This window comes from Pseudomonas sp. 65/3-MNA-CIBAN-0223 (assembly GCF_040310425.1).
GTDB lineage: Bacteria > Pseudomonadota > Gammaproteobacteria > Pseudomonadales > Pseudomonadaceae > Aquipseudomonas > Aquipseudomonas gregormendelii.
Genome location: NZ_JBEOPV010000004.1, coordinates 1 through 56,439 on the forward strand (window position 1 = coordinate 1; position 56,439 = coordinate 56,439).

A 56,439-nucleotide genomic window follows, 5' to 3' on the forward strand; every position below is an offset into this window, starting at 1 on the left:
GGAGCCGGATTTGAACCGACGACCTTCGGGTTATGAGCCCGACGAGCTACCAGACTGCTCCATCCCGCGTCTGTGTGGCGGCATTCTACAGAGGAACGACGGGGTGTCAACCGTTAATCCTCAAACAAGCCAAATAAGCGTAAAACAGCGATGGGCAGGGGCGATTCAGCGCTAAGTTTCGGAATCCGAACGATTTATGTTTTTTGCGCAGCCTGAGTGCGCCGACTCATTTATCTTCGAGGGATGCAAAACTGACGCGCACAAAAAAGGCCACTCTTTCGAGTAGCCTTTTTTGATGTTTGGTTGCGGGAGCCGGATTTGAACCGACGACCTTCGGGTTATGAGCCCGACGAGCTACCAGACTGCTCCATCCCGCGTCTGTGTGTCGGCATTCTACAGAGGATGGCGGGGCTGTCAACCGCCATTCACGAAGAAAACTCTTCCTGTTCAATCGCTTAGCGCAAAACCTCGGTGGCTGAAATGGCTGCAGCGCAGGCGTGGCAAGGGTTACAGCTCTATTGGTAGTAGGTTTTCGATTGAAAAAACAAATTCATCTTTTTTTCCGACCCTTGAAAAAGAACATGCCTACTACTGGTGCTATATACAGGTGTCGATGAGATACTGTTGATCTGACTCGCTAAAAACCTTTTTCGCACAATGAACGTCGCTTCTACATGACCCAGCGAAAGATCATCCACGTCGATTGTGACTGCTTCTACGCCGCCATCGAAATGCGTGACGACCCGCGCCTGGCCGGTAAACCTCTTGCCGTGGGCGGCTCAGCGGATCGGCGAGGGGTGATCGCGACCTGCAACTATGAGGCGCGCGCCTACGGAGTACGCTCGGCCATGTCCTCGGGGCACGCGCTGAAGCTGTGCCCGGACCTGATGATCGTCAAGCCGCGCATGGACGCCTATAGAGAAGCCTCGAAGGAAATTCACACGATCTTTCGTGACTACACCGACCTGATCGAGCCACTGTCCCTGGATGAGGCCTATCTGGATGTGTCGGACAGCTCGCATTTTGGTGGCAGCGCGACCCGGGTCGCCCAGGAAATCCGCCGGCGGGTCTCCAACCAGTTGCACATCACGGTCTCGGCCGGCGTGGCGCCCAACAAGTTCCTGGCCAAGATCGCCAGTGACTGGAAGAAACCCAACGGGCTGTTTGTCATCACTCCGGATCAGGTCGAGGACTTTGTCAGTGGCTTGCCAGTGAGTAAATTGCACGGGGTGGGCAAGGTGACTGCGGACAAGCTGGGGCGCCTTGGGATTGTCGATTGCTCGCATTTACGTGAGTGGGAAAAGTTGGCGCTGGTCCGCGAATTCGGCAGTTTTGGTGAGCGATTGTGGAGTCTGGCCCGTGGGATCGATGATCGCCTGGTGCACAATGACAGTCGGCGTCAGTCGATCAGTGTCGAAAACACCTACGACGTGGATTTGCCGGACCTGCTGAGTTGCCTGGACAAGCTCCCCGAATTGCTGGAGACGCTGGCCGGGCGCATGGCGCGGATCGACAGCAGCTATCGGCCGGGCAAGCCGTTCGTCAAAGTGAAATTCCACGATTTCACCCAGACCACGCTGGAGCAGGCCGGGGCAGGGCGGGATTTGGGGAGTTATCAGCTGCTGCTGACCCAGGCGTTCAATCGTGGCGGCAAGCCGGTGCGGTTGTTGGGGGTCGGGGTGCGGCTTGAGGATATGCGGGGTGGGTTTGAGCAGATGGAGTTGTTTGAGCGGTAGTTTTTCAAAGTCAAAAGATCGCAGCCTTCGGCAGCTCCTACAGGAAGCGCGCCGCCCTGGTAGGAGCTGCCGAAGGCTGCGATCTTTGAAGAGACTTTAATTCGAATTCGGCCCCGGATCCGCCACCAGCCGCCCGGCATCCTTGGTCAAGGACTTGAGGAATTCGGTCTGTAGCTCGGGATCATTGCGAGTCAGTTCGATCAGGCTCTGTTCCAGTTCAGTGGCTTCTTCCTCCAGCCCCAGCTCCGACAGGCGCTTGACCCGGTGCACCCACTGGCTTACTTCGTCGTCTTCCAGGTCGTCGTAGATCAGTCCGTGAGCTTCGAGCAGTTTGCCGCGCAGTGAACTGCTGACGGCCAGGGACGTATTGACGTGTACCTCGTCCTGGCCGTCCGCGACGCTGATCAGCAAGCGGGTCAGATGATTGATGTCATGTTCAGCGAACGGGCTGTCCAGCAGGTTCAGGCGTAGCACGCCATTCTTGTCGGTAGTCAGCTCGAACGTCTCCTTGCCGGCCTTGACCTGCACCGGGCGCTCGCTCCATGGCAGGCTCGAGTACTCGGTGCGCTTGTCGAGCTGGACTTCGTCGATACCCGCCAGGTTCTGCTGAGCGCGACCATGGGATTGCACGTTCATGAACGGATTGAGCCCGGCGAAACCGTAGCTCAGCCAGTCCTTGGTCACGCTGTCCGGCAGATTGCCCAGGGCGAACACATTGACCACGTTCGCGCCGACGCCGGCCACCACAGCCACGGCGCCCAGCGGAATCTCGTAAGCCTCTCGCCAGGGTTGGTAGGGCGTGTAGCGGTCGTAATGGCGAGTGACCTCGAACTCGGTGACTTCGAAGGTCTTCTGCTCGTGGATTTTCACCCGGCGTTGCGGCAGCTCAAGCACCTTGGGCTCGCCGACATCGACCTGCAGGCTGTGATCGAGCAATTTGCGCTCGACACGTTCCTCGTGCTCGCTGCGTTGTGACATTTGATTGGCACAACCGCTGACCAGCAGGGTGCCGCACAGGGCGGCACCACCGAGGCCTAAGGTGTTTCGCTTGAACATGACTTCTCTATCTGGTGTCAGCGGCGGATACGGGCCTGGAGGAAGGGCAGCACGTCAGCGACCGGCAATGCCTGTGCTTCAGGTTCGGTGCGGCTCTTGTATTCCAGGTTGCCATCGGCGAGGCCGCGGTCGCTGACCACGATCCGGTGAGGAATGCCGATCAGCTCCATGTCGGCAAACTTGATGCCCGGGCTGGTTTTCTTGTCGCGGTCGTCCAGCAACACTTCGAAACCGGCCGCCGTCAATTCTGCGTACAGCTTGTCGGTGGCTTCGCGGACCTGTTCGTTATCGTAGCGCAGCGGTACCAGCGCGATCTGGAATGGAGCGAGTGTGTCACTCCAGATGATCCCGTTGGCGTCGTTGTTCTGTTCGATGGCCGCAGCCACCACGCGGGACACGCCGATGCCGTAGCAGCCCATTTCCAGGGTGACCGGCTTGCCGTTCTCGCCCAGCACTTCGCACTTCATCGCTTTGCTGTACTTGTTGCCCAGCTGAAAGATGTGCCCGACTTCGATGCCGCGCTTGATTTCCAGGGTGCCTTTGCCGTCCGGGCTTGGGTCGCCGGTCACTGCATTACGCAGGTCGGCAACGGTCGGAACCGGCAGGTCGCGTTCCCAGTTCACGCCGAAGTAGTGCTTGTCGTCGATGTTGGCGCCAATGCCGAAGTCGCTCATCAGCTCCACCGAGCGGTCGATGATGATAGGCAGCGGCAGGTTCAGCGGGCCCAGCGAACCAGCGCCGGCGCCAATGGCGTCGCGCAGTTCGGAGTCGGTAGCCATGACCAGCGGGCTCGCCACGCCAGGTTGCTGGGCAGCCTTGATCTCGTTGAGTTCGTGGTCGCCACGAATGACCAGGGCGATCAGCTTGCCTTCTTCCTCGGCGCGCACGATCAGGGTCTTGATGGTCTTCTCAATCGGCAGATTGAATTTTTCCACCAGGGCGGCAATTGTCTTGGTGTCCGGGGTGTCGACCAGGCGCAGCTCTTCAGTTGGCGCCGGGCGGGAGGTTTCCCGGGGCACGGCTTCGGCTTTTTCGATGTTCGCGGCGTAGTCGGAACCGTTGCTGAAGGCGATATCGTCTTCGCCGGATTCGGCCAGTACGTGGAACTCGTGGGAGCCGGCACCACCGATGGAGCCGTTGTCGGCTTCCACAGGGCGGAATTTCAGGCCCAGACGGGTGAACACGTTGCAGTAGGCCTGATGCATGCGGTCGTAAGTGACCTGCAGCGAAGCCTGGTCCGCGTGGAACGAGTAGGCGTCCTTCATGATGAATTCGCGACCGCGCATCAAGCCGAAGCGTGGACGGATCTCGTCACGGAATTTGGTCTGGATCTGATACAGGTTGATCGGCAGCTGCTTGTAGCTGCTCAACTCGCTGCGCATCAGGTCGGTGATGACCTCTTCGTGGGTCGGGCCGGCGCAGAAATCACGACCATGGCGATCCTTGAAGCGCAGCAATTCAGGGCCGTATTCTTCCCAGCGCCCGGATTCCTGCCACAGCTCAGCCGGTTGCGTGCTCGGCATCAACACTTCGAGAGAGCCGGCGGCGTTCATTTCTTCGCGAACGATCGCTTCAACCTTGCGCATCACTCGCAAGCCCATGGGCAGCCAGGTGTACAGGCCCGAGGCGAGTTTGCGGATCATGCCGGCGCGCAGCATCAGCTGATGGCTGATCACGACCGCGTCGGAAGGCGTTTCTTTCTGTGTGGCGAGCAAAAATTGACTGGTGCGCATGGTTGGCCGTTGTCGGTTGCTGATGACGAGAAATGACGGAGCATTGTACGGGCGAGATCTGCTGGCGTACAGGCGTGCGGTCGGTGGTGTCGCGGCAGGGCGGGAATTACCCCGCTCCTGCGCGCTTTCCAGCTAAAGGGGTTCTTCGGCCGCAGGTGCAGGAATCGGTTCCGGTGTCGGCCCTGCGCGGCGGCTTTCCTGATACCAGTGCAGCATGATCAGGAGCAGGGTCGGGACGCCCAGCAACGCGGTGATCAGGAAGAAGTTGTGGTAACCGAATTTCTCCACCATGACCCCTGAGTAGCCGCCAATCAGGCGTGGCAGCAGGAGCATGATCGAGCTCAGCAGGGCGTACTGGGTGGCGGAGAACTTGAGGTTGGTCAGGCTCGACAGGTAGGCGACGAACGCCGAAGTCGCCAGCCCGGAACTGAAGTTGTCCAGGGAAATGGTGACAATCAGCATGTTCAGGTTGGCGCCCATGTCCGCGAGCATCAGGAACAGCAGGTTGGTGCCGGCTGAAGCAATGCCGCCGATCAGCAGGATTGGCAGGATACCGAAGCGCACGATCAGCAACCCGCCCATGCCGGCGCCCACCAGCGTCATGATCAGGCCGAAGATCTTGCTGACGCTGGCGATCTGATCCTTGGTAAAACCCTGGTCGATGTAGAACACGTTGGCCATCACACCCATGACCGTATCGGACATTCGATAGGTGGCGATCAGGCCCAGCAGCAGCAGCGCCTGCCAGCGGTAGCGCAGGATGAAGTCGTTGACCGGAGTCAGCACCGGTGCCAGGCCGCGGCGACCCATGGCCGACAGGCACATGAAGGTCAGCGTGGTATAGAGAATGGCCCGCAGGAACGCGCGGTCTTCCAGCAGCAGGTCGAGCACGCTGTGGCCTTCGAACAGCACGCTGGCGAAATCGGTGTTGTACAGCTGGGTGAACATGGCAGGCACAGACACCAGCAACACGATCAGTACGAACACGGAAGCCAGTTGATGCGCGAAGGAGTACCGCCCGGCCTGCAGTTGCGTGCGCAGGGGCACCGGCGGTTCACGCATGAAGAAGGAGGTCAGCAACGCCGGGATCATCAGGGCGCCGAACAGGATGTAGGTGCCTGCCCAGGCTGAATGCTGGTAGTTGAAGCCTGTCGAGCCAAAGCCTTCGGCGAAGAACAGTGCGCCGGCCGTGGCCAGTAATGCGGCAATACGGTAACCGGACATGTAACTGGCGGCGAGGGCAGCCTGGCGGCTGTCGTCGGCAATTTCCAGGCGATAGGCGTCGACCGCGATGTCTTGTGTCGCCGAAGCGAAGGCCACGACCACGGCGATCGCGATCAACCAGGACAGGTGTTTTTGCGGGTCGCAGAAACCCATCCCGATCAGGCCGAGAATGACCAGTGCCTGGGAAAGGACCAGCCAGGAACGTCGACGCCCCAGCTTGCCGAGCAATGGCAGGCGCCATTGGTCGAGCAGCGGCGACCACACCCATTTAAAGGCATAGGCCAAACCGATCAGGCTTGCATAGCCAATGGTTTCGCGAGCCACACCGGCTTCGCGCAGCCAGACCGAAAGTGTTGAAAACACCAGCATGTACGGCAGGCCGGCGGCGAAACCCAGCAGCAACAGCACGAGCGTTGAAGGGCTGGCATAGGCGGCGAGCGCGGCGCGCCAGGTTTTACGGGGCATGGGCTGGAGTCTGCCTCAAGATTACGGAAACAAAGCGCGCACTCTAACCGCTGTGCTCTACCGGGCGCCAGCCATGGCGCTGAATATCAACACGATTATTCAGGATGCTGACGCCTTCCTCGCGCAATCGCGCGCGCTGTTCATCCCCGCAAGCGCTGCCTGCTGGCAGGCTCAGGCGCCCGCCCGCGCCGAGTACCCGGTGCCACGGTAATTTGCTGTCACCGGGAAGCTGGCTAAGGGTTCGGCCGACATAACGAGCGGCGCGCCCCAGTCCTGCCAGCTCGGCAAGCTGCCCATAACTGACGACCTTGCCCGGCGGCACCTGCGCCAGCGTCATGTAGAGCGCCGTGCGTCGGGTTTGCGCAGCGCTGTCGTTTTCATTGAGCGGGTCTGTCACGTGCGCAATTCCTGCGGGTCGAGGTATTTACGGTCACCAGAGTAAGTCGAGAATGGCCAATTGAGAAATGAACTCAATAGAAATAGTCGTGTCAGTGCTTGCTAGGGTCTTATTCGTAAGGATAATGCCGACTTTTTTTCGCAAACTTGAGCCTGTATTTGCTTATGGTGTCCAGATCCCTGCTGTGCCTCGCTGTACTAAGTGCTTCCACACCCTTGCTCGCCGACACCGTCTGGTTGAAGAACGGTGACAAGCTGAGCGGCAAGATCACCCTGTTCGACGGCGGCAAGCTGTTGATCCAGACCGAGTACGCCGGCGCGATCCCGATCGACTGGAAACAGGTCAAGACGCTGGAAAGCGATCAGGAGTTACTGGTCAAGCAGGATGCTTACACCGGGGAAAAGGCCAAGTCACTGCATGCGGCAGACGATGGCAAGGTGACGCTGGCCAATGGCGATGCGCCGAAGACCGTGGAGCTTGCCAGTATCCAGCAGATCCTCAAGCCCAAGCCGGTGGTTGAGGACCTGGTATGGAAGGGCAATGTCGACATGGCGCTGGACTACCAGCGGGCCGAGAAAGACACCGATGACTACGATATCGACTTCAAGACCAGTGCGCGTCATGGCAAGTGGCGGCATACGGCGGAGGGCGAATACAACCGCGAATTCCAGGACGACGTGGTCACCACGGATAACTGGCGCGGTGAGTACTCCCTCGATCGGTTCCTGACCGAGAAATGGTTCTGGCAAGGTCGCGCCGTCTATAAGCGCGACAAGGTCGAAGACCTGTCCCGTCAGCGCACCGTCGGTACCGGTCCTGGTTATCAGTTCTGGGATGACGAGCTGGGCGCGTTCTCGCTGGGATCACTGGTCAACCGCACGGATTATGAGTACGCGGACGGTGGCAAGGAAAACTTCTATTCCCTGGCCATGAAGTGGGACTACAACCGCTACCTGATTGGCAAGAAGGTCGAGTTCTTCACCAACGGCGAGGTGGGCAAGCCATTGTCAGGCGTTGCGGATTACGCGCTGGATACCGAAGTGGGGTTGCGTTACAAGGTAACCGATTGGGCTTCGCTTAACCTGAAGGCTGAGCGAGATGTCATCAGTGGTACTGATGATGCTGATTTGGAGAAGACCCGTTATACAGCTGGGTTTGGTGTGGCCTGGTAATAAGCGCTTAAGCTCAAGATCAAAAGATCGTCCGATAGGACGATCTTCTTTGCCTGGCAAAAACACACAGGCACAAAAAAGCCCCGCTTTTGAGGGCGGGGCTTTTTACTAAAGCAAGTACAAGTTAGATAACTTGAACTTCTTCAGCTTGCATGCCTTTCTGACCGCGGGTAGCGATGAAAGAGACCTGTTGGCCTTCTTTCAGGCTTTTGAAGCCGTCGGATTGGATAGCTTTGAAGTGAACGAACAGGTCGTCACCGGATTGTGGAGTGATGAAGCCGAAGCCTTTTTCATCGTTGAACCACTTAACGGTACCGGTTTGGCGATTAGACATGGTGTAACTCCTTGAACAAAGATAACTGCGACGCAGGAAGAACCCTGGCCGAGACTGAGTGCAAAGAGCAGGAAAAATTCTTGTAGATGGTTGGATCGAAATTCAACATATCGTGTAGAGATTCTCAGTGACACAAGCAGCACAGTGGCGCCACCTTAACCCTTTTTCCGGAATGTGCCAATGCTTCTTGCGAAGGTTTCTCTTATTTCGTGACTGACGGTGCATCAAAATACAGCGAGGGCCCGGAAATTCGGGGGGCGCGCGCGGGAGAATTTAATTGCGCTCTTTGAACCGGCGACCCGCCCCCGGTAAGATGCCGGACAGATTTTCTCCACCTCGCTATTCAGGACACCCGCCATGAGCATCAAATCGGACAAGTGGATTCGCCGCATGGCGCAAGAGCACGGCATGATCGAGCCCTTCGTTGAGCGCCAGATGCGCGGTGAAGGTGCCGAGCGCCTGATTTCCTACGGTGTGTCGAGCTACGGCTACGACGTGCGCTGCGCCGATGAATTCAAAGTGTTCACCAACATCAACTCGGCAACCGTCGATCCGAAAAACTTCGATGAGAAGAGCTTTGTCGACGTCCAGAGCGATGTCTGCATCATTCCGCCCAATTCGTTCGCACTGGCCCGCACCGTGGAATTTTTCCGCATACCGCGCAACGTGCTGACCATATGCCTGGGTAAAAGCACCTACGCCCGTTGCGGCATCATCGTCAACGTGACGCCGCTCGAGCCGGAGTGGGAAGGCCATGTGACCCTGGAATTCTCCAACACCACCACGCTGCCGGCAAAAATCTACGCCAATGAAGGTGTCGCACAGATGCTTTTCTTCGAATCCGACGAAGAGTGCGAAGTGTCCTACAAGGACCGTGGCGGCAAGTATCAGGGCCAGCGCGGCGTTACCCTGCCGCGCACCTGAGTCATCCATCTGACGGGTCGTGGGAATTCTTCGGCGGGAACACACTCTATTGGGTGTACTGCCCGGTTCGCGCACAGTGAACCGGGCCACTGCTCAGGAGTGCTCTATGAAGATCGATCCGCAAATAAGTGCCGAACTGGCAAGGCTTGAGCCCAATCAGGTTGGCGTTTTGGCCTGGTCACTGCTGGCGCACCCGCCACTCAGCATGGCCGGGGGCATCCCCGGCCAGCCTGATCCTGATACCCCCAACGAACAACCGACCGAACCTGGCGAGCCCACCTTGCCGGATGAGCCGCCTCCAGCGCCTGTTGCATGATGCGCCGGCCATTGCTGTGTGGGAGCGAGAGCTCCTACACCGGCCATATCTCGTTGTCGCCAATCACGAACAATCTGCAACTGTCATCCCGCTCGACCTGGTACCCGCCGGTAAATGCGCCGAAGGCAGGTAGCAGGCTGACAGCCTCTGCAAGCCTGAAGCACGCCAGGCGCAAGCTTTGTCGCCCGCGACCCTGAAGCCGATACACCGGATGGACGTGACCGGCCAGCACGTGCCGGTCGGGGTGCGGATCAGGCTCATGTTGCAGCGCAAAGGGCCCGAGCAGCATTGGCTCCGGCACTACGCGAATGTTCAGTGAGGTTGGCGGGTCGCCGGCGCGCTTGTCGTGATTGCCGCGGATCAATGTCATTGGCAGGTCGATGTGCCGCGCACGCCACTGCGCCAGGGCGCTCAAAGTAGCCGGTGCGTGGGAGCCAGGGCCGTGCAGGAAGTCACCCAGGAAAATGAGTTGCCGACACGCCAGTCGCGCCAGCAGCGCGTCCAGCACACGGATGTTCTGCGTGGTAGTGCCCTGAGGCACGGGCTGACCCAGGCGCCGATACGCGGCAGCCTTGCCAAAGTGCACATCGGCCACCAGCAATGCCTGTTGCGCTGGCCAGTAGATGGCTTTTTCCGGTAGCAGCCACAGCTCTTCACCCGCGAGCCGGACGGGGTAGGGTGTACTCATCAGGCTTTCCCTTTCTCTGCAGTCGTTTCCAGGTCGCTGACCATGCGGCGGATGCGGTCGGCAAGTTTTTCCGAGCTCATGCTTTCGCGCATGCGCTCCACCAGCAGTGGGAAGGCCAGCGGTGTAGGACGTTTGATCGGGTGCAGGTCGAGCCTGAGTCGGCCGATTCGTTCAAGTGTCTCTTCCAGGCGCCGTATATCCAGTTCCTCGCGCAACACTTCTTCCCCTGCCTGGGCCAGCAGCAGGTTGTCAGCATCGTATTGCTTGAAGACTTCGAAAAACAGGCCGCTGGAGGCCTGTACCTGCCGGGTACTTTTCGGCGCGCCGGGATAACCGGCAAACACCAGGCCGGCGATGCGCGCAATCTCGCGAAAACGGCGCAAGGCCAGCTCGCCCGCATTCAGGCTGGCAAGCACATCAGCCATCAAGCGCTCAGGACTGAGCAGCGCCGGGTCGAGATGCTCAGACCAGTCCACATGGGTGGCGCTCAGCAACTCCAGCCCGTAATCATTCACCGCAATGGAGAACGTAACCGCCAGGCGTTGACTGACCCGCCACGCCAGCAGGCTGGCCAGGCCCAGGTGCACCTGGCGTCCAGCAAATGGGTAGAGAAACAGGTGCCAGCCCTCGCGGGATTTCAGGGCTTCGGCCAGCAGGCTTTTATCCGTTGGCAACCCGGACCACTGTTGCTGCACTTCCAGCAAGGGGCGCAACGCTTTCATTTCCGGCCCGATGAACTCGCCTGACGCGGCTGCGCTGAAACGCGCAACCACCGCCGTGGCCAGTTCATTGGAGAGCGGCATGCGTCCGCCATTCCAGCGCGGCACCGCGGCTTTTTTCGCCGTGCTGCGCTTGACGTAGGCGGTCATGTTTTCCACCCGCACCAGCTCCAGCAAGCGCCCGGCGAACAGGAAGCCGTCGCCGGGCTTGAGCCGGGCTATGAATCCCTCTTCGACACTGCCCAGTTGCTTGCCGCCACCGCCCTTGCTCCAGAACTTCAGCTGGATGCTCGCATCGCTGACGATGGTGCCAATGCTCATGCGATGGCGTCGCGCCAAGCGCGCGTCGGGTACCCGCCACACGCCATGCTCATCCGGTTCGACCCGGCGATAATCCGGATAGGCCGTCAGAGACAGCCCGCCGTGACGTACGAAAGCCAGCGCCCACACCCAGTCCGCCGGGCTGAGGTCGCGATAGGCCCAGGCACCGCGTACTTCTTCGTACAATTCCTCGGGTATGAAACCACCTCCCAACGCCATGCTGACCAGATGTTGCACCAGCACATCCAGCGGCTTGTGCGGCGATTCCCGAGGCTCGATGCGCCGCTGCGCTACGGCGTCTTGCGCCGCAATTGCCTCGATCAATTCAAGGCTGTGAGTCGGTACCAGTGTCACTCGTGACACCCGCCCCGGCGCGTGGCCGGAGCGGCCTGCCCGCTGCATCAGCCGCGCGACGCCTTTGGCCGAGCCGATTTGCAGCACCCTTTCCACCGGCAGGAAATCCACCCCCAGGTCGAGACTGGAGGTGCAGACCACGGCTTTGAGCTGCCCATCCTTGAGGGCCCGTTCAACCCAGTCCCGGGTATCGCGGGACAGTGAACTGTGATGCAGCGCAATGATCCCGGCCCAGTCCGGCCGAGCCTCCAGCAGCGCCTGATACCAGATTTCCGATTGCGCGCGGGTATTGGTGAACACCAGGGTGCTGGGGCTGGACTCGAGTTCGGCGACCACCTGCGGCAGCATTTTCAGGCCAATATGCCCGGCCCAGGGAAAGCGTTCGATGGCGCGAGGGCGCAGTGAATCGACTCGCAGTTCTTTGCCGCTTTGACCCTGCACGCTAGTGCCGCCGCCTTGAGGGATCAGCACTTGCTCGGCGTGGGCCTGATTACCCAAGGTGGCGGACACGCCCCAGACCACCAGGTCGGGTTGCCAGCGGCGCAGGCGGGCGAGGGCCAGTTGCAACTGCACTCCGCGCTTGTTACCGAGCAGTTCGTGCCATTCATCCACCACAATCATGCGCAAGGTCGACAAGGCGCTTTGCGCGTCGGCCCGGGCCAGCAGCAGAGTGAGGCTTTCCGGGGTGGTGATCAGCGTGGTGGGCAGGCGCCTGCTTTGCCTGGCCCGTTCGCTGCTGCTGGTGTCACCGGTTCGCAGGCCGACGCTCCAGGGTATCTGCAGGTCCTGCAGAGGCCCCTCCAATGCTCGCGCGGTGTCCGCCGCCAATGCGCGCATCGGGGTAATCCACAGGACGGTCAAGGGTTCGGCTACAGGTTTGCGCTTGCGCAGGGTTTCGACCGGGGAGAGGGTGCTGGCGTAGCGGTTGAGTGCGCCAAACCAGACGGCGTAGGTTTTGCCGGCGCCGGTACTGGCGTGCAACAGTCCCGACTGGCCTTGCTTGACGGCGGCCCAGACCTGCTTTTGAAAAGCGAACGGCTTCCAGCCGCGAGCGCTAAACCATTTTTTTGCAAAGTCTGGAGAGGATCCCATGCCGGCTGCTGCGCCCTGTAGGAGCTGTCGAGTGAAACGAGGCTGCGATCTTTCGAGCTGGCGTTTGCTGAACTAGTTCAAAAGATCGCAGCCTCGTTTCACTCTACAGCTCCTACGCAGGCGCCCCCGCAGAAATGATCTGGGGGCCAGGTAATCGGGCTCCCGTTATTTCAGGTTTCCGCTCAGGAACTGCTTCAACCTCTCGCTGCGCGGATTGCCCAATACATCCTCGGGCGCGCCTTCCTCCTCGACCAGACCCTGGTGCAGAAACAGCACCTGGTTCGACACCTTGCGCGCAAAACTCATTTCGTGGGTCACCATGATCATCGTACGGCCCTCTTCGGCCAGGCCCTGGATCACTTTCAGCACTTCACCGACCAATTCCGGGTCCAGGGCTGAAGTCGGCTCGTCAAACAACATCACCTCCGGCTCCATCGCCAGCGCGCGGGCAATGGCGACGCGTTGCTGCTGACCGCCCGAGAGAAAGGCCGGGTACTGATCGGCCACCCGCGCCGCCAGGCCCACCTTGTCCAGATAACGGCGGGCGCGGTCCTCGGCTTCCTTTTTGTCGCAGCCCAGCACCCGGCGCGGTGCCATCGTGATGTTCTCCAGCACCGTCATGTGGCTCCACAGATTGAAGTGCTGGAACACCATCGCCAGGCGCGTGCGAATCCTTTGCAGTTCATCGGGGTCGGCGACATGCATGCCGTGGCGATCCTTGATCATGCGGATACTCTGGCCGTCGAGGCTCATCGCACCGTCGTTGGGCTGTTCGAGAAAATTGATGCAGCGCAGAAAGGTACTTTTGCCCGAGCCGCTGGCGCCGATCAGGCTGATGACGTCGCCGGTTTTTGCCTTGAGCGAAACACCCTTGAGCACTTCATGATCGCCATAGCTTTTGTGCAGGCCTTCAATGGTCAGTTTGTACATGGGGCAATGCATCCTCAAGGCGAAAGTAGGTAGCCGCTGCGATAGGCTTCAGTGCCCGCAACGTGGGCGATCACCATGCCGGCCGTGGCCATGCGTCGCAGTGACCGGGCGTACATCAGCCCTGCGGTGGCGCAATGGACCGGGGTGACCTGGTCAAGCACCGGATCAATGATTTCAGCCACCAGTTGCCCGGCTTCCAGGTATTCCCCAGGCAGCGCCGCGAACACCAGCAAGCCGCCAACCGGCGTCGTTACAGGCTCCACCGCGGCCAGCGGTGTCGCGGGGTAGGGCAATTCGGGCAATGGCCCCGGCGTGCCGACGATGGCGCCGAAGTGGATCAGGTAGTCGAGCATTGCCTGGCAGTCGAGACTGGCCAGGGGGTGATTGACGTCACCCTGGCCGCGCAATTCGACGGTGACCGAGAAACTGCCCAAGGGGATGTCGAAGTGCTCGCCGAAGCGCTCTTTCAACTGCCACCAGAGTAGCGTGAAGCATTCGTCAAACGATTGGCCGCCGGAATCGGTGGCCAGCAGGCTGGCTTCGGCGCCGATGTAGCGGGCCAGTGGCTCCACCTGAGGCCAGGCCTCGGGGGTGGTGTAAAGGTGCGCAACGGCTTCGAAATCGCAATGCAGGTCCAGCACCAGGTCGGCATCACAGGCCAGCCTTTGCAGGGTCAGGCGTTGGGATTGCAACTGGGTCGTCGCCGTGTGTCGCGCCAGGGCCTGGCGCAGGCTGCTGCGGATCACCTGCAGGTTGCGTTGTGGATCGTCGCCCAGTTGCCCTTCGATGTCGTTGCCGACTTCTTCACTCAGGTCGACGAACCAGCGGTTGAAATTCTGTCCGCTTTCCAGCTCGTAGCGCCCGAGGGGGACATCCATCAGAACCTGTTCGAGGCCAACCGGATTGGCCACGGGTACCAGTACGATTTCGCTGCGCAGGCGGCCGGCGGCTTCCAGCTCCCTGAGGCGCTGCTTGAGATGCCAGGCCACCAGCATGCCGGGCATTTCATCGGCGTGCAGGGATGCCTGGATGTAGATCTTGCCGCTGGCCGACGAGGGGCCGAAGTGAAAGCTGTGAATCTGCCGTGCGGTCCCCGGTAGCGGGGCCAGCAAGTCATGGATCTGGTGGCGCATGGTGCAAAGTCCTAGTGGGTCGGCCCGAGGAAGGCCAGCCATCGGCGTTCGGCGAGGCGGAACAGGCCGACCAATGCAAAGGTAACGGTCAGGTAGATCAGGGCGGCGATGCCGAACGACTGAAAGGTCAGGAAGGTCGCCGAGTTGGCATCCCGCGCGACTTTCAGGACATCCGGGATAGTTGCGGTAAACGCCACGGTGGTCGAGTGCAGCATCAGGATCACTTCGTTGCTGTAATAGGGCAACGAGCGGCGCAGGGCCGAAGGCATGATCACGTAGGCATAAAGCTTCCAGCCCGTCAGGCCGTAGGCTTTGGCCGCTTCGACTTCGCCGTGGTTCATGCTGCGAATGGCCCCGGCGAAAATCTCCGTGGTGTAGGCGCAGGTGTTCAGGGCAAACGCCAGGATCGTGCAGTTCATGGCATCGCGAAAGAACGCGTCCAGCACCGGTTGATCACGCACCGCCGCCAGGCTGTAGATGCCGGTGTAGCAAATCAGCAACTGGATATAGAGCGGCGTCCCGCGAAACAGGTAGGTGTAGAACTGCACCGGCCAGCGCACGTAGACCTTGGGCGAGACCCGGGCAATCGATAGCGGGATCGACACCAGGAAGCCGATGAAGATCGATGCGCTGAGCAACCACAGGGTCATTGCCAGGCCTGTGATGTTATAGCCGTCGGTATAAAGGAAGGGTTTCCAGTATTCCTGCAGGAGTTCGATCATCGTACGGCCTCCCGCGAGCCGGCGGCGTAGCGGCGTTCGAGCCAGCGCAGGACGAAGTTGGAGGCGCTGGTAATCAGCAGGTAGATCAGTGCCGCCAGCACCAGGAAATAGAACAGTTGGTAGGTACTCTTACCGGCGTCCTGTGCGGCCTTGACCAGGTCGGCGAGGCCGATGATCGACACCAGTGCGGTGGCCTTGAGCATTACCATCCAGTTGTTGCCGATGCCTGGCAGGGCAAAGCGCATCATTTGCGGGAACACCACGATACGAAAGCGTTGGCCGCGATTGAGCCCGTAGGCGGTGGCGGCTTCGACCTGGCCCCGGGGCACTGCGAGGATCGCGCCACGGAAGGTCTCGGTGAAGTAGGCGCCATAAATGAAGCCCAGGGTAATGACCCCGGCACTGAACGGGTTGATCTCGATATATTCCCATTCCATGAAATCGGTAAACGATGTCAGCCAGGTCTGCAGGCTGTAGAAAATCAGCAGCATCAGCACCAGGTCCGGCACCCCGCGGATCAGCGTGGTGTAGACCTGCGCCGGCACCCGCAGCATTTTGACTTTCGATAGCTTGGCCGTGGCGCCGAGCAGGCCGAGCAACACGGCCACCAGCAGCGACAATGCCGATAATTTGATGGTCATCCAGGTGCCTTCCAGCAACAACGGGCCAAAGCCCTGGAGGCTGAAGGCTGAGAGCCCCAGATTTTGCAGGAGGTTTTCGAACATAAATCAGCAACCTGATCGGATAAAAAAAGCGCCCATCCAGAGATGGGCGCCGGGCATTATTTGCCGCTGTACAGATTCAGATCGCCGAAGTGTTTCTTCTGGATGGTGGCGTAGGTGCCATCGTCGTGTAACGCTTTGATACCTTTATCCAAAAGTGCTTTCAGCTCGGTGTTACCTTTCTTAATGCCCACCGCTGTTTTGGCTGGCAGCAATTCGCTGTCGACCGGCTTGCTGATTTCGTAGCCTGCGCCTTTTGGCGACTTCAGGAAGCCCAGTTCGGCTTGAAGCATGTCCTGGATGGCGCCGTCGAGACGGCCGGAAGTCAGGTCGGAATACACCTGGTCCTGATTCTGGTAAGCTTGGGTTTTAACGCCAGCCTTGTCCAGCACGGCCTTGGCGTAGGCTTCCTGGATAGTGCCTTGCTCGTAGCCAATGGTTTTGCCTTTGAGCGACGCGACGTCTTCGCTCAGGCCCGAGCCTTGCTTGAATACGTAGGCGGTTGGGCCGGAGAACAGCTCGCTGGAGAAGTCGATCACCTTTTCACGGGCCGGGGTCACGGTCATCGACGAAATCACGCCGTCGAATTTGTTGGCCTTGAGGCCTGGAATCATGCCGTCAAAATCACTTTCGACCCACTTGCACTTGACCTTCAACTCGGCGCAAATCGCGTTACCCAGATCGATGTCGAAGCCCACGAGGTTGCCGTCAGCCGCTTTCGACTCGAACGGTGCGTAGGAAGGGTCAACGCCAAAACGCAATTCCTTGTATTCCTTTGCCACCGCGGAGCCGGCAGCCATGCACAACGCCAGTGCAGAAAGGGTCAGCAATGCTTTTTTCATTATTCAATCCCTAAAAACCAATTTGAGCGCTTGTGGCGCGTAAAATTTGTTACTGGAAAGCGTAAGACCTGAATAAGGTAGCAATTTCTGAACCATAGTCCCGAACAAGCGTTTTAAAAGGTGCCGTGAGGAACGGTGCGCAGGCGTTTGTGCACGCAAGCGGGCATCACCGTGTGCGCGCACCAGATTGGTTCATCTCAGCCCAGCAGGTCCTGCAACGTGGCCAGGTTGTCCGCCTCATCCACTGACTTGTCCCGACGCCAGCGCAGCATCCGAGGAAACCGCACCGCGATCCCGCTCTTGTGGCGCTTGGACAGGGCGATGCCCTCAAAGCCCAGTTCGAACACCAGGCTCGGTTTCACGCTGCTGACCGGGCCGAATTTCTCCACTGTGGTCTTGCGTACGATGCTGTCGACCTGGCGCATTTCTTCGTCGGTCAAGCCGGAGTACGCCTTGGCGAAAGGCACCAGCGTGCGTTCGGTTGAATTCGCCGGGCCGTCCCACACCGCGAAGGTGTAATCGCTGTACAGGCTGGCGCGCCGACCGTGGCCGCGCTGGGCGTAGATCAGCACTGCATCGACGCTGTAAGGGTCAACTTTCCACTTCCACCACACGCCCATGTCCTTGGTCCGGCCGACGCCATACAGCGAGTCCCGCGCCTTGAGCATCATGCCCTCGACGCCGAGGCTGCGCGAAGTTTCGCGCTGGCGTGCGAGGTCCAGCCAGTCTTCGCCGGTGAGTACCGGCGATTCCAGCAAAACCGGGTTGTTGCAGTCGGCGAGAACCTGCTCCAGCTGGGTCCGCCGCCGGGCCTGAGGCTGGTTGCGCCAATCTTCGCCATTCCATTCCAGCAAGTCGTAGGCAAGTACCACCACCGGAACTTCGTCGAGGATTTTCTTGCCGAGGGTCTTGCGGCCGATGCGCTGTTGCAGCAAAGCGAAAGGCTGGACCGAGGGTGCCGAGGGCGCTTGCGGGTCGAAGGCATCCTCGGTCCCGGCTGGCGCGGCTTTCCAGGCAACGATTTCACCGTCGATCACCGTGCCGTCGGGCAGGCCGTGCACCAGGCTCTCCAGTTCCGGAAAACGCTCGGTCACCAGCTCTTCGCCGCGAGACCAGATCCACAGCCGGCCCTCGCGTTTCACCACCTGTGCACGAATACCATCCCACTTCCATTCGATTTGCCACTGGCTGGCAGCGCCAAGCAGGGCTTCAAAATGGTCCACCGGTTGCGACAGCGCATGGGCCAGGAAAAACGGATAGGGCTGCCCGCCGCGCTGCGCATGTTCGTCGGTTGATTCCGGCGCGATCAGCTTCAGGTAACTGGCGGCGCTCGGGCGGTTGGACAGGTCGGTGTATCCCACCAGGCGCTGGGCCACCCGCTTGCTGTCCAGCCCCGCCATGGATGCCAGGGCGCGTGTCACCAGCAGTTTGGAAACGCCTACGCGAAAACTGCCGGTAATCAGCTTGATGCATAACATCAGGCTGGAGCGGTCAAGTTGCGACCAGAGGGCAGGCAGGGCCAGGGCAAGCGCTTCGGGGGGTTCCCCGCGCAGAGGTAGCAGCTTTTCCTCGATCCAGACCGCAAGGCCAGCATCGGAGCTGTGGCTGGATTCGGGCAGTACCAGCGAAATGGTTTCCGCCAGGTCACCCACCGCCTGGTAACTCTCCTCGAACAGCCAGGGCGACAGACCGGAGTATGCAACTGCCAACTCGCGCAGGACGCGAACCGGGACCAGTTGCCGGGGTCGCCCGCCAGACAGGAAATACACCGCCCACGCCGCATCCTGCGGCGCTGCCTGGGCGAAGTAGTTTTGCATGGCCGCCAGCTTGGCGTTGCTGGAGGTCGTTGCATCGAGTTCGGCATAGAGTTCGGCGAAGGCTTTCATGCGGGGACCTCTGGGCTTTGCGCCTCGGCGCTCGTCGCTTCCTCTTCGTCGTCACCGTATTCAGTGCTGAAGCCCTGGGCATCAAGGCCTTGCTCGCGCAAATGGCGGACGAGGACGGCGACCGAGCCGTGAGTCACCATGACCCGTTCGGCACCGGTCTGCCCAATGGCCCAAAGCAGGCCCGGCCAGTCAGCGTGGTCGGACAGGATAAAACCGCGATCGACGCCGCGCCGGCGCCGGGTCCCGCGCAGGCGCATCCATCCGCTGGCGAAGCCGTCGCTGTAGTCACCGAATCGACGCATCCAGGTGCTGCCACCGGCTGAAGGCGGGGCGATCACCAGGGCCTTGCGCATGACCGGATCGCTTTTTTTTACATCGCCGGCGTAAATCGTCGGCGGGATGTACACGCCGCTTTCGCGGTAGACCCGATTCAGCGGCTCCACCGCGCCGTGGGTCAGGATCGGACCGAGGCTCGCGTCGATGCCATGCAGAATGCGCTGGGCCTTGCCGAAGGAGTAGCAGAACAGCACGCTGGTTTTATCCACGGCAGCGTTGGCCTGCCACCACTGATTGATTTCGGCGAATATCTCGGCCTGGGGTTGCCAGCGATAGATCGGCAGGCCGAACGTCGATTCGGTGATGAAGGTATGGCAGCGCACTGGTTCAAAAGGCGCGCAGGTGCCATCGGGTTCGATCTTGTAATCCCCTGAGGCCACCCAGACTTCGCCACCGTATTCCAGGCGCACCTGGGCCGAGCCGAGCACATGCCCGGCCGGGTGAAAGCTCAAGGTTACGCCGTGGTGCAGCAGCCGTTCGCCATACGCCAGGGTTTGCAGGTTGATGTCCTGGCCCAGGCGTGATCGCAGGATCCCTTCGCCAGGGGCCGCAGCCAGGTAATGTTGATTGCCGGTGCGAGCGTGGTCGCCATGGGCATGGGTAATGACCGAGCGCTCGACTGGACGCCAGGGGTCTATATAGAAATCCCCGGCGGGGCAGTACAGGCCCTCGGGGCGAGCGATAACAAGGTCCATGTGGATGACCAGGCAGGGGGACTTGTTAGCTATGAGGACGGCGTGAGGTCAGAAGTTCTATCGATTTGTGTCGGTGACACATCATGCCCTGTGGGAGCAAAGCTTACTCCCACAGGGCATGATCAACTGGGGAAGACTACTTCCCGGGAGTCAGTGTCAGTCGGGCTTTGCCATACACCTTGTCGAAGTTTTGCGGCTGCATCGGCAGGCTCATGTATTGCCCCTTCAGCCACGGATCGATGCTGTTGAGGTAATTAGGGCTGGCCGGGTTGCCTGATTGTCCGGTGGCGTTCTGGCCCATCAACGGCTCGGCTTGGCCGAAGTCGACGATGAGACGCATGGACGGTGCCAGGGTAGTGTTGAAATCTTCGCCCCAGGCAAACGCGGCGGTATTCAACGTGGTGTGATCACCACCGGCTGCAAGCGGACCGCGGACGGTCTGGCCGCTGGCGTTCTTCCATTCGTAGCGGTGCAGCTTGCCCCATTGCCAGGCCTTGTGATCGGCGCCCAACAAGCTGTCGCCCGCGGTGATTGCAGCTGCCAGGCTGCGGGCCAGGATCACTGCCTTGTCCTCTTTTTGCGGCGTGCTCGTGTCATCCCAGAATGGGCTGTCCTCGCGTCCCAGCAGGTGATCGGCCTGGGCGGCGTAGGAAAGCTTGCCGTTGGCGATGAAGGTTTTCCACGCAGCACTGTCTTGCGGCCCCAACTCATCGAGGAAGATCTGCCGCGTGCTTTCTTGCAGGAACAGCTGGTAGATGGCTGCATCGGCGGAAGTCGGGCTGAGCTTGCCGTCGAACGCCATCAGGCGGGCATAGGCCTCGCGAGCCTTGACCGCGTCGGCCGTCGGCAACGCTTCGATGGCTTGCTTGAGCGGCTGGGCCATTCCCGGCGCCGTGAACATTTTCTTCAGCTTGGGGGCGAAGGTGGTGGTCTGGTCGTATTGCATGGCGATCACGCTGCGCGTGTCGTGCTTGCCGGTGCCGGCGAGTTCAGCCATGCGTTCGCCGCGCTCCGGTGCGGACCAGGAGTTGGACAGCTGCATGCCATAACCATGGGGGATGACCCGCTGGTTGGCGGTGCCGAGCCAGCCCTGGGCGGGGTCTTGATCGTATGGGTGCAGCATCGGGTCGGCGTAACCGTCCCAGTCGTAGCGACCTTCCCAGCCCGGCGAGGGCAACAGGCCTTCGCCTTCGCGCCGGTTCGGATAACGCCCGGTGACCTGCCAGCCGATGTTGCTCGCATCGGCGAACACCAGATTCAGCGCAATCGCGCGGATTTCACGACTGGCATCTGAGGCCTTCTCGACATTCTGCGCCCGGGACAAGTCAAAAAACGCGTCCAGGGTCTTGTCGTCGGTGAAGCTCGGCGCCTGCAGTGCCAGGCCAAAACCGTTGGCCAGGGCGGTTCCCTTGGCACTGTTGAGCAGGGGGCCATGGCGGGTTTCATACACCGCCTCGCGAGTCGGCCGCTGGCCTTTGACGAAGTAGGTCTCGTTACGAACCATGACCGGCTGCCATTTGCCGCCCACCTCGTAAGTCAGGCCGTTACCCTGGCGCTTGATTTTTTCCAGGAACAGGTCCTGGTTGTCGCCCATGACCGTGGTCATGCTCCACGCCACTTTGCCGTTGAAGCCACCCAGCACCAGCGGCAGGCCGGCGATGGTCACGCCCGAAGCCTGGTATTTCGGCGCGCGAATCTGCACATAGCTGAACAGCGATGGCACGCCGAGCGGGCCATGGCTGTCGCTGGCCAGCAGGCTTTTACCGGTGCGGCTGCGCTGCGGTGCGATTGCCCAGTTATTGGAGGACGTGGCGCCAAGCAAATTCAGGTCGGACAATTGACTGGCGGCTTTGCTGATGTCGACCAGCCCCGGAATCTGCCCGTTGAGCTTGATGCCCTGGAGTTTCTCGGCCTCGGCCACTGGCAGTTTTTCGTCGGGGGCCGAAGGCGTCAGCCAGGGGAGTTTGTCGGTGCTGACGGTCTGCGCCAGCATCAGCGAGGAAATTTCTTCCGGCAGGTTGGCTGACTGACTGAAGTTCAGCAGGCAGAAAATCAGCGCCGAATCTTCCGGTTGCCAGTATTCGGGCTTGTAGCCGGTTGCCATCAGGTCTGCCGGCAACTTGTCGCGGTAGCGGAACAGGTAGGCGTTGACGCCCCGGGCATAGACTTCAAAAAAACGCTTGAGCCGCGGGGAGGACGCCTTGTACAGCTCACCAGCACTTTTCTTCAGGTTGACCGCGCGCATGTAGCGGTCGGCGTCCAGCAAGTCGGCGCCGGACATTTCTGCCAGGCGGCCTTGAGCCAGCAGGCGCAGGGTGACCATTTGCGTGATGCGATCGCTGGCATGCACGTAGCCGAGGGCGAACAGCGCGTCGTGGAAGCTGTTGCTTTCGATCAGCGGCATGCCCATGGCGTTGCGCCGCACCGAGACGTTCTGCGCCAGGCCTTTAAGCGGCTGCACGCCGGTGGTGGGCGGGAGGGTGTCCTGAGTGTTCAGGGTCTGACAACCGGTCAGGCCCAGAACACCGGCCACTGCTGCGGCAACGCCGAACCGGGGAAGAAAATAAGTAAGGGCTGGCGAGGCCATGGCAAAGCTCCTGCGGGGTATTAACGCAATAAAGCCGCTACGTTAGTGAGCAGGAGAGGGGCGCGCAAGCGGGGTGTCAGGTTATTTCTGGATTTGTCTGATTAAGGACGTTCACGGGGCGCGGCGAATCCACCATGGTGGTGGCGACAGCGCAAATTCTGCAGGGGACGGCTTGCTGGCGATCGCCGCGACGCGGTGCGTCGGGTTCGACGCTATCGCGCGCAGGCTCGCCCCCACAGGGTAGCGGTGAACGACCCGATCAGGCGCCGTGGCACTTCTTGAATTTTTTGCCATTGCCGCATGGGCAAGGGTCGTTACGACCGACGTCCTTCAAGGCGTTGCGCACCGGCTCCTGGTGGGCGTGGCCGCAATTCGGGCCGTGGACATGGCCATGGTCGTGATCATGGTGATCGTGTTGATCATGATCGTGATTGCAGTCGGGGCCATGAACATGGGGTTGCTGGGTCATCAGGTTTACTCCGGAATTAAATCGGCGGGGATTATCACGCCATTGCGCGCTATGTGCACGTAGTGAGCGATGAATAAACCCGTTTCCATCTCTCCTTCCAGACGGTACGGGATGGGCTGACCGGGTTTTTTCAGCAATTTCACCAGCCCGCGGATTTTTGGCCACAGATTCGTGCGGATCGGCACCTTGAAATACGCGCTGCGCTTGGGCCCCACGGTAAACCAGTGTTCGTGTTCACCCTCGGTCAGCAGCATGTCACCCAGATGAATACGGTACTCGAGGCCGCGTACCGTCAGGTCGCTGTCGTTTGGGTTGTCCACTCGAAAGTGCAGGAGGAATTTCTGCTCCAGCAATTTGGCGCGGATCACTTCCACCTTCACCAGATGCAGTTGCGGTTCCGGCTCGTCGCTGCTGAACCAGGACGCACAGCCGCCTAGCCCGAGAACGAGGCTCAAGGTCAGCAGGTGGAGGACGATGCGCCGGGTGATCATGATGGTTTTCCCTTGGGCCTGCAGGTGATGCAGGTCATGCCTCAGCTGCCGAAATAGCCCGCACAGCACTTCTTGAATTTCTGGCCGCTGGCACAGGGGCAGGCATCGTTGCGGCCGGCCTTGAGTTGCACGGTCGGATCGATGAAATACCAGTGCCCGGCGTTCTGCACAAATGAGGAGCGCTCGCGATGGCTGTGCTCCCCGGTGCTGTCATGCCAGCGCGCGGTAAAGGTCACGAAAGCATGTTCCGGTTGCCCGCCAAAGACTTCCGAGCTCTCAACCTCAAGACCCAGCCAGGTGCTGTTGGCGCTCCAGTCGCTGATGGACTGGCGATCCAGGCCAGCCCGTTGTGCGGGCAGGGTGGTGGCCACCAGATAGTCGATCAGGCCCAACACATAGGCGCTGTAGCGCGAACGCATCAAGGCCGCGGCGCAAGGGGCCAGGTGGCCTGCGTGATAATGACCGCAGCAAGCATCCAGCAGGGTGCCGCTGCCGCAAGGGCAAATCGATGTACTCATTGCGTTACCACCAATATTTCCCGAAGTTCTCCGGATTGGCCCAGAACCTCGAGTTGAGCCAGTCGGGTACCTGTTTGTAGTCAAGCAGATCATAGGTGAACAACGTCACCACCTGATCGTCGCGCTGGAACCGCTCGCTGGCTTGCAGGGCCAGGGAGAAAAAGTCCGTCTCCTGCCAGCCGCTGGCGTGCAGGTCAGCCAGCACCGCGATACGACTGGCGTTGAGATTGCGGATGCCTCCAAGCAAATTCAGACCGTCGCGTTTGGGCAGGTGTTCCAGGCAATCGACCACCAGCGCCAGGTCGAACCGGCGTGCCGCCAGTTCCGCAGGCAACAGACCCGGTGCGGCGTGGGCCACACAACTGTCGGGGTGCGCGAGCTTGAAGGCCTCGAGCGCGGGAAACTCACTGGCACCTATCAATAGCAGGCGTGCGGGGGCGTATCGATCAAGCAAGGCGGCCAGCGCCTGTTGCGGCGTGCGCGAAGAAATACCGGCAATCATCAAGGATCCTCAATCAGCGTCCGCCAAGACTAGCCTGCCCAAAGGTCCGGGCCTAGCGCTCTATTGAGGCAAATGCATCGATCCACGGAGAACGCGAGGCAAATCAGCGTTGGTCTATTGCTGGCGGAGATTAAAACTCCGGTCTTTACTCCCTGAATCGGTTCTAAGCCGATCCTTCAGGAGAAAACTAGATGAGCATAGTTCGGACAGCATTACCCTTGGTTCTGCTAACCAGTGTGTTGACTGGTTGCGCAGGTTTGCAGAAAACCGACTGGCCGACCTGTGCGGCGGTCGGTGGTGTCGTCGGTGCGGGTCTTGGTGCAACCGAGAGCTCGGCGTGGGCAGGCTATGGCGCGCTGTTGATCGGTGGTACGGCAGCGGCCTATTGCTGGGTTCACGGTGATGGCGACGAAGACGGTGATGGCGTGCCGGACAGTCGCGACAAGTGCCCGGGTACGCCTAGAGGCGTGCAGGTCGATGCTGACGGTTGCCCGCCACCGGTGCCAGCACCCGTGGTCGAAGAGGTGGTAGTCGTCAAGGAAGAAGTCATCGTCGTGCGTGATGTGCACTTCCAGTTCGACAAGGCGACGCTCACTCCTTCCGACAAACAAGTGCTCGACAAGATTGCTACTCGCCTGAAACAGGAATCCTCCAGCGCACAACTGACTGTGACCGGTCACACCGACAGTGTGGGCAGCGATGCCTACAACCAGAAACTGTCGGATAAACGCGCACATTCGGTGGTTGAGTACCTGATTTCCAGTGGCGTACCGCGTAGCAGCTTCGTGTCTGTGACCGGTGCAGGCGAGAGTCAGCCAGTGGCCGATAACAAAACGGCAGACGGCCGCGCGATGAACCGTCGCACGGAAATCAAAATCAATCGTTGATGCCCCTCGCACTCCGCGGCTTGTGCAGTCGCGGATGCCGGTCTTTACTCCTGTGTAACCGGTATGGGCCGGTAACACAGGAGCTTTCAACATGAGTGTTCTCACAAGGACCGTCCTACCGGTTCTGCTGCTTGGCAGCCTGCTGACCGGTTGCGCGACCCACAGCGATGGCACTGCCCCCTTGAATCAACGTACCTGGCCAATCTGCAGCCTTATCGGCGGCCTGGTCGGCGGAGGCCTGGGCGCCATTGAAAGTGCCGGCTGGGCGGGAGGTGGCGCAGCGCTTGGCATCCTGACCGGTGGCCTGATCTGCTACTCCCAGGATGGCGATGAAGATGACGACGGTGTATTCGACCGCCGTGATCGTTGCCCGGATACGCCTGCCAATACCCCTGTCGAACACCATGGTTGCCCGCTGCCGCAGTACCCGGCCAGCGTGAAACCAGCCGAACCTGCTCCGACCTCGACTGAAGTGGTGACGCTGAGCGATGCCAATGACGTTCTGTTCGCTTTCAACAAGTCCGACCTGACGCCAGCGGCCCGCAGCGAACTGGATTCACTGATGAGTAAACTGCAGAACGCCGACGTGGTCAGCATCAAGGTCATCGGCCATACCGACAGCGTAGGGTCTGATGCCTACAACCAGGGGCTCTCGGAACGTCGCGCCAGCAGCGTCGCCGATTATCTCCTGAGCCAGGGCCTGGCGCCGAACAAACTCACCAGTGAAGGGCGAGGTGAGCGTGAGCCTGTCGCCGATAACGATACAGACGAAGGGCGGGCGAAAAACCGCCGCGTGGAACTGCACATAAACCGCTAATGCCCGAAACAGAGCCGTCCGCCGATGCCAACCAGCGTCCGGGCGGCCCATTCGGCGCCCATCATGAAGAAAATTCGATTGCCCTATGGCTTATCCCGCGCGGAAGCCGTTACTGTGCGCGCAAAGAATAATTCTCATCGGGAGAGCGTATGAAGGTGTTCTTGGGGCTATTGAAGCTGCTGACCCTGTTGTTCTGGGCGGTAGTGGCAGTCAACTGGCTAATGCCGTTCGTCTTCCCGCTGAATTTGCTGGTCCCCGCGACCGGCGGCCTGCTGGCCGTTCTGCATCTTCTGGAGGTGCTGCTGTGCAATCGCAGCCTCAAAGGTCGCGCCCATCCGTGGCGTGATCGCCTGAAGATTGTGTTTTTCGGCGTATACCACCTGCAAACCATTCCGGCTCCGACCGTATCGAAGGCTTCCCATGCGTAATCTCTGTCTGCTCGCCGCATTTATCAGTCCACTGGCTTGCGCCCAGGTAGTGAGCGTCGAAACCAACTCGCTGATGCGCTTGCCCAACACCGCGAGCACGTTGTCCCTGGAACGACTGGAAGTAGCCGACTACGGCACCTTGCTGATTCCCTCGAACGTTACCGAAGTCACGGTGGGCGAACTGCATTTGGGGCGCGAAGCGCGGATCGCCATTGTGCCCAGCGAGCAGGCGCTCGACCTGAAGGTCAGTCGTGCCGAGTTGTCCGAGGGCAGCCAGATCACGGCCCGCGGTGCGCCGGGTACCTACCTCAAGGCAGCCCGGTCGGGGCGCAACCTCAACTTGCAGATCAAGGCGTTGAATGCCCCGCAGTTGGCGGTGGACGCCCGTGGTGGGGCGGGGGCGCCAGGGTTCGTCGGGCTTGATGGCGCCAACGGCCAGGCACCGGGGTGCACCTGGGGCCAGGCTGGTCGCGGGGCGGACGGCAGTAATGGCAGCGACGGTCAGGCTGGTGCGCCCGGTGCGCTGGTCAGGCTGGAAGTGCCGCGCGATTATCCGGTCGAGCAGATCAAGGTCGAGGTGGCCGGCGGTGCGGGTGGTCTCGCGGGCCCCGGTGGCAAGCCAGGTGCGGGCGGCAAATCCAAAGGCTGCATTGTTTATCGCGCCGATGGCGGCAAGGCCGGTCGTCCGGGTGTCGATGGTCAACCTGGGCCTGCAGGGGCCGCGGGTTCGGTGACTGTGCAGCGGTTGTAGGATTGTTGTGATCCTGTGATGGTCATCGCGAGCACGCTTTGCTCCCACAGGGTTGATGAAAACCTGTGGGAGCAAGGCTTGCCCGCGATGGCGTCCGCCCTGCTGACTCAGAACATCGGTCGAGCCGCCGCAATTGCAACCAGCAGCAACCCGACCAGCAGATTGATCCCCACCAGTCGGCGAATCCTTCCCAAAATCCCGGCGCCAGCCGGCCAGTCCTGCGCCGCCACGGCCGTGCGCAGCTCGGGCAACATCAGCGCCTGGATGCGAATAAACAGCGCCGTCATCACCACATACAACCCCATCATCACCTGCACATAACGCGGCGCGCTTTCAAAACCGGCATATTGCAGGTGAATCATGCCCACGCCGCTGATCGGCAACACCACTACCGCGACCCAGACCCAGCGGAAAAAACCGCTGAACACCTCGACCCACAGTTTCAGCCGGGCAGGGCCCTCCAGCGCCTTCATGGCCGCCGGGCGTAAGACCATCCAGGCGAAAAACATGCCGCCGACCCATACCAGGGCCGACAGGACATGAAGGCTGTAAACGATGGCAAAAAGTGTCATTTGGGTACTCCGTTCTGCGCGGGATTAATTAGCGGGGTATGATAGCGGCCGAACCGAACCACTGAAAATTTATCCAGCGTTTTTTGCGCCCGACTATCCATGATCAGCACCGAACTCAAAACCACGATCCAGGGCGCCTACTCGCGTTTTCTCGAGGCCAAGAGCCTCAAGCCGCGCTACGGCCAACGCCTGATGATCGCCGAAATTGCCAAAGTCCTCGGGGATATCGACACCGACGACGAGGGCCGGCGCAGTGGCGACCCTGCGATTGTCGCAGTGGAAGCCGGCACCGGTACCGGTAAAACCGTGGCCTACAGCCTGGCGGCGATACCGACGGCCAAGGCCGCCGGCAAGCGCCTGGTGATCGCCACGGCGACCGTGGCGCTGCAAGAGCAGATCGTCTACAAGGACCTGCCCGACCTGATGCGCAATAGCGGGCTGAATTTCAGCTTCGCCCTGGCCAAGGGCCGGGGGCGCTATATGTGCCTGTCCAAGCTCGACATGCTGTTGCAGGAAGGCCACGCGCAAACGGCTACGGCGCAATTGTTCGAAGAGGAAGGCTTTCGCATCGAGGTCGACGAAGCCAGCCAGAAGCTGTTCACCAGCATGATCGAGAAGCTTGCCGGCAATAAGTGGGATGGCGATCGCGACAGCTGGTCCACCGCCCTGGAAGACGCCGACTGGGCCCGCCTCACGACCGATCACAGCCAGTGCACCAACCGCCATTGCCCCAACTTCGGCCAGTGCGCTTTCTACAAGGCCCGCGAAGGCATGGGTAAGGTCGACGTGATCGTCACCAACCACGACATGGTGCTGGCCGATCTGGCACTGGGGGGCGGTGCCGTCCTGCCGGACCCTCGCGATACCATCTACGTCTTCGACGAAGGTCACCACCTGCCAGACAAGGCGATTGGTCACTTCGCCCATTACACGCGTCTGCGCTCCACGGCCGACTGGCTGGAGACTACCGCCAAGAACCTCACCAAATTACTCGCCCAGCACCCGCTGCCAGGCGACCTCGGCAAGCTGATCGAGCAGGTGCCGGAACTCGCGCGGGAAATCAAGACCCAGCAGCAGTTCATGTTTACCGCCTGTGAACAGGTGGCCGATTTCAAGCCGGGCGAAGACGTCGAAGGTCGTGAGCGACCACGGCATCGCTTTGTCGGCGGAGTGATTCCCGAGCACATGCGGGAAATGGGCATCGAGCTGAAGAAGGGCTTCGCCCGCCTGAATGACGTGTTCAACCGTCTCACCGAATTGTTGAAGGAAGGCATGGACGGCGAAGTCAACATTGGCATCGCCAGCAACCAGGCCGAAGAGTGGTACCCGCTGTTCGGTAGCCTCCTGTCCCGCTGTACGGGCAACTGGGAACTGTGGACCGCGTTCACCGTCGAGGACCCTGAAGACAACCCGCCGATGGCGCGGTGGCTGACCCTGGCCGAAAGCGGCTCGCTGTTCGACATCGAGGTCAACGCCAGCCCGATCCTGGCGGCGGAAATGCTCCGACGCAACCTCTGGAATGTGGCTTACGGTGCCCTGGTGACCTCGGCGACACTGACCGCCCTGGGCACCTTCGACCGTTTTCGCATGCGTGCCGGGCTGCCGAAAAAATCCGTGACGGCGGTGGTCCCCAGCCCGTTCCATCATGCCAACGCCGGCGTGCTGCGGGTTCCCGACCTGAAAGCCGATCCACGGGACGCGCCAGCGCATACTGCGGCGATCATTCGCGACCTGCCGCAGTTGGTGGAAGGTTCGCGCGGCACCCTCGTCCTGTTTTCTTCGCGCAAGCAAATGCAGGACGTGTTCGACGGGCTTGATCGCGACTGGCGCAAGCAGGTGTTTATCCAGGGCAACCTTTCCAAGCAGGAAACCCTGAACAAGCACAAGGCGCGGGTTGATGGCGGGGATTCGAGCGTGCTGTTCGGTCTCGCAAGTTTTGCCGAAGGCGTGGACTTGCCCGGAGCCTACTGCGAACACGTGGTGATCGCGAAGATTCCATTCTCGGTGCCCGACGACCCGGTTGAAGCGGCCCTGGCGGAATGGATCGAGGCCCGTGGCGGTAATCCGTTCATGGAAATCTCGGTGCCGGACGCCTCGCTCAAACTGGTCCAGGCCTGCGGGCGGTTGCTGCGAACCGAAGAGGATCGCGGCACCATCACCTTGCTCGATCGACGTCTGGTTACCCAGCGTTACGGCAAGGCCATTCTCAATGCGTTGCCGCCATTCCGTCGTGAAATTTCCTGAGGCACCGGTGGGCAATTTCGCCCGCCGCGTTGTCTATCTCTCTGCCATCGATATTCCACTGGCCCATTTTGGTCGTTAGGGAGAACTTCGTTCCCATGATTCGCCGTTCGCTGCGCCACTCGTTACCTGCTGGGGTTTTTGCCCTGATGTTCACAGCCCCTTTGCTGGCAGCCCCTGCCGGCCAACAGACGCTGTTCAACTTTGTGCGCCCCGCTGACGTTGTTCAGGTAGCGACCCAGGACGCCAGCTTGCCGCAGTCCAACGCGGAGCAGACGGCCGAAGGTGAAGTACTGCGCAGGGTGACATTCAATCCGGTGGCACAACCGACGCTGCGCCTGACCCCGCAAAGCGGTGCATGGGACTGGTCGCAGTCGGGCGTCATGAGCTTGCGCGTCCAGAGTGCAATGAGCTGGGCACTGACCCTCTACGTGAAAATCCAGAGCAATGATGGAAAGACCCTGGTCAGCCGGGTCGACCTGCCGGCTGGCCCTGCGCAGACCTTGATGGTGCCGCTGCAACCGAGCTCGCCGCTGAGCCTGGGCATGAAAGCCGGGCCACCGATGCCGATCACCGTCGATGGTCAGCGAGTACTGCTGGCCAGTAGCGCCGGAGAGCTGGATCGCAGCCAGGTGGTGTCGGTGACCTTGTCGATGGATCAACCGAAAGTTGCCCAGAGCATTCTGCTGGAACGCTTTGGCGTTCAGGACGGCGAGGGCGTGGTACAGGCGGCGTATGGCGGTCTGGTGGATGCCTACGGTCAGTCAACTCGTGCCAAATGGCCGGAAAAAGTCACTGGCGATGAGCAGTTGAAAAGCGCCGCTGCCAAGGAACAGCAACTGCTGAAAACCTGGTTGGCAGAGCGCGAGAAATCTTCCCTGGACAAGTTCGGAGGCTGGACCAAGGGCCCGCAATTCAAGGCCAGCGGATTTTTCCGCAGCGAGAAGCAAGAGGGGCGTTGGTACCTGGTCACTCCTGAAGGCCACCCGTTCTACTCCCTGGGCGTGAACACTGTGACCCCGGAGGCCAATCAGACTTACATTGCCGGTCGCGAGTGGATGTTCGAGTCCCTGCCCAAGCCCGATGAGCCGCTGGCCAGCCATTATGGCGAAGGCGACAACCGCGGGGGCAATGGCGCCGACCAGGGGCGTGGTAACAACGCCGGACGCTGGTACGATTTTTACGGTGCCAACCTGCAGCGTCTGTATGGCCAGCCGTGCGTTGTGACGAGCGAAACCAAGGCCGGGGTTGCCGATGCCGCCAAGGCCGACGCCGAAGCGGCCGAGAAACCTGCCGCCGCCCCTTGCGCGCCGCAAGTCTTCGACGACAAACGCTGGACGGCCCACACCCTCGATCGCCTGCAAGCCTGGGGTTTCAATACCGTGGGCAACTGGAGTGCGCCGATGCTGGGTGATGCCGAACGAGTGCCCTACACCGTGCCCTTATCGATCGTCGGCGATTACGCGAGCATCAGTACGGGCACTGACTGGTGGGGAGGCATGCCCGATCCGTTTGACCCGCGGTTTGCCATGGCCACCGAACGCGCCGTGGCCATCGCTGCGCGCGATCACCGTGATGATCCATGGCTGATTGGCTATTTCGCCGATAACGAGCTGGCCTGGGCCGGCCCCGGCGATGACCCGAAAGCCCGCTATGCGCTGGCATACGGCACCCTGAAAATGACCACCGATGTCCCGGCCAAACGTGCGTTCCTCAAGCAGCTGCGTGACAAGTATCGCAACCAGGCAGGCCTGTCCAAAGCCTGGGGGATCGACCTGCCGGCCTGGGAACTGATGGAGGACCCGGGGTTCGTACCGCCGCAACCGAGCGCGGAGTACCCCGAGATTGAGGCGGACTTCAAATACTTCCAGAAAGTTTTCGCCGACACCTATTTCAAGACCATCTCCGACTCGCTGAAGTGGCACGCCCCCAACCAGCTGTTGCTGGGCGGCCGATTTGCCGTCAGCACGCCAGAAGCGGTCGAATCCTGCGCCCAGTTTTGCGATGTGTTGAGCTTCAACATGTACACGCTGCAGCCGCAGGATGGTTATGACTTCGAGAAACTGCGCAGCCTGGACAAGCCCGTGCTGATTACCGAGTTCAACTTCGGTTCGGCTGATCGCGGGCCGTTCTGGGGAGGCGTGACACAGCTGGCGAGAGAAGAGGACCGCGGGCCGGCTTATGCGAACTTCCTCAAGCAGGCGCTGAAGGAACCCTCAATTGTCGGGGTGCATTGGTTCCAGTACCTGGATCAACCCGTTACCGGGCGCTTGCTGGACGGTGAGAATGGCCACTTCGGGTTGGTGGGCATCACCGATCTACCGTTCCAGGGATTTGTCGACAGCGTGCGCAAGAGTAACCTGGCGACTGTCGATCAACTGGCCAAAGAAGCTGAAAAGGCCCGGGGCGCGGCGCAGAAGGCCGGCCATGATGCCGAAGGCGGGCGTAAAGGCGAGGCCGGCAAGGCGGCCAAGTAATCGACCGCCCGGCCCGCACCTGTTCCCAAAACCGTCAATGGCTGGAACAATGCGGCCACTTTTTAGAACATGAGTCAGGGGAGTTGCGGGTGCAGATTCAGGGTCATTACGAACTCCGGTTCGAAGCCGTGCGCGAGGCATTCGCGGCATTGTTCGACGATCCCCAGGAACGTGGCGCAGCCTTGTGTATCCAGGTTGGCGGGGAAACGGTGGTCGATCTTTGGGCCGGCAGCGCCGACAAGGACGGCAGCGAGGCTTGGCATAGCGATACTATTGCCAACCTGTTTTCCTGCACCAAGACCTTCACCGCAGTCACTGCCCTGCAACTGGTTGCCGAAGGCAAGCTGCAACTGGATGCACCGGTGGCTCGCTATTGGCCGGAATTCGCTGCGGCGGGCAAGGAATCGATAACCCTGCGCCAACTGCTGTGCCATCAGGCAGGCTTGCCAGCCTTGCGCGAGGTGCTGGCCCCGCAGGCCCTCTACGACTGGCAAGCCATGGTCGACGCCCTGGCCGCCGAAGCACCTTGGTGGACCCCGGGCACTGGTCACGGCTATGCCGCGATCACCTATGGCTGGCTGGTCGGTGAATTGCTGCGGCGGGCCGACGGTCGTGGCCCCGGAGAGTCGATTGTGGCGCGAGTGGCCAAGCCGTTGGGGCTGGATTTTCATGTCGGCCTGGCCGACGAAGAATTCCATCGGGTGGCGCATATCGCCCGCGGCAAGGGCAATGTCGGCGATGCCGCGGCCCAGCGCCTGCTGCACGTGACGATGCGCGAACCCACGGCGATGACCACTCGCGCGTTCACCAATCCGCCGTCGGTCCTGACCAGCACCAATAAACCGGAGTGGCGCCGGATGCAGCAGCCGGCCGCCAATGGGCATGGCAATGCGCGCAGCCTGGCCGGGTTCTACGCCGGCCTGCTGGATGGCAGCCTGCTCGAAAGCGAAATGCTCGACGAGCTGACTCGCGAACACAGCGTCGGCGACGACAAGACTTTATTGACCCGGACCCGTTTCGGGCTGGGCTGCATGCTCGATCAACCGGACGTTCCCAATGCCACCTATGGCCTCGGCCCGCGCGCGTTCGGGCATCCGGGTGCCGGCGGTTCCATCGGTTTTGCTGACCCGGAACATGATGTTGCTTTCGGATTTGTGACAAATACACTGGGGCCGTACGTCTTGATGGATCCCCGCGCGCAAAACCTTGCGCGAGTACTGGCCACTTGTCTGTAAACCCGGTCGTCAGGCTTCCAGGGCGGAACCTGACAGCGTTTCTGGTTTCAAAGCGTGTCTTTATGCAGGCCATTCTGGTCTGATTTTTGTTAATTCATTTTGTGGATATCCAATGTCGTCCAATAAAACTTTCGCCCTGGCCCTGTGCTTCGCCATCACCGGTTGCGCACAGACTCCACAAAATGACGCAGATGGCAGTAGCTGGTGGCCATTTGGTTCCTCCGATAAAGTTGCCGCAAAAGAGCCAACCCCGGCGCCTGCCCCGCTCAAACCAGCAGCGACTGCACCGGTCGCCAAGGCCGAAAGCGCTAATCCCTGGTACTGGCCGTTCGGTTCGGAAGAAGTTCTGGACAAGAACCCCGACGTGAAAGCTCAAGCCAAGCCGGTCGAAGTGGCCAAGGCCCAAGCCGAAGCAGGTGGCAAGTGGTGGTGGCCGTTTGGCGGCAAGGATCAGCCTGTCGCAAAAGCCGTACCCATGCCTGATCCGAAGGTCACCCAAGCCTGGCTCGATGACTACGAACCGCGCCTGCGCACCGCGATCAAGGACAGCAACCTGCAACTTGAGCGTCGTGAAAACGTGCTGGTAGTCACCGCGCCTGTCGAAGGTTCGTTCAACCCGGATCGCCCGGCCATGCTGCTACCAGTCACCCTGGGCCCGTTCACCCGCGTCGCTAAGATTCTCGAAGTCGATCCCAAGACTGCGGTCCTGGTGCTCGGCCACAGTGATACCTCCGGCGCCAATCCGGCCAACGTCAAGTTGAGCCAGGAACGGGCCCAGGCTGTTGCAGCGATCTTCCGTCTCAGCGGCCTGCAACGTGATCGCCTGATGCTGCGCGGCATGGGCAGTGAAGCGCCACGGGCAGCCAATGACAGCGTCGAAGGGCGCGCCTTGAACCGTCGCGTGGAACTGCTGGTGACTCCGCAGAACACCATGGTTGCGTTGTTGAGCAAGTACAACATGCCGGCTCCGGCACCCGTGCGCATGGTCGCGGCCCAGGACGTCAAGCCAGCGGTGGCGCCGGTCGCTCCGGTTCCTGCGGCGAAGAAAGCCGATGTCCCGGCCGCGAAGAAGGCCCCGGCCAAGAAAGCTGCCGCCAAGGCGCCCGCGAAGAAGGCCCCGGCAAAAACCGCTACGCCGGCCAAGAAGACTGCGCCGGCCAAAGCCAAGGCGACAGCCACTGACAAGAAAGTCGCGGCTGCTGACGCTGCAAAAAAGTGATTCGTTAACCAAAAGGAATGCGCCATGACCCAGGGCCTGGCTGATATGCGTCGCGACTACACCCGGGACGGCCTGACCGAGGCGCAAGCTCCGGCAGAGCCGTTCGGGTTGTTCCATCAATGGTTCGCCGAGGCGGTGAAAACCGAACAGGCGCCGGTGGAGGCCAATGCCATGACCCTGGCCACCGTCGATCCGGACGGGCGCCCGCATTGCCGGATCCTGCTGCTCAAGGGGCTGGACGAGCAAGGCTTCACGTTTTTCACCAACTACGAAAGTGCCAAGGGTCAGCATCTGGCGGCGAATCCGTTCGCTGCCATGACCTTCTTCTGGCCGGCCCTGGAGCGTCAGGTGCGTATCGAGGGGCGGGTGGTCAAGGTTTCTCCCGAGGAGTCCGATGCCTACTATCAGGTTCGGCCGTTGGGCAGCCGTCTGGGCGCCTGGGCTTCGCCGCAAAGCCGGGTGATCGTCGACCGTGGCGAGCTGGAAGCGCTGCTCAAGAACACCGAGCAACGTTTCAGCGATACGCAGCCGCATTGTCCCGAGCACTGGGGGGGTTATCGCCTGTTGCCTGAGCGCGTCGAATTCTGGCAGGGCCGTCCGAGCCGTCTGCACGATCGCCTCAACTACCGCCTGCAGGGCGCCGACTGGATTCTTGAACGTCTGGCACCCTGAGCAGTCTACCGAGCGGGATAGCTCGCCGCAGCGGCCTTGAGCCACTGCGGCAATTCCCGACGCTTGATCCCCTGCGCTTGAGCGTTCGCCAGTTGCTGGAGCATGAAGACTTTTTTGCCTTCGTCGCCTTCTGCCAGGGCTAACGCCAGGTCACGGTCCATCCAGCGTTTGATCCGTACGTACAGCCACCAGTGGAAGTACAAACCGGCGACAGTGGTGACGACAATGATGAAGTAATCCATGAAAATCCTTGGGTCGGTGACGCAGATCTCGTAATTTGACGCTACTGTGTGGTGAATTCGAGGGGCGCCTGTACATGCCCTGAATCAAACCACTTTTATCCGGGCGATGCCGTGACAGGCGTCATGCTGCGGAGTTTAATGAATACCTGTCCTTTGGAGTTGATGCTATGCGTAAGTCTGTTTTGTTGGTTGCTTCCTTTTCGACGATGGCGATGTTGCTCACTGGCTGCCAATCGAGCCTGACCGGTGACTCCTATTCCCGTGACGAAGCGCGTCGCGTGCAGACGATTCGCATGGGCACCATCGAAGCACTGCGCCCGGTAAAAATTGAAGGCACCAAGACCCCGATCGGCGGTGCCGCCGGTGCGGTCGTCGGTGGCGTCGGCGGTAGCGCCATTGGTGGCGGTCGCGGCAGCATCGTTGCAGCCGTGATCGGCGCAGTTGCCGGCGGCTTGCTGGGGTCTGCCACCGAAGAGGGCCTGACCCGTACCCAGGGCGTGGAAATCACCGTGCGCGAAGACGACGGCAGCATGCGCGCCTACGTGCAGCAGGTTCAGGAAAACGAAGTGTTCCGTGTCGGCGAGCGAGTGCGGATCGCCACCGTGGATGGTACGAGCCGCGTTTCGCACTAAGCGTAACCGCTCAAAAGAAAACCCCGACCAGGAGACTGGTCGGGGTTTTTTATTTTGCTGCAAACCTGTGTCAGGCGTGGGCCAGCGCAGCATTCTTGCGACTTGCCGCTGCTGTCACGGCATAACCAATCAGAGCCGCCAGGATCGACCCGGTCAAAATACCCATGCGGTCCATGCCAGCGAATTCGCTGACGCCCGGTTCAAACGCCAGTGAGCCAACGAACAGGCTCATGGTGAAGCCGATGCCGCAGAGGATCGCCACGCCTAGCACCTGGCCCCAGTTGGCACCTTGGGGCAGGGCTGCGATGCCGGTTCTAACCGCCAGCCAGGTGAGGCCGAACACCCCGACAGTCTTGCCCAGCAACAGGCCGATGGCGATGCCCATCGGTACGTGATGAGTAAAGCTTTCGACGGTCACGCCGCTCAGCGACAAGCCGGCGTTGGCGAAGGCGAACAGCGGCAGGATGCCATAGGCTACCCAGGGATGCAGGGCATGTTCCAGGGTCAGCAGCGGCGAAGTCTCGGCATTTTTCGTGCGCAGCGGGATGCAGAAGGCCAGGGTCACGCCGGCGAGCGTGGCGTGGACGCCACTTTTCAGCACGCAAACCCAGAGGATCAGACCGATGATCATGTACGGCCCAAGCTTGACCACACCCAGCCGGTTCATCGCGATGAGTGCCGCTATACAGGCCCCTGCCAGAGCCAGGGACAGGGTCGACAAGGTGCCGGAGTAAAAGATCGCGATGACGATGATTGCACCCAGGTCATCGATGATCGCCAGGGTCATCAGGAACAGTTTGAGCGACACCGGTACGCGTTTGCCCAGCAGGGCAAGCACGCCCAGGGCGAAAGCGATGTCGGTGGCCATCGGGATGGCCCAGCCATCAAGGGCTGCGCCGTTATCCCGGTTGAAGAACCAGTAGACCAGCGCGGGAATGACCATGCCACCAATCGCCGCGGCACCGGGCAGGACGACCTGGGAAGGTTTTGACAGCTGGCCGTCGAGGACTTCGCGCTTCACTTCCAGGCCGATCAGCAGGAAGAACAACGCCATCAGGCCGTCGTTGATCCAGAGCAGCGCCGGCTTGGCGATTTGCAGCGCACCGATCTGCGCCACCACCGGAGTGTCGAGAAAGCTGGTGTACAGCCACGACAGCGGGGAGTTATTGATGATCAGGGCCAGGACTGCCGCGGCGATCAGTAATAGACCGCTGGCCGCTTCCAGCTGAAAGAAACGCGTGAAAGTGCTACGCAGTGGCAAGGTCACTCTCCATTGATAGGTTCGAAGGTGGCACACCCTAACCCGTGCCGTTAGTTGTTAAAACAAAAGTTATATTCTATTTTGTTATATAGCGTTACAGCTATGGGTGCTGGACCCGAGGCTGAGCCTAGCAGTTGCCAAACGTATTGAACCTCAGCTGTACCTGTGCGTGATGTAGGTTTTTTCCTAAGCTTGCATGTTGGGCCTCAAAAAAGGTCTGCCAAAACCCGATCCGACGAGAAAACCACCATGAGCGACAACCGACAGTGGGCCCGAGAAGCCATCCGGATCATTGAGGCGGACTTCCAGCGCAGTGCCGACACTCACCTGATCCCTTTGCCGTTGCCCGGGTTTACCGGCATCGAACTGTATTTCAAGGATGAGTCGAGCCACCCCACGGGGAGCCTCAAGCATCGACTGGCCCGCTCTTTGTTCCTGTATGCATTGTGCAATGGCTGGCTCAAGCCGGGGGCGCCGGTGATCGAGGCGTCCAGCGGTTCGACGGCGATTTCCGAGGCTTATTTCGCACGGATGCTGGGCCTGCCGTTCATTGCGGTGATGCCGGCGACTACGTCCAGGGAGAAGATCGCGCAGATCGCCTTCTACGGTGGCAAGAGTCACCTGGTGGATGATCCGACGCAGATCTACGCCGAGTCCGAGCGCCTGGCGCGCGAGCACGATGGCCACTTCATCGATCAGTTCACCTATGCCGAGCGCGCGACCGACTGGCGGGCCAACAACAACATCGCCGAATCAATCTTCCATCAGCTGCGCTTCGAAAAGCACCCGGAACCGAGCTGGCTGATTTCCAGCCCCGGCACGGGCGGTACCACGGCGACCCTGGGGCGTTATGTGCGTTATCGTCAGCACTGCACGCGCGTACTGTGCGCCGATGCCGAGCGTTCCGTGTTCTTCGATTTCTACCAGACTGGCGACGCGAGCCTGCGCCTGGACCACGGTTCGCGCATCGAAGGTATTGGTCGGCCCCGGGTAGAAGCGTCGTTCCTGCCGAAGGTTATTGATGCGATGGTCAAGGTGCCGGACGCGCTGTCTCTGGCGGCCATGCATTACCTGGCCGGACGCTTGGGAAGGCATGTCGGCGGATCGAGCGGGACTAACCTGATTGGCGCTTTGATGGCAGCCCAACAGATGGCGGCGGCGGGGGAGTCGGGGTCGATAGTGGCGATTTTATGTGATGGTGGCGAACGCTATGCAGACACCTACTACGATCAGTCCTGGCTCAAGGCGCAGGGGTATGAGTTGAGTGGCCTGATCGATGCGGTCGCGGCGAGTGCCGAGCGTGGGGAACCGTTGCCGGCGAGCGTGCTGCGCGCCAATATCTGAAGGCGCTGCGGCACTGAAGAACCTATGTGGTAGTCCCCTGTGGGAGCGAGCCTGCTCGCGATTGCGGATTAACATTCACCCGATATGCTGGCTGATCGTATGCAATCGCGAGCAGGCTCGCTCCCACAGGTTTTTCCACAAGCTTTTGTAGTGGCTTAGAGCATCAGGCCTCGAGGCCGAGGATGTCGCGAGCCACTGCTTCGGCGATCCGGATCCCGTCCACACCTGCCGAGAGAATCCCGCCCGCATAACCGGCGCCTTCACCCGCTGGGAACAGACCCTTGACGTTGAGGCTCTGCATCGACTCGTCGCGGGTAATGCGCAGTGGCGAGGACGTGCGGGTTTCGATTCCGGTCAGCACCGCGTCGTGCAGCGAGTAGCCGCGAATTTGTTTTTCGAAGGCAGGCAGTGCTTCACGAATCGCTTCGATGGCAAACGCTGGCAGCGCCAGCGCCAGGTCCCCCAAGGCGACTCCGGGTTTATAGGACGGCTCGACACTCCCCAGTGCGGTGGACGGCTTGCCGGCAATGAAGTCCCCGACCAGTTGCGCCGGGGCTTCGTAGTTGCTGCCCCCCAGCACGAAAGCGTGGGACTCCAGGCGTTCCTGCAGCTCGATCCCTGCCAGCGGGCCGCCCGGGTAATCGACTTCCGGGGTAATGCCCACGACGATGCCCGAGTTGGCGTTGCGTTCGTTACGCGAATACTGGCTCATGCCGTTGGTCACCACCCGGTTCGGCTCGGACGTCGCGGCTACGACGGTGCCGCCAGGGCACATGCAGAAGCTGTAGACCGAGCGGCCATTCTTGGCGTGGTGCACCAGTTTATAGTCGGCGGCGCCGAGTTTCGGGTGGCCGGCGTACTTGCCCAGGCGCGCGCGGTCGATCAGCGATTGCGGGTGTTCGATGCGGAAACCCACCGAGAACGGCTTGGCTTCCATAAACACACCACGGCCGTGCAACATGCGGAAGGTGTCACGGGCGCTGTGGCCGAGGGCCAGGATCACGTGCCTGGAATGTATCTGTTCGCCGCCATCGAGCTCGACGCCGGTCAGCTGTCCGTCTTCGATCAGCACGTCAGTGACGCGCTGCTGGAAGCGCACTTCGCCTCCCAGGGCACGAATCTGCTCACGCATATTCTCCACGACCCCGGTCAACCGGAAGGTGCCGATGTGCGGTTTGCTGACGTACAGGATTTCATCCGGCGCGCCGGCCTTGACGAACTCGTGCAGGACCTTGCGCCCGATGAATTTTGGATCCTTGATCTGGCTGTAGAGCTTGCCGTCGGAGAACGTCCCGGCGCCGCCTTCACCGAACTGTACGTTGGACTCTGGATTGAGCACGTTTTTGCGCCACAGGCCCCAGGTGTCCTTGGTGCGCTGACGAACTTCGGTGCCGCGCTCGAGAATGATCGGCTTGAAACCCATCTGCGCGAGCAGCAGACCGGCGAAAATCCCGCACGGACCAAAACCCACGACCACCGGGCGCTGTTCGAGATCCGCCGGCGCCTGGCCGACGACCTTGTAGCTGACATCCGGCGCCACATTGACGTTACGGTCATCGACGAACCTGTTCAGCACCATCGCTTCATCGCGCACGTTGAGGTCGACGGTGTAGATGAAGCACAGTTCGGAAGACTTTTTACGCGCATCGTAGCTGCGTTTGAACAAGGTGAAATCGAGCAGGTCATCGCTGGCAATGCCCAGGCGCTGCACGATGGCAGGGCGCAGGTCTTCTTCTGGATGGTCGATCGGCAGCTTGAGTTCGGTGATTCGTAACATGACAGGATCCGGTTCGCGGGGCGCTTGACTGCGCCAGGGCGGAATAGCACAAACCGGTGATTATAAGCCCCAAAGACCCGAATCAGTGAGGCTAAAACGATCAGTCGTCACGCGCTCCGCCGAAATACCCGCAACCACGCTGGACCTGGCCGTTGATGCGCAGTTCAGCGCTCATGTGCTGGACCGCGCCCGTGGTGGCATCTACGCACCGTTGCGGCGCGACCCACAGCTCTATGCGTTGGTCATTGGCTTCAGTGCTGAGATTGAAGCGGCCGTCACCCAGCTGTTCCTCGACATAGGGCAGGGCCAGGGGTGGCTGGCCGGCGCGGTCAATGACCATGCCCTTGCCGCTGACCTTGACGCTCCACGGCGGCGTCTGGCCGGCGGCGCGCAGGATCAGCAGTTTGAAGTTGGGATCATCACAGGCCGTGCCCGAGCGTTCGACGCGGTACAACTGCTGCAGGTCGAGGCGGTTGCCGTCGATGCGCCCGCGCACGTCGGCAAACAACTTGCCCTGATTGTCTGCCAGGGTCGCAGCCTCCTGCAGCACGCTGGTGCCACCGGTGTCGTTGACCACAAAACTGCTCGATTGATTGCACGGCTGGAACACCAGCTTGCCATCCGCCGCCGTCAACTGGCCCTGCATGCGGGTCTGGCCCACGTGGGAGGCGCTTTGCCGCGGACCATCGAACAACTGGCACGCGGCAAACAATGGCAGCAAGGCAACAAGGACAAGGGAACGGGCAACACGCATCTTTGGTTCTCCAGACAAGTGCCGCCACGTTACGCAGCCTGACCGCTCATCACAACCCCGGCGATGCAGTGGGCCCCCCTGGCTCCCACTGCCTGAAACCGGATCAAACTGGATCAACCTGGATCAACTGTGGGAGCAAAGCTTGCTCGCGATAGCGATCTCAAGGGCGCCATCGCGGGCAAGCCTTGCTCCCACAGATTCACTGGCAAGGCCCCACAGGTCACTGGCGAGCTTCCCGCAAATTATTTCAGGCTCAGCCCACGTGAAAAGTCTGACCCGTCTGCAAGCCTTCTACGCTTTTGGCGTAAGCCAAAGCCACATCGGCCGCAGGAACCGGTTTGTACCCGCGGAAGTACGGCGCATAACTGCCCATCGCCTCCAGCAGCACGGTCGGGCTGATGGAGTTCACGCGTAACCCGCGAGGCAATTCGATAGCCGCCGCGCGCACGAAGCTGTCCAGCGCACCGTTGACCAGGGCCGCCGAAGCGCCGCTGCGGATCGGGTCATGGCTCAGGACGCCAGTGGTGAAGGTGAACGAGGCTCCATCATTGGCGAACTCGCGGCCGATCAACAGCAGGTTGACCTGCCCCATCAGTTTGTCCTTCAGCCCCAGTGCAAAACTCTCCTCGGACATCTCATCCAGCGGCGCGAATGTCACGTTGCCAGCGGCACAGACCAGGGCGTCAAATTTTCCGGTCTGCTCGAACAGTTTGCGAATCGAGGCGCTGTCGCTGATATCCACCTGCAGATCGCCACTGTTACGACCGATGCGAATGACTTCGTGACGTTGCGACAACTCCTTGTCGATCGCTGAACCGATGGTGCCGCCTGCGCCTATCAACAGAATTTTCATGCCCTGATCCCCGGGTGGTTTAAACGAGGCTCCAGTCTAGGGGTGGTTTTTTTCGCTGATAAGCGTGCTAATAGGCAACCTTTGGTTTTCAAACGGAAACAATCAATGAGCGAAATGGATGACCTTGCGGCGTTCGCGGTATTGATCGAGGCGGGGAGTTTTACCCTGGCTGCGCAGCAACTGGGTTGCAGCAAGGGGCAATTGTCCAAGCGCATCAGCCTGCTGGAAAGCCGATTTTCCGTAGTCCTGCTGCAGCGCACCACCCGCCGCCTGAGTTTGACGGCGGCCGGCGCTGCGCTATTGCCCCAGGCCCAGGCACTGGTGGTGCAAGTGGAGAGGGCGCGGCAGGCATTGGCGCGATTGAAGGACGATATGGCCGGGCCAGTGCGCATGACTGTGCCGGTGTCGCTGGGCGAAACTTTCTTCGATGGGTTGTTGCTGGAATTCTCCCAACAGTACCCAGAGGTGCAAATCGAGCTGGACCTGAGTAACGAATTCCGCGATTTATCCCGAGAGGGTTTTGATCTTGCAGTGCGCTCCGAGGTCGGTAACGACGAGCGGCTGGTGGCCCGACCGCTGTTGGCCTGGCATGAGATGACCTGCGCCAGCCCGGTGTACCTTGAACACTATGGTGAGCCCACAACACCGCAGGCACTGGCAGAGCACCGCTGCCTGCTCAACAGCCATTACAGCGGTCGCGAAGAATGACTCTATCACCAGCAGCACGAGTTGCTGCGGGTGCGAGTGATGGGACCGTTCGCCAGCAATCATTACAGTCTGCTGAAGAAAGCGGCGCTGGCGGGGGCGGGGATTGCGCGGTTGCCGTCGTATTTATTGCAAACGGAGTTGGCCGACGGGCGCTTGCGCTGGTTGTTGCGTGATTATCAGACCCGCAGGATGCCAATGTATCTGGTGCATCCGTATCAGGGCGGTTTGCCGAAACGCACGCAGGTGCTGGCGGACTATCTGATGGGGTGGTTCAAGCGCAGTGGTGAGGCCTTGGACAAGCTTTGAGGCACGACACATGACCACTGTAGGAGCTGCCTCCGGCAGCTCCTACAGGGTATTGTGCTTAGCCGCCCAGATAAGCCTCGCGCACTTTCGGATCGGTCAGCAGCGCTTCACCAGTGCCTTGCATCACCACCCGACCGTTCTCCAGAACGTACGCTCGGTCAGCGATTTTCAGCGCCTGGTTGGCGTTCTGCTCCACCAGGAAAACCGTGACGCCATCCTTGCGCAGCTGTTCGATGATGTCGAAGATCTGCTGGATGATGATCGGTGCCAAACCCAGTGACGGCTCGTCCAGCAGCAGCAGCTTGGGTTTGCTCATCAGTGCGCGGCCGATGGCGAGCATCTGCTGTTCGCCGCCGGACATGGTGCCGCCGCGTTGACTGAAGCGCTCCTTCAGGCGTGGGAAAAGTCCGAGGACCTTGTCCATCTGTTCCTGGAAATCGCCCTTGTCGGTGAAGAATCCGCCCATGGCGAGGTTTTCTTCCACGGTCAGGCGAGCAAACACTCGACGGCCTTCCGGCACCACGGCAATGCTCTTGCGCATGATCTGCGCCGAAGTCTGCCCGACCAGTTCCTCGCCCATGTAGCGAATACTGCCGCTGTGAGCTTGAGGTGAACCGCACAACGTCATGAGCAAGGTGGACTTGCCGGCGCCGTTGGCACCAATCAGGGTGACGATTTCACCCTGGCGGATTTCCACATTGACGCCGTGCAAGGCCTGGATTTTGCCGTAGAAGGTGGAAACGTTTTCGAACTGCAGCATTACGCTTCCCCCAGGTAGGCTTTGATCACTTCAGGATTATCGCGGATCTGTTCCGGCGTGCCGTCGGCCAGGGGAGTGCCCTGGTTGATGACGACAATGTGGTCGGAAATACTCATCACCAGCTTCATGTCGTGTTCGATCAACAGCACGGTGACGTTGTGCTCTTCACGCAACACGCCGATCAGCGCCTTGAGGTCTTCGGTTTCCTTGGGGTTCAGGCCAGCAGCCGGTTCGTCGAGCATGAGGATCCGCGGGCGGGTCATCATGCAGCGGGCGATTTCCAGGCGACGTTGCTGACCGTAGGCCAGCGTGCCAGCCGTTCGGTTGGCGAATTCCCTGAGGTTGACCTTGTCCAGCCAGTACTCGGCAAATTCCATCGCCTCGCGCTCGCTTTTGCGGAACGCCGGGGTCTTGAACAGACCCGCCAGGAAGTTGGTGTTCAGGTGACGATGCTGGGCGATCAGGAGGTTCTCGACCGCCGTCATGTCCTTGAACAACCGCACGTTCTGGAAGGTTCGCACCACGCCTTTACGGGCGATCTCATGCCCGGCCAGGCCTTCGATCGCCTGGCCGTCGAGCAGGATGCTGCCACCGCTCGGCTTGTAGAAGCCGGTCAGGCAGTTGAACACCGTGGTCTTGCCAGCGCCGTTAGGGCCGATCAAGGCGACGACCTGTTTTTCCTTGACGGTCAGGGCCACGCCGTTGACCGCCAGCAAGCCGCCGAAGCGCATGCTCAGATTTTCGACTTTCAGGATCTCGCGGCTCATTTGCGCAGCTCCATGTGAGGACGTTGCATGGGCAGCAGACCCTGAGGACGCCAGATCATCATCAGCACCATCAAGGCACCGAACATCAACATGCGGTATTCACTGAACTCACGCATCATTTCCGGCAGCAGGATCATCACCACGGCAGCCAGGATCACCCCCAGCTGCGAGCCCATGCCACCCAGAACGACGATGGCGAGGATGATCGCCGACTCGATGAAGGTGAATGACTCGGGCGTGACCAGGCCCTGGCGGGCAGCAAAGAAACTGCCTGCAAAACCGGCGAAGCTGGCGCCCAGGGTGAAGGCCGACAGCTTGATGACGGTCGGGTTGAGACCGAGTGCACGGCAAGCGATCTCGTCTTCACGCAACGCTTCCCACGCACGGCCGATTGGCATGCGCAACAGGCGATTGATGACGAACAGGGCCGCCAGGGCCAGCAACAGCGCAACCAGGTAGAGGAAAATCACCTTGTTGATCGAGTTGTATTGCAGCCCGAAGTACTCATGGAACGTCTGCATGCCTTCGGCCGCTTTGCGTTCGAAGGTCAGGCCGAAGAACGTGGGCTTCTCGATGTTGCTGATGCCGTTCGGGCCGCCAGTGATGTCCGTGAGGTTACGCAGGAACAGACGGATGATCTCACCGAAACCCAGGGTCACGATCGCCAGGTAGTCACCCCGCAAGCGCAGAACCGGGAAGCCGAGCAGGAAGCCAAAGGTGGCTGCCATCAGGCCGGCGACCGGCAGGCAGACCCAGAAGCTCCAGCCCAGGTAGTGCGACAACAGCGCATAGCTATAGGCACCGACGGCGTAGAAACCGACGTAACCCAGGTCGAGCAGGCCTGCGAGACCGACCACGATGTTCAGGCCCAGGCCCAGCATCACGTAGATCAGGATCAGGGTCGCAATGTCCACCGCGCCACGGGAGCCGAAGAACGGCCAGACCAGGGCACCGATGATCAACGCGATGATGATCCAGCGCTGAGTGGTCGGCAGGGTCAGGAAGTTGCTGGCCTTGGCCGGAATCAACGGCATGGACGGCGAGGATTTCCAGGCCTTGCTGATAGGGTCGTCGAACAGTACCCGCAAGAACATGAGTGCCGAGCAGATCGCGATGATTGCAAGGGTCATGTTGCTGGTGCCGTGGACTTCCAGGTTGATGCCAACGATGGTCAGTTTGAGGCCGAGCACCGGATAGGCAACTGCCCAGACCAGGAGCGCGCTGAAGAGCGCTTGCTTAAGATTCTTAGTCATACCTTTTCAACCTCCGGACGGCCCAGGATGCCGGTCGGCCGGAACAACAGAACCAGAACCAACAAGCCGAAAGCCACGACGTCCTTGTACTGGTCGCCGAAGATATCGGCACCAAAGGCTTCCGCCACCCCAAGCACCAGTCCGCCGAGCATGGCGCCGGGAATGCTGCCGATGCCGCCAAGTACCGCAGCGGTAAAGGCCTTGAGGCCAACGAGGAAGCCGGCGTTCGGGTTGATCACGCCGTATTGCATGCTCAACAACACGGCTGCAATGGCTGCCAGCGCCGCACCGATGACGAAGGTCAGGGCAATGATGTTGTTGGTGTTGATACCCAGCAGGTTGGCCATCTTGATGTCTTCGGCGCAGGCGCGGCAGGCGCGACCCAGTCGGGAACGGGAGATGAACATCGTCAGGCCGAGCATGGCGACCAGGGTCACCACGAACACGACGATCTGCATGTACGAAATCAGCACTTCATGTGCACCACCTGGCCCGAATGAGAGATTCCCGGGGATCAGGTTGGGGATGGATTTGTCCTTGGAGTCTTGCGACAGCAGAACGGTGTTCTGCAGGAAGATCGACATGCCGATGGCCGAGATCAGCGGAATCAGACGGTTGCTGCCACGCAAGGGGCGATAGGCAATCCGTTCGATGCTGTAACCGTAGGCACTGCAGACGACGATGCTCGCGATGAAACCGGCAGTCATCAGCAGCGGGACGCTGTCGAGTCCCATCATGGCCAGGCCTGCGATGGCGATGAACGCCACGTAGGAGCCAATCATGTACACCTCGCCGTGGGCGAAGTTGATCATTCCAATGATGCCGTAAACCATCGTATAGCCGATGGCGATCAGGGCATACGTGCTGCCAACGGTCAGGCCGTTAACCAGCTGTTGGAAAAAGTGATAGATGTCAGGCATTACAGCGCTCCTAAAAACCTGATACGCATTTCACTGGTGGAGTCATTTTCCCGCCCGATCCCGCGGATCTGCATCCACTTCGAATTCGGGGTTTGCCAGCGAACCGCTGATGACGGTTTTGAGATTTTCAGGTGGGGAGACTTGCGGATCACGCAAGCGCGGCCCAGTACATTCGTAAAACAAAGCCCACGGCACGCCGTGGGCTTTGTGGGCAGTCAGTCAGGCAAGGCCTTACTGAGGCGAAGCTTCAGTTTTAGGTTTGCCGAAGTGCCACTCGTAAACCACAAATTTGAAGTCTTTCAGGTCGCCCTTGGCGTCGAAGCTCAGGTCGCCAGTCGGGGTTTTGAAAGTGCCAGCGTGAATGGCTTCAGCCACTTTTGCCGGGTCTTCGCTCTTGGCGGCAGTGATGCCACCAACAATGACTTCAACAGCCGAGTAGGAAGGGAACACGAACGGACCGCTCGGATCTTCTTTCTTGGCTTTGAATGCGTCAGCCAGGGCAATGTTGGCAGGGTCCTGGTCGAAGGATTTCGGCAGGGTTACCAGCAGGCCTTCGGAGGCGTCCTTGGCGATCTGCGAAATGGAGTCGTTACCCACGCCTTCCGGACCCATGAACTTGGCTTTCAGGCCTTTTTCCGAGGCTTGACGCAGGATCAGGCCCAGCTCCGGGTGGTAGCCGCCGTAGTAAACGAAGTCGACGTTGGCTTGCTTGAGCTTGGCGATCATCGAGGAGAAATCCTTGTCGCCGGCATTGATGCCTTCGAACACGGCAACCTTGGTGCCTTTCTTCTCGAGTGTTTGTTTCACGGCGGTAGCGATGCCTTCACCGTATTGCTGTTTGTCGTGCAGGACGGCAACGATTTTCGGCTTAACGTGATCGGCAATGTAGTTACCGGCTGCAGGGCCCTGGGCGCTGTCGAGACCGATGGTGCGGAACACCATCTTGTAACCACGGGAGGTGATGTCCGGGCTGGTGGCGGCCGGAGTGATCATGATCACGCCTTCGTCTTCGTAGATGTCCGAAGCCGGTTGAGTGGAGCTGGAGCACAGGTGGCCGACCACGAACTTGACGCCGTCGTTGACGACTTTGTTCGCAACCGCTACCGCTTGTTTTGGATCACAGGCGTCATCGTATTCAACGGCTTCGAGCTTCTTGCCGTCTACGCCGCCTTTGGCGTTGATCTGCTCGATGGCCATTTTGGCGCCACTGAACTGCATGTCGCCGTACTGGGCTACAGGACCGGTCTTCGGGCCGGCGATGCCGATCTTGATGGTGTCAGCTGCGAACGAATGGCTGGCAACCCCGGCCAGAACCATAGCGGCAAACAGTTTGGAAATCTGCTTAGTAGCCTTAGTCATAGTGCTCCACTCTTACTGTTGTAGTTTTTATAGTCCTGGCGCCGTAGCAGCAGAACCGGGTCAGATATCGTCGATACCCTCCGGAAATGCCCCCGACAACTGTACCGGTACAGTGTAGAGCGCCGATTGTCAGCCTGGGAAGGCAGCGCCGGGGGGCAAAACCAGAGGGTGTCGCTTAATTGAAAGAAAAATACAGAATCGCGGCGGGATGTTAGCTGGCTAATAGCTTGATTCACCTGCATTCCTTGGCTTTCCTGCGGTTTTCAATCGGTGAAGCAAATTGCATCCGGGTTTTGCTGCCAGACCATCGACGTTTATCATTCGCGTCGATTTCTTTTCCGGACAGAACCCATGAATCAAGAACCTAGCACCCTCTATGCCAAGCTGCTTGGTGAGACCGCATCTATTACCTGGAAAGAGCTTGAACCCTTCTTTGCCAAGGGTGCCCTGTTATGGGTCGACCCGGCTCTGGATTTGATCGCCGCGGCCGAGGCGGTGGCGGTTGACGAAGGTGAGAAAGTGGCTGCCTGGCTGGCCGACGACAAACTCGCCAAGGTCTCTGAATCGCGGGCGCTGGATCTTTTCGAGCGAGATCCAGAGCTGTGGGCCGTGGTGGTTTCGCCGTGGATTCTGATCCAGGAAAGGGCGGGCGAATAATCCTCTGCGCTTTTTTGGTGCATGAGCTGCTTGCTGGAAAGTGTGTAGGCCCGTAGCGTGATGGCATGTTGCCGTGGAGAAAGGCCACATCGAATGCCTGGCGAGGGTGACGTGCACGTAACGGGAACAGTTGGCTGACCCGCCATTGGTCTATTTAATTGTTTCCAGATGTTGGCCCAGTTCGAGCACACCAGGCTTTTTACCGCTATTCAAATGGAGGAACCACCCGTGGCAACTTTACCTTCCCTGGGATTTGCCGGTATCGGCCTGATGGGCTTGCCGATGTGCCAACGATTGATGGCGGCGGGCTTTGCGTTGACTGTGTGGAATCGCAATCCGGACAAGTGCTTGCCGCTGGTCGAGGCCGGGGCGCGACAGGTTTCGACGCCGGCCGAGCTGTGTGCGCACGCGGACGTGGTCATGCTTTGCCTGGCGGATACTGCAGTGGTGCGCGAAGTGGTGTTTGGCGCGGCAGGCATTGCCGAGGGTGCGAGAAACGGCCAGTTGCTGGTGGACTTTTCCAGCCTGGAGCCTGCGGCCACCAGGGAAATGGCCGCTGCGTTGAACGCATCAAGCGGCATGCAATGGCTGGACGCGCCAGTGTCTGGTGGCGTGGTGGGCGCCGAAGCGGGGTCGCTGGCGATCATGGTCGGCGGCGCGGCATCAGACCTCGAACGGGTCAGGACTGCATTGCTGAGCGTCGGTCAGCGGGTGACCCACATGGGGGGCGTCGGTGCGGGGCAGGTGACCAAGGCCTGCAACCAGATGATCGTTGCCTGCAATGCATTGGTCATTGCCGAAGTGGTGGCCTTGGCCGAGCGGTCCGGCGTTAACGCCAGCCTGATTGCCGAAGCGCTGGCAGGGGGGTTCGCCGATTCGAAGCCGTTGCAGATACTTGCGCCGCAAATGGCCGACAACCGTTTCGAACCGGTGAAATGGCACGTTCGCACACTGCTCAAGGATCTCGACACGGCAGTGAAATTATCCCGCGAGCAGGGGGCAGCGACACCCCTCAGCGCACTGGCCGCGCAATTGATGCGGTTGCACGGGAGTAAGGGCTTCCTGGAAAAGGATCCGTCGACGTTAGTGCAGATGTACCGCGAGCCTGGCCCGAGGGAATGACCGGGCTCGAATACTGGCGCTGGTTGATTTCGTTAAGGACGGGGCGCAGTTCGGCCAGCGGAACCGGGCGACTGAGCAAGTAGCCCTGGACGAAATCACAGCCGTAGCGCTCCAGGAATTCGTATTGCTCCAGCGTTTCGACGCCCTCGGTGACAACCTGCAAGTGCAGGGTATGGGCCATGATAATGATCGCCTGGACGATTTCCATGTCCTGGGTCGACTCGGGAATCTCCTGGATAAATGACCGATCGATCTTCAAGGTGTTGAGCGGCAGGCGTTTGAGATAGGCAAGGGAGGAATACCCGGTGCCGAAGTCGTCGATCGACAGGGATACCCCCAGCGCACGAATCTGGCGCAGCAACACCAGCGTGTTGGCGATGTTGCCCATCAGCGCATTTTCCGTGACTTCCAATTCCAGCCGTTGCGGGGCTACGCCGGCGACCCGCAACGCCTGTTCGATTTCATCGGCGAGTTCCTCGCGCGCCAGGTTCAGGGGTGAACAGTTCACCGCAATCCTGAGTGCTTCGCAGCCCTGGCGGGACAATTCACTCAAGTCTTCGCAGGCTTTGCGAAGCACCCAGTTGTCCAGTTCCGCAATCAGGCCGTTGGCTTCGGCGATGGCGATAAACCGCTCTGGCGAGAGCAGGCCATGCACCGGATGCTGCCAGCGCACCAGGGCTTCGAGCTTGCTCACCAGCCCGGTCTTGAGGTCGAAGATCGGTTGGTAATACAGCATCAGTCCGATGTTCTCGCGCAGGGCATGACGCAATTCTTCTTCCAGTTGCAATTCCAGCGTTGCACGGGTCTTCAGGTTCGCGCTGAAAAAATTCAGGCCGTTGCGGCCATTGCCCTTGGACTGGTAGAGCGCCAGGTCGGCGTTTTTCAACAGTTCTTCGCAGGTGCTGCCATCTTCGGGAAACAGGCTGATGCCAATGCTGGTGGTCATCACCATGCGCCGTCCCGCCAGCTCGATGGGTTCCTTCATTTTCATCATGATGCGCTGGGCCATTTGCCGGGCTTCTTCACGGTCCTGCAACCCAATGAGAATGCAGAACTCATCACCGCCGAAGCGTGCCACCACATCTTCATGGCTGCGTACCGAACTCTTGATGTGACTGGCCAGGACCTTGAGCAATTCGTCGCCGGCGTCATGGCCGAGGCTGTCGTTGATACGCTTGAAGTGGTCGATGTCCAGGAACACTACCGCGAGCATGCCGCCTTCCTTGGTCTTTTCGCTGAGCTTCTCGGCGAACAGTTGGTTGAACCCGCGGCGGTTGACCAGGCTGGTCAGGGCGTCGTAATGCGCTACCTGCTGCAACGACATCCGTGCCTGGTCGAGTTGGCTGAGCAAGGCATTGACCCGTTGCAGGTCGTGCTCCTTGTGTTGCAGCTTTTTGTCGGCCAAGGCCGCGCTGATACTGCTGCCGATGATCAGCAGCGTCATGACGGCCAGGGTGAGTCCCAGTTGCAGGTGATCGTTTTCGCCAGGCGGCGTCAGGACACTGCCTGCAGGCAGCACCAGATTGAACGCGGCCATGCCCGTGAAGTGCATGCTGAAGAGACCGGCGCCAAGCACCAGGCTGGCGGTGTATTTCTTCAGTTGATGGGGCAGGCCCATGCCGCCGCGCAACTGCCGGGCGATCAGCAGGGCGGCAAGGCCGGCCAGCATGGCGATTAGCACAGACAGTGTGAACAACGTCGGCTCGAAGTAAGCGGCGGCTTCGGAGCGCATGGCACCCATGCCGACGTAATGCATGGCGGCGATACCCAGGCCAATGCACACCGAGGCTTTTACGTAACACCACAGGGTTTGTTGCGCCTGGCTGAGGGTGAGCATCACCAGCCATGAGGCGAGCAGGGCAATCATCAGGGAGGCGAGGGTGATGGGCAGGGCGTAATGGACTTCGACAGGCGCTTGAAACGCTAGCATGCCAATGAAGTGCATGGCCCAGATTCCACCTGCCAGGCAGGCGGTTCCTGTCAGGCGCCACAGGCGCTGGGATTGCGCCTTCTGTGCATGATCCACCCGTTCGGCCATGTCCAGCATGGCAAAGCTGCCAACGCACGCAACCACGTATGCCAGCAGCACCAGAAAAGGATTGTGGGTGCAACTCAGGATTACCTGTCCACTGTCTGGTAGGCCGGTAATGAAAGGCAAACCAAGCCATTCCATAGCATTTCCCGTTTGTCGTCATCCTGGCTGCCGCCACTGCTGCAGGCGGGTTGCCTTGGAGTATAGAGCGCACGGCGGAAGCGCAAGCTGTGGTGGCAGTTTGGCGTCAATCGATTTGGAATGAGTATTAGAGCGTTTGGCAATAACCAAATCGCGCCGGCAGTTGGCTCTTCATGGCCGCCTATCAGCTTAACGAATAATTACAGACAGCTTGTGCGGGCGTGACTAGATTGCATGTTCCGGGGGCAGTTAAGCCCCATAACAATAAAAGAGACGGAAGCATGCAGAACTCGACCCAAGCGGCGAATGCGTGGCGCATTCTGTTCCTGTTGTTCCTGGCCAACCTGTTCAACTTTTTCGACCGCACCATCCCGGCCATCATCATCGAGCCCATCCGCATGGAATGGCACTTGAGTGATTTTCAGCTGGGGATCATCGGTACGGCATTTACCATCGTCTATGCAATCGCCGGCCTGCCCCTTGGGCGAATGGCCGATACCGGTTCACGGGCCAAGTTGATGGGGTGGGGGCTGGCGGCCTGGAGCGGGCTGACAGCGGTCAATGGCCTGGTCGGCAGTTTCTGGACGTTTTTGCTCGTGCGCATGGGTGTTGGTATTGGCGAAGCCAGTTATGCACCGGCAGCCAATTCGTTGATCGGCGACCTGTTCCCGGCGCACCGGCGTGCCCGGGCCATGGGTATCTTCATGCTGGGCCTGCCACTGGGTCTGTTGCTGGCTTTCTTCACCATCGGCTGGATGGTCAAGACATTCGACAGCTGGCGTGCGCCGTTTTTCATTGCCGCAGTGCCGGGCCTGCTTCTGGCGGTGTTCATGTTTTTCATCAAGGAACCCAAGCGTGGTGCCGCGGAAAGTGTGCAGGTGTCCCAGGAGCGCGTCGAGCGGCCAATCCGTCGGGTATTGGCCGTGCCGACCTTCCTGTGGCTGGTGATGGCGGGGTTGTGCTTCAACTTCGCGACTTATGCCTGTAACTCATTCCTGGTGCCGATGCTGCAACGCTACTTCCTGATGCCACTGCATGACGCTGCGGTGGCGACCGGGGTGATTGTCGGTGTCACCGGGTTGTTCGGCCTGACCCTGGGCGGGTTGGTCGCTGACAAGATCCACCAGCGGGTCGCCAATGGGCGGCTACTGTTTGCAGCCTTCAGCCTGATTGTCTCGACCGTATGCACTGCCTGGGCCCTGCACGCCGGGCGAATCGAGATCGGACTCTTTGTCGGGGTATTCAGCCTGGGCTGGCTGTTTGCCTACAACTTCTACACCTGCGTCTACACCGCGATCCAGGACGTGGTCGAGCCGCGCTTGCGAGCAACGGCGATGGCGCTGTTTTTTGCCGGCTTGTACCTGCTGGGCGGCGGATTGGGGCCGGTGGTGGTAGGTGGGCTGTCCGATCACTTCGCCCACACGGCGATGCTGGCGGCTGGCGCCGGGCAGATGACCGAAGCGTTCAAGGCGGTAGGCCTGCACGATGCGATGTACCTGATACCGGTGGCACTGTTCTTCACCATGGTGTTTCTGTTCATGGCTTCGCGGTGTTTTGTGCGGGATGCGAAGCGGATGAAGGATGGGCTGGTGGCTGTGGTTGAGCCAGGGGCTTGTGCGGCGACTGCGTAATCGCCTGCGTCGGAACGCCGCCCCGACCAAGCCCTCCCACAGCGGATCTGTGGCGTTCAAAAATCGACTTTGGGAGCGGGCTTGCCCGCGAAGAGGCCATCAGCAACACCACAACAAACCGGAATAAAAAAGGCCCGCATCGCTGCGGGCCTTTTCCGTTTGCCGATGGGGCAGGGGACTTACCCCGCCACCAGCACCCGAATCGCTTCCAGTCGCAACGCAGCCTTGTCGAGCATGGCCAGGCCTTGCTCGCGTTGTTTGCGCAGTGCTACCAGTTCGCTGTCGCGTACCGTCGGGTTGACCGCTTGCAGGGCGGTCAGGCGTGCCAGTTCTTCGTCCGTGTCGGCGGCCAGGCGGCGCTGGGCTTCGGCGACGCGCTCGGCATGGCGCGGGAAGATCTTTTCTTCACCGGCGTTGATCCGTGGCGTCAGCTGGTCACGCTGGGCCTGGATGAACTTGTTGGCGCTGGCCCGAGGAACGCTTTCGAGCTGGTCGTTGAGGGTTTCGAACGCTACGCGAGCCGACAAGTCGTTGCCGTTGGCATCGAGCAGGCAGCGCAGGGCGGCTGGCGGCAGATAGCGCCCCAGCTGCAGTGAGCGCGGCGCCACCACTTCGCTGACGTAGAGCAGTTCCAGCAACACGGTGCCAGGTTTGAGCGCCTTGTTCTTGATCAGCGCCACGGCGGTATTGCCCATCGAGCCGGACAGCACCAGATCCATGCCACCCTGGACCATCGGGTGTTCCCAGGTGATGAATTGCATGTCTTCGCGAGACAGCGCCTGGTTGCGGTCGTAGGTGATGGTAACGCCTTCGTCGTCGCCCAGCGGGAAGCTGGCGTCGAGCATTTTTTCACTCGGCTTGAGGATCAGCGCGTTTTCCGAGTGGTCTTCGCTGTCGATGCCGAAGGCGTCGAACAGGGTTTCCATGTAGATGGGCAGGGCGAACTGATCGTCTTGCTCAAGAATGTCCTCGACCAGTGCATCACCTTCGCCGGCACCGCCGGAGTTGAGCTCCAGCAAGCGGTCGCGGCCGGTGTGCAGCTCGGCTTCCAGGCGCTCGCGCTCGGCGCGGGCTTCGTCGATTAACGCTTGCCACTCGCCGTCGTCGGCATTTTCCAGCAACGGCAGCAGGCGCGAGCCGAACTGATGCTGCAGCGCGTTGCCGGTCGGGCAGGTGTTGAGGAACGCGTTCAGGGCCTCGTGGTACCACTGGAACAGACGCTCCTGCGGACTGGTTTCCAGGTAGGGCACGTGCAGCTCGATAATGTGCTTCTGGCCGATCCGGTCGAGACGACCGATGCGTTGCTCCAGCAGGTCCGGGTGCGCAGGCAGGTCGAACAGCACCAGGTGATGCGAGAACTGGAAGTTGCGACCTTCACTACCGATTTCCGAGCAGATCAGGACTTGGGCACCAAATTCCTCGTCGGCGAAATAGGCGGCGGCGCGGTCACGCTCAAGGATGTTCATGCCTTCGTGGAACACCGTCGCCGGGATGCCGGAACGCACGCGCAGGGCGTCTTCCAGGTCCATCGCGGTTTCGGCATGGGCGCAAATCACCAGAACCTTGGTGCGCTTGAGCATCTTCAGTTGATCGATCAGCCACTCGACACGTGGGTCGAACTTCCACCAGCGCTCTTCTTCATTGGCATCCGGCTGGGCCTGGAAGCTCACTTCCGGATACAGCTCGGCGTGATCGCCCAGGGGCAGCTCGAGGTATTCGTCCGGGCACGGTAGCGGATACGGGTGCAGTTTGCGTTCCGGGAACCCCTGCACGGCGGCGCGGGTGTTACGGAACAGCACGCGTCCGGTGCCATGGCGATCCAGCAGTTCGCGAACCAGGCGCGCACTGGCTTCGGTGTCGCCATCGTTGACCGCAGCCAGCAGCGCTTCGCCTTCATTACCGAGGAAACCGTGGATGGTCTTGTGCGCTTCAGGCGACAGACGCCCCTGGTCCAGCAGCTCCTGAACGGCTTCGGCCACCGGGCGGTAGTTTTCGCTCTCGGCGCGGAAGGCGTGCAGGTCATGGAAACGGTTCGGATCGAGCAGGCGCAGGCGTGCGAAGTGGCTGTCCTGGCCGAGTTGTTCCGGGGTGGCGGTCAGCAACAGGACGCTGGGAATGACTTCGGCCAGTTGCTCGACCAGGGAATACTCAGGGCTGGCCTTTTCTTCGTGCCAGACCAGATGGTGTGCTTCATCGACCACCAGCAGGTCCCAGCCGGCAGCAAACAGCGCGTCCTGGGCTTTTTCGTCGTCCACCA

The 56,439-nt window shown here is 60.5% G+C and carries 50 protein-coding genes, 1 tRNA gene and 1 pseudogene (1 of these 52 only partly in view); 19 read left to right on the forward strand and 33 right to left on the reverse strand.

The window, feature by feature from the left end:
* Positions 1-300: 300 nt before the first annotated feature.
* A tRNA-Met gene (locus AAEZ09_RS05005) sits at positions 301-377 on the reverse strand.
* A gap of 297 nt (positions 378-674) precedes the next feature.
* Between AAEZ09_RS05005 and dinB the strand changes: the two genes are divergently transcribed.
* Entirely contained in the window at positions 675-1,736 is a 1,062-nt protein-coding gene (dinB, locus tag AAEZ09_RS05010) for a DNA polymerase IV (protein WP_350598429.1), read from the forward strand.
* A gap of 96 nt (positions 1,737-1,832) precedes the next feature.
* On the opposite strand, the gene AAEZ09_RS05015 is transcribed toward dinB, so the two are convergent.
* The 4 genes from AAEZ09_RS05015 to AAEZ09_RS05030 form a co-directional block, all read right to left on the reverse strand.
* Positions 1,833-2,792 (reverse strand): hypothetical protein, encoded by a 960-nt coding sequence (locus AAEZ09_RS05015; RefSeq protein WP_045061100.1) that lies wholly within the window; start codon positions 2,790-2,792, stop codon positions 1,833-1,835.
* Positions 2,793-2,809: 17 nt separating this feature from the next.
* Positions 2,810-4,525: a proline--tRNA ligase gene (locus AAEZ09_RS05020; RefSeq protein ID WP_045061099.1), complete on the reverse strand. Its 1,716-nt coding sequence runs from the start codon at positions 4,523-4,525 to the stop codon at positions 2,810-2,812.
* Between the two features lie 132 nt (positions 4,526-4,657).
* Positions 4,658-6,214, reverse strand: coding sequence for an AmpG family muropeptide MFS transporter (locus AAEZ09_RS05025; protein ID WP_045061098.1), 1,557 nt, complete (start codon positions 6,212-6,214; stop codon positions 4,658-4,660).
* 43 nt (positions 6,215-6,257) lie between these two features.
* Positions 6,258-6,551 carry an MGMT family protein gene (locus AAEZ09_RS05030; RefSeq protein ID WP_236695876.1) on the reverse strand — a complete coding sequence of 98 codons (294 nt, stop codon included), beginning with the start codon at positions 6,549-6,551 and terminating at the stop codon, positions 6,258-6,260.
* A 224-nt stretch (positions 6,552-6,775) separates the two neighbouring features.
* Between AAEZ09_RS05030 and AAEZ09_RS05035 the strand changes: the two genes are divergently transcribed.
* Positions 6,776-7,783, forward strand: a complete 1,008-nt coding sequence (locus AAEZ09_RS05035; RefSeq protein ID WP_045061096.1) for a DUF481 domain-containing protein — start codon at positions 6,776-6,778, stop codon at positions 7,781-7,783.
* A gap of 124 nt (positions 7,784-7,907) precedes the next feature.
* On the opposite strand, the gene AAEZ09_RS05040 is transcribed toward AAEZ09_RS05035, so the two are convergent.
* Complete coding sequence (locus tag AAEZ09_RS05040; protein ID WP_002554837.1) at positions 7,908-8,117, reverse strand: cold-shock protein; 210 nt, start codon at positions 8,115-8,117, stop codon at positions 7,908-7,910.
* Positions 8,118-8,474: 357 nt separating this feature from the next.
* Between AAEZ09_RS05040 and dcd the strand changes: the two genes are divergently transcribed.
* Positions 8,475-9,041: a dCTP deaminase gene (gene dcd, locus AAEZ09_RS05045; protein ID WP_045061095.1), complete on the forward strand. Its 567-nt coding sequence runs from the start codon at positions 8,475-8,477 to the stop codon at positions 9,039-9,041.
* Positions 9,042-9,147: 106 nt separating this feature from the next.
* Positions 9,148-9,357: a hypothetical protein gene (locus tag AAEZ09_RS05050; RefSeq protein WP_045061094.1), complete on the forward strand. Its 210-nt coding sequence runs from the start codon at positions 9,148-9,150 to the stop codon at positions 9,355-9,357.
* 34 nt (positions 9,358-9,391) lie between these two features.
* Here the strand turns inward: AAEZ09_RS05050 and pdeM are convergent, their stop codons facing one another.
* The 14 genes from pdeM to AAEZ09_RS05120 form a co-directional block, all read right to left on the reverse strand.
* Positions 9,392-10,045 carry a ligase-associated DNA damage response endonuclease PdeM gene (pdeM, locus tag AAEZ09_RS05055; protein WP_045061093.1) on the reverse strand — a complete coding sequence of 218 codons (654 nt, stop codon included), beginning with the start codon at positions 10,043-10,045 and terminating at the stop codon, positions 9,392-9,394.
* On the reverse strand, positions 10,045-12,531 hold the full coding sequence (locus AAEZ09_RS05060; RefSeq protein ID WP_045061092.1) for a ligase-associated DNA damage response DEXH box helicase: 2,487 nt from the start codon (positions 12,529-12,531) through the stop codon (positions 10,045-10,047). Before AAEZ09_RS05060 ends, pdeM begins: the two co-directional genes overlap by 1 nt.
* 165 nt (positions 12,532-12,696) lie before the next feature.
* The gene (locus AAEZ09_RS05065; RefSeq protein WP_045061091.1) at positions 12,697-13,461 is read right to left on the reverse strand and encodes an ABC transporter ATP-binding protein; all 765 of its coding nucleotides are present in this window, start codon (positions 13,459-13,461) and stop codon (positions 12,697-12,699) included.
* A gap of 14 nt (positions 13,462-13,475) precedes the next feature.
* Positions 13,476-14,594 carry a succinylglutamate desuccinylase/aspartoacylase family protein gene (locus AAEZ09_RS05070; RefSeq protein WP_045061090.1) on the reverse strand — a complete coding sequence of 373 codons (1,119 nt, stop codon included), beginning with the start codon at positions 14,592-14,594 and terminating at the stop codon, positions 13,476-13,478.
* 11 nt (positions 14,595-14,605) lie between these two features.
* Entirely contained in the window at positions 14,606-15,316 is a 711-nt protein-coding gene (locus tag AAEZ09_RS05075) for an ABC transporter permease (protein ID WP_045061089.1), read from the reverse strand.
* On the reverse strand, positions 15,313-16,041 hold the full coding sequence (locus AAEZ09_RS05080; protein WP_045061088.1) for an ABC transporter permease: 729 nt from the start codon (positions 16,039-16,041) through the stop codon (positions 15,313-15,315). The genes AAEZ09_RS05075 and AAEZ09_RS05080 overlap by 4 nt, the downstream gene beginning before the upstream one ends.
* A gap of 56 nt (positions 16,042-16,097) precedes the next feature.
* Positions 16,098-16,880: a transporter substrate-binding domain-containing protein gene (locus tag AAEZ09_RS05085; RefSeq protein WP_045061087.1), complete on the reverse strand. Its 783-nt coding sequence runs from the start codon at positions 16,878-16,880 to the stop codon at positions 16,098-16,100.
* Positions 16,881-17,077: 197 nt separating this feature from the next.
* Positions 17,078-18,766: an ATP-dependent DNA ligase gene (locus AAEZ09_RS05090; protein ID WP_350598437.1), complete on the reverse strand. Its 1,689-nt coding sequence runs from the start codon at positions 18,764-18,766 to the stop codon at positions 17,078-17,080.
* Positions 18,763-19,797, reverse strand: coding sequence for a ligase-associated DNA damage response exonuclease (locus tag AAEZ09_RS05095; protein ID WP_045061085.1), 1,035 nt, complete (start codon positions 19,795-19,797; stop codon positions 18,763-18,765). Before AAEZ09_RS05095 ends, AAEZ09_RS05090 begins: the two co-directional genes overlap by 4 nt.
* A 136-nt stretch (positions 19,798-19,933) precedes the next feature.
* Positions 19,934-22,384 carry a penicillin acylase family protein gene (locus tag AAEZ09_RS05100; protein ID WP_350598439.1) on the reverse strand — a complete coding sequence of 817 codons (2,451 nt, stop codon included), beginning with the start codon at positions 22,382-22,384 and terminating at the stop codon, positions 19,934-19,936.
* A 259-nt stretch (positions 22,385-22,643) separates the two neighbouring features.
* On the reverse strand, positions 22,644-22,853 hold the full coding sequence (locus AAEZ09_RS05105) for an SEC-C metal-binding domain-containing protein (protein ID WP_122837732.1): 210 nt from the start codon (positions 22,851-22,853) through the stop codon (positions 22,644-22,646).
* A gap of 5 nt (positions 22,854-22,858) precedes the next feature.
* Positions 22,859-23,344, reverse strand: coding sequence for an LEA/WHy family protein (locus AAEZ09_RS05110; RefSeq protein ID WP_045061082.1), 486 nt, complete (start codon positions 23,342-23,344; stop codon positions 22,859-22,861).
* A gap of 41 nt (positions 23,345-23,385) precedes the next feature.
* Positions 23,386-23,862 (reverse strand): YchJ family protein, encoded by a 477-nt coding sequence (locus AAEZ09_RS05115; RefSeq protein ID WP_045061081.1) that lies wholly within the window; start codon positions 23,860-23,862, stop codon positions 23,386-23,388.
* A 4-nt stretch (positions 23,863-23,866) separates the two neighbouring features.
* Positions 23,867-24,364 (reverse strand): DUF6231 family protein, encoded by a 498-nt coding sequence (locus AAEZ09_RS05120; RefSeq protein ID WP_045061080.1) that lies wholly within the window; start codon positions 24,362-24,364, stop codon positions 23,867-23,869.
* 191 nt (positions 24,365-24,555) lie between these two features.
* Between AAEZ09_RS05120 and AAEZ09_RS05125 the strand changes: the two genes are divergently transcribed.
* The 4 genes from AAEZ09_RS05125 (at position 24,556) to AAEZ09_RS05140 (ending at position 27,247) form a co-directional block, all read left to right on the forward strand.
* Entirely contained in the window at positions 24,556-25,251 is a 696-nt protein-coding gene (locus tag AAEZ09_RS05125; RefSeq protein ID WP_045061079.1) for a PA1041 family peptidoglycan-binding anchor lipoprotein, read from the forward strand.
* A 91-nt stretch (positions 25,252-25,342) separates the two neighbouring features.
* Positions 25,343-26,068, forward strand: coding sequence for a PA1041 family peptidoglycan-binding anchor lipoprotein (locus tag AAEZ09_RS05130; RefSeq protein ID WP_350598443.1), 726 nt, complete (start codon positions 25,343-25,345; stop codon positions 26,066-26,068).
* Between the two features lie 149 nt (positions 26,069-26,217).
* A complete protein-coding gene (locus tag AAEZ09_RS05135; RefSeq protein WP_350598445.1) occupies positions 26,218-26,496 on the forward strand; it encodes a DUF1145 domain-containing protein in 279 nt (92 codons plus the stop codon).
* Positions 26,489-27,247, forward strand: a complete 759-nt coding sequence (locus AAEZ09_RS05140) for a collagen-like triple helix repeat-containing protein (protein ID WP_045061076.1) — start codon at positions 26,489-26,491, stop codon at positions 27,245-27,247. Before AAEZ09_RS05135 ends, AAEZ09_RS05140 begins: the two co-directional genes overlap by 8 nt.
* 107 nt (positions 27,248-27,354) lie before the next feature.
* Here AAEZ09_RS05140 and AAEZ09_RS05145 read toward each other — a convergent pair whose 3' ends face one another.
* A complete protein-coding gene (locus AAEZ09_RS05145) occupies positions 27,355-27,819 on the reverse strand; it encodes a CopD family protein (RefSeq protein ID WP_045061075.1) in 465 nt (154 codons plus the stop codon).
* Positions 27,820-27,918: 99 nt separating this feature from the next.
* Between AAEZ09_RS05145 and dinG the strand changes: the two genes are divergently transcribed.
* The 5 genes from dinG to pdxH all read left to right on the forward strand — a co-directional run bounded on the left by dinG (position 27,919) and on the right by pdxH (position 35,663).
* Positions 27,919-30,063, forward strand: a complete 2,145-nt coding sequence (gene dinG / locus AAEZ09_RS05150) for an ATP-dependent DNA helicase DinG (RefSeq protein WP_350598447.1) — start codon at positions 27,919-27,921, stop codon at positions 30,061-30,063.
* 95 nt (positions 30,064-30,158) lie between these two features.
* Positions 30,159-32,537: a beta-agarase gene (locus tag AAEZ09_RS05155; RefSeq protein ID WP_350598449.1), complete on the forward strand. Its 2,379-nt coding sequence runs from the start codon at positions 30,159-30,161 to the stop codon at positions 32,535-32,537.
* A gap of 89 nt (positions 32,538-32,626) precedes the next feature.
* Positions 32,627-33,772 (forward strand): serine hydrolase domain-containing protein, encoded by a 1,146-nt coding sequence (locus AAEZ09_RS05160; protein ID WP_350598451.1) that lies wholly within the window; start codon positions 32,627-32,629, stop codon positions 33,770-33,772.
* A gap of 112 nt (positions 33,773-33,884) precedes the next feature.
* Entirely contained in the window at positions 33,885-34,991 is a 1,107-nt protein-coding gene (locus AAEZ09_RS05165; protein ID WP_350598453.1) for an OmpA family protein, read from the forward strand.
* A gap of 24 nt (positions 34,992-35,015) precedes the next feature.
* Positions 35,016-35,663 carry a pyridoxamine 5'-phosphate oxidase gene (gene pdxH, locus AAEZ09_RS05170; protein WP_205893107.1) on the forward strand — a complete coding sequence of 216 codons (648 nt, stop codon included), beginning with the start codon at positions 35,016-35,018 and terminating at the stop codon, positions 35,661-35,663.
* 5 nt (positions 35,664-35,668) lie between these two features.
* Here pdxH and AAEZ09_RS05175 read toward each other — a convergent pair whose 3' ends face one another.
* The gene (locus tag AAEZ09_RS05175) at positions 35,669-35,905 is read right to left on the reverse strand and encodes a hypothetical protein (RefSeq protein ID WP_045061069.1); all 237 of its coding nucleotides are present in this window, start codon (positions 35,903-35,905) and stop codon (positions 35,669-35,671) included.
* Between the two features lie 167 nt (positions 35,906-36,072).
* On the opposite strand from AAEZ09_RS05175, the gene AAEZ09_RS05180 reads away from it, so the two are divergent.
* Positions 36,073-36,537, forward strand: coding sequence for an outer membrane lipoprotein (locus tag AAEZ09_RS05180; RefSeq protein ID WP_020798113.1), 465 nt, complete (start codon positions 36,073-36,075; stop codon positions 36,535-36,537).
* A 70-nt stretch (positions 36,538-36,607) separates the two neighbouring features.
* Here the strand turns inward: AAEZ09_RS05180 and nhaA are convergent, their stop codons facing one another.
* A complete protein-coding gene (nhaA, locus tag AAEZ09_RS05185) occupies positions 36,608-37,798 on the reverse strand; it encodes a Na+/H+ antiporter NhaA (protein WP_045061068.1) in 1,191 nt (396 codons plus the stop codon).
* Between the two features lie 249 nt (positions 37,799-38,047).
* Between nhaA and AAEZ09_RS05190 the strand changes: the two genes are divergently transcribed.
* Positions 38,048-39,142, forward strand: coding sequence for a PLP-dependent cysteine synthase family protein (locus AAEZ09_RS05190; protein ID WP_045061067.1), 1,095 nt, complete (start codon positions 38,048-38,050; stop codon positions 39,140-39,142).
* A gap of 163 nt (positions 39,143-39,305) precedes the next feature.
* On the opposite strand, the gene AAEZ09_RS05195 is transcribed toward AAEZ09_RS05190, so the two are convergent.
* The 3 genes from AAEZ09_RS05195 to AAEZ09_RS05205 form a co-directional block, all read right to left on the reverse strand.
* Entirely contained in the window at positions 39,306-40,919 is a 1,614-nt protein-coding gene (locus tag AAEZ09_RS05195; RefSeq protein ID WP_045061066.1) for an NAD(P)/FAD-dependent oxidoreductase, read from the reverse strand.
* A 100-nt stretch (positions 40,920-41,019) separates the two neighbouring features.
* A complete protein-coding gene (locus tag AAEZ09_RS05200; RefSeq protein WP_045061065.1) occupies positions 41,020-41,673 on the reverse strand; it encodes a COG3650 family protein in 654 nt (217 codons plus the stop codon).
* A 253-nt stretch (positions 41,674-41,926) separates the two neighbouring features.
* Positions 41,927-42,526 carry a short chain dehydrogenase gene (locus AAEZ09_RS05205; protein WP_045061064.1) on the reverse strand — a complete coding sequence of 200 codons (600 nt, stop codon included), beginning with the start codon at positions 42,524-42,526 and terminating at the stop codon, positions 41,927-41,929.
* A gap of 105 nt (positions 42,527-42,631) precedes the next feature.
* Between AAEZ09_RS05205 and AAEZ09_RS05210 the strand changes: the two are divergent.
* Positions 42,632-43,540, forward strand: a pseudogene (locus AAEZ09_RS05210) (LysR family transcriptional regulator).
* Between the two features lie 58 nt (positions 43,541-43,598).
* On the opposite strand, the gene AAEZ09_RS05215 reads toward AAEZ09_RS05210, so the two are convergent.
* From AAEZ09_RS05215 to AAEZ09_RS05235, 5 genes are all read right to left on the reverse strand, one after another.
* Positions 43,599-44,300, reverse strand: coding sequence for an ABC transporter ATP-binding protein (locus AAEZ09_RS05215; RefSeq protein WP_045061062.1), 702 nt, complete (start codon positions 44,298-44,300; stop codon positions 43,599-43,601).
* Complete coding sequence (gene livG, locus AAEZ09_RS05220) at positions 44,300-45,067, reverse strand: high-affinity branched-chain amino acid ABC transporter ATP-binding protein LivG (RefSeq protein WP_045061061.1); 768 nt, start codon at positions 45,065-45,067, stop codon at positions 44,300-44,302. Before livG ends, AAEZ09_RS05215 begins: the two co-directional genes overlap by 1 nt.
* Positions 45,064-46,320: a high-affinity branched-chain amino acid ABC transporter permease LivM gene (locus AAEZ09_RS05225; RefSeq protein WP_045061060.1), complete on the reverse strand. Its 1,257-nt coding sequence runs from the start codon at positions 46,318-46,320 to the stop codon at positions 45,064-45,066. Before AAEZ09_RS05225 ends, livG begins: the two co-directional genes overlap by 4 nt.
* Complete coding sequence (livH, locus tag AAEZ09_RS05230; RefSeq protein ID WP_045061059.1) at positions 46,317-47,240, reverse strand: high-affinity branched-chain amino acid ABC transporter permease LivH; 924 nt, start codon at positions 47,238-47,240, stop codon at positions 46,317-46,319. Before livH ends, AAEZ09_RS05225 begins: the two co-directional genes overlap by 4 nt.
* A 231-nt stretch (positions 47,241-47,471) precedes the next feature.
* Positions 47,472-48,599 (reverse strand): branched-chain amino acid ABC transporter substrate-binding protein, encoded by a 1,128-nt coding sequence (locus AAEZ09_RS05235; protein ID WP_045061058.1) that lies wholly within the window; start codon positions 48,597-48,599, stop codon positions 47,472-47,474.
* Positions 48,600-48,950: 351 nt separating this feature from the next.
* Here AAEZ09_RS05235 and AAEZ09_RS05240 point away from each other — a divergent pair, with 351 nt between their 5' ends.
* Complete coding sequence (locus AAEZ09_RS05240; protein WP_045061057.1) at positions 48,951-49,256, forward strand: DUF2288 domain-containing protein; 306 nt, start codon at positions 48,951-48,953, stop codon at positions 49,254-49,256.
* A gap of 213 nt (positions 49,257-49,469) precedes the next feature.
* The gene (locus tag AAEZ09_RS05245; RefSeq protein WP_082069223.1) at positions 49,470-50,378 is read left to right on the forward strand and encodes an NAD(P)-dependent oxidoreductase; all 909 of its coding nucleotides are present in this window, start codon (positions 49,470-49,472) and stop codon (positions 50,376-50,378) included.
* Here the strand turns inward: AAEZ09_RS05245 and AAEZ09_RS05250 are convergent.
* The gene (locus tag AAEZ09_RS05250; protein ID WP_350598458.1) at positions 50,269-52,551 is read right to left on the reverse strand and encodes a putative bifunctional diguanylate cyclase/phosphodiesterase; all 2,283 of its coding nucleotides are present in this window, start codon (positions 52,549-52,551) and stop codon (positions 50,269-50,271) included. The genes AAEZ09_RS05245 and AAEZ09_RS05250 overlap by 110 nt on opposite strands.
* A 281-nt stretch (positions 52,552-52,832) precedes the next feature.
* Here AAEZ09_RS05250 and AAEZ09_RS05255 point away from each other — a divergent pair, with 281 nt between their 5' ends.
* Entirely contained in the window at positions 52,833-54,182 is a 1,350-nt protein-coding gene (locus AAEZ09_RS05255; RefSeq protein WP_350598459.1) for a spinster family MFS transporter, read from the forward strand.
* A 179-nt stretch (positions 54,183-54,361) separates the two neighbouring features.
* Here AAEZ09_RS05255 and rapA read toward each other — a convergent pair whose 3' ends face one another.
* A protein-coding gene (rapA, locus tag AAEZ09_RS05260; RefSeq protein ID WP_350598461.1) for an RNA polymerase-associated protein RapA crosses the window boundary here: on the reverse strand, positions 54,362-56,439 show its 3' portion. The gene runs 769 nt beyond the window's last position; only the last 2,078 of its 2,847 coding nucleotides appear in the window; its start codon lies beyond the right edge, outside the window; the stop codon is at positions 54,362-54,364.

Excerpts from the sequence above, each read along its gene's own strand:
- AAEZ09_RS05130 (WP_350598443.1), top strand. The coding sequence starts at position 25,343 with ATGAGTGTTCTCACAAGGACCGTCCTACCGGTTCTGCTGCTTGGCAGC.
- AAEZ09_RS05245 (WP_082069223.1), top strand. The coding sequence starts at position 49,470 with ATGGAGGAACCACCCGTGGCAACTTTACCTTCCCTGGGATTTGCCGGT.
- livH (WP_045061059.1), bottom strand. The coding sequence starts at position 47,240 with ATGCCTGACATCTATCACTTTTTCCAACAGCTGGTTAACGGCCTGACC.
- AAEZ09_RS05090 (WP_350598437.1), bottom strand. The coding sequence starts at position 18,766 with ATGAAAGCCTTCGCCGAACTCTATGCCGAACTCGATGCAACGACCTCC.
- AAEZ09_RS05015 (WP_045061100.1), bottom strand. The coding sequence starts at position 2,792 with ATGTTCAAGCGAAACACCTTAGGCCTCGGTGGTGCCGCCCTGTGCGGC.
- AAEZ09_RS05100 (WP_350598439.1), bottom strand. The coding sequence starts at position 22,384 with ATGGCCTCGCCAGCCCTTACTTATTTTCTTCCCCGGTTCGGCGTTGCC.
- AAEZ09_RS05025 (WP_045061098.1), bottom strand. The coding sequence starts at position 6,214 with ATGCCCCGTAAAACCTGGCGCGCCGCGCTCGCCGCCTATGCCAGCCCT.
- AAEZ09_RS05140 (WP_045061076.1), top strand. The coding sequence starts at position 26,489 with ATGCGTAATCTCTGTCTGCTCGCCGCATTTATCAGTCCACTGGCTTGC.
- AAEZ09_RS05190 (WP_045061067.1), top strand. The coding sequence starts at position 38,048 with ATGAGCGACAACCGACAGTGGGCCCGAGAAGCCATCCGGATCATTGAG.
- AAEZ09_RS05205 (WP_045061064.1), bottom strand. The coding sequence starts at position 42,526 with ATGAAAATTCTGTTGATAGGCGCAGGCGGCACCATCGGTTCAGCGATC.
- AAEZ09_RS05020 (WP_045061099.1), bottom strand. The coding sequence starts at position 4,525 with ATGCGCACCAGTCAATTTTTGCTCGCCACACAGAAAGAAACGCCTTCC.
- AAEZ09_RS05110 (WP_045061082.1), bottom strand. The coding sequence starts at position 23,344 with ATGATCACCCGGCGCATCGTCCTCCACCTGCTGACCTTGAGCCTCGTT.
- AAEZ09_RS05145 (WP_045061075.1), bottom strand. The coding sequence starts at position 27,819 with ATGACACTTTTTGCCATCGTTTACAGCCTTCATGTCCTGTCGGCCCTG.
- AAEZ09_RS05035 (WP_045061096.1), top strand. The coding sequence starts at position 6,776 with ATGGTGTCCAGATCCCTGCTGTGCCTCGCTGTACTAAGTGCTTCCACA.
- AAEZ09_RS05180 (WP_020798113.1), top strand. The coding sequence starts at position 36,073 with ATGCGTAAGTCTGTTTTGTTGGTTGCTTCCTTTTCGACGATGGCGATG.
- AAEZ09_RS05235 (WP_045061058.1), bottom strand. The coding sequence starts at position 48,599 with ATGACTAAGGCTACTAAGCAGATTTCCAAACTGTTTGCCGCTATGGTT.
- AAEZ09_RS05125 (WP_045061079.1), top strand. The coding sequence starts at position 24,556 with ATGAGCATAGTTCGGACAGCATTACCCTTGGTTCTGCTAACCAGTGTG.
- AAEZ09_RS05255 (WP_350598459.1), top strand. The coding sequence starts at position 52,833 with ATGCAGAACTCGACCCAAGCGGCGAATGCGTGGCGCATTCTGTTCCTG.
- AAEZ09_RS05250 (WP_350598458.1), bottom strand. The coding sequence starts at position 52,551 with ATGGAATGGCTTGGTTTGCCTTTCATTACCGGCCTACCAGACAGTGGA.
- AAEZ09_RS05240 (WP_045061057.1), top strand. The coding sequence starts at position 48,951 with ATGAATCAAGAACCTAGCACCCTCTATGCCAAGCTGCTTGGTGAGACC.
- AAEZ09_RS05195 (WP_045061066.1), bottom strand. The coding sequence starts at position 40,919 with ATGTTACGAATCACCGAACTCAAGCTGCCGATCGACCATCCAGAAGAA.
- AAEZ09_RS05080 (WP_045061088.1), bottom strand. The coding sequence starts at position 16,041 with ATGTTCGAAAACCTCCTGCAAAATCTGGGGCTCTCAGCCTTCAGCCTC.
- AAEZ09_RS05065 (WP_045061091.1), bottom strand. The coding sequence starts at position 13,461 with ATGTACAAACTGACCATTGAAGGCCTGCACAAAAGCTATGGCGATCAT.
- AAEZ09_RS05070 (WP_045061090.1), bottom strand. The coding sequence starts at position 14,594 with ATGCGCCACCAGATCCATGACTTGCTGGCCCCGCTACCGGGGACCGCA.
- AAEZ09_RS05105 (WP_122837732.1), bottom strand. The coding sequence starts at position 22,853 with ATGACCCAGCAACCCCATGTTCATGGCCCCGACTGCAATCACGATCAT.
- AAEZ09_RS05030 (WP_236695876.1), bottom strand. The coding sequence starts at position 6,551 with ATGACGCTGGCGCAGGTGCCGCCGGGCAAGGTCGTCAGTTATGGGCAG.
- AAEZ09_RS05120 (WP_045061080.1), bottom strand. The coding sequence starts at position 24,364 with ATGATTGCCGGTATTTCTTCGCGCACGCCGCAACAGGCGCTGGCCGCC.
- AAEZ09_RS05165 (WP_350598453.1), top strand. The coding sequence starts at position 33,885 with ATGTCGTCCAATAAAACTTTCGCCCTGGCCCTGTGCTTCGCCATCACC.
- AAEZ09_RS05215 (WP_045061062.1), bottom strand. The coding sequence starts at position 44,300 with ATGCTGCAGTTCGAAAACGTTTCCACCTTCTACGGCAAAATCCAGGCC.
- AAEZ09_RS05155 (WP_350598449.1), top strand. The coding sequence starts at position 30,159 with ATGATTCGCCGTTCGCTGCGCCACTCGTTACCTGCTGGGGTTTTTGCC.
- AAEZ09_RS05115 (WP_045061081.1), bottom strand. The coding sequence starts at position 23,862 with ATGAGTACATCGATTTGCCCTTGCGGCAGCGGCACCCTGCTGGATGCT.
- livG (WP_045061061.1), bottom strand. The coding sequence starts at position 45,067 with ATGAGCCGCGAGATCCTGAAAGTCGAAAATCTGAGCATGCGCTTCGGC.
- AAEZ09_RS05225 (WP_045061060.1), bottom strand. The coding sequence starts at position 46,320 with ATGACTAAGAATCTTAAGCAAGCGCTCTTCAGCGCGCTCCTGGTCTGG.
- AAEZ09_RS05050 (WP_045061094.1), top strand. The coding sequence starts at position 9,148 with ATGAAGATCGATCCGCAAATAAGTGCCGAACTGGCAAGGCTTGAGCCC.
- AAEZ09_RS05135 (WP_350598445.1), top strand. The coding sequence starts at position 26,218 with ATGAAGGTGTTCTTGGGGCTATTGAAGCTGCTGACCCTGTTGTTCTGG.
- dinG (WP_350598447.1), top strand. The coding sequence starts at position 27,919 with ATGATCAGCACCGAACTCAAAACCACGATCCAGGGCGCCTACTCGCGT.
- pdeM (WP_045061093.1), bottom strand. The coding sequence starts at position 10,045 with ATGAGTACACCCTACCCCGTCCGGCTCGCGGGTGAAGAGCTGTGGCTG.
- AAEZ09_RS05085 (WP_045061087.1), bottom strand. The coding sequence starts at position 16,880 with ATGAAAAAAGCATTGCTGACCCTTTCTGCACTGGCGTTGTGCATGGCT.
- AAEZ09_RS05060 (WP_045061092.1), bottom strand. The coding sequence starts at position 12,531 with ATGGGATCCTCTCCAGACTTTGCAAAAAAATGGTTTAGCGCTCGCGGC.
- pdxH (WP_205893107.1), top strand. The coding sequence starts at position 35,016 with ATGACCCAGGGCCTGGCTGATATGCGTCGCGACTACACCCGGGACGGC.
- AAEZ09_RS05075 (WP_045061089.1), bottom strand. The coding sequence starts at position 15,316 with ATGATCGAACTCCTGCAGGAATACTGGAAACCCTTCCTTTATACCGAC.
- dcd (WP_045061095.1), top strand. The coding sequence starts at position 8,475 with ATGAGCATCAAATCGGACAAGTGGATTCGCCGCATGGCGCAAGAGCAC.
- AAEZ09_RS05095 (WP_045061085.1), bottom strand. The coding sequence starts at position 19,797 with ATGGACCTTGTTATCGCTCGCCCCGAGGGCCTGTACTGCCCCGCCGGG.
- dinB (WP_350598429.1), top strand. The coding sequence starts at position 675 with ATGACCCAGCGAAAGATCATCCACGTCGATTGTGACTGCTTCTACGCC.
- AAEZ09_RS05200 (WP_045061065.1), bottom strand. The coding sequence starts at position 41,673 with ATGCGTGTTGCCCGTTCCCTTGTCCTTGTTGCCTTGCTGCCATTGTTT.
- AAEZ09_RS05040 (WP_002554837.1), bottom strand. The coding sequence starts at position 8,117 with ATGTCTAATCGCCAAACCGGTACCGTTAAGTGGTTCAACGATGAAAAA.
- AAEZ09_RS05175 (WP_045061069.1), bottom strand. The coding sequence starts at position 35,905 with ATGGATTACTTCATCATTGTCGTCACCACTGTCGCCGGTTTGTACTTC.